We start from the raw sequence: 53,524 nt of genomic DNA, 5'->3' as shown, positions 1-53,524 counted from the left end.
CGGCCCTGGCCGAGATCACGCCGGAGTCCACGATCGGCGAGCCCCTGGGGCACGTCGTTGAGGCCGACGGCGTCGTCTCCCTGCTGTTCGTGTCCACCCTCGCCGGCTATCCCGGATGGCACTGGACCGTCACCGTGGGCCGCGCCGACGACGACGCCCAGCCGACCGTGCTCGAGGCCGAGCTGATGCCCGGCGACGACGCGCTGCTCGCGCCCGACTGGGTGCCGTGGTCCGAGCGTCTCGCGGAGTACCAGGCGGCCCAGGAGGCGCTCGCCGCCGAGGCCGAGGAGGCCGGGGCCGAGGGCGACGACGACGACCGCGTCGACTCCGATGACGATGACGAGGACGACTACGACGACGAGGACGAGGAGTCTGCGGAGTCCGACGACGACTCCGACGACGACCACGACATCCACGACCTCCACGGTGACGACGACCTCGACGGTGTCGACATCGACTCGGTCGACGTCGCGTACGACGAGGACACCGACGTGGACTCGGAGCTCGACCTCGCCTCGGAGGAGGCCGCTGCGCTCGCCGACGACGAGACCGACGAGCCAGACGAGACCGACGAGTCAGCGGCGGCGCCGGACGCGCGTGATGCTGAGGTAGGCGAAGCCGAGTAGGCCGAGCGAGATCCCGACGATCACCGTCCCGATCCACCACCCGCCTCCCGCGGCGGTGATCGGGGCGGCGAAGACGAGCGTCGGGATCAGCGCGAGCACCCACAGGCCGAGGCCGACGAGCACGGCCCGCCGGTCGTCCGTGGGGACGGGGACCGGATCGGGCCGGCGCTCGTCGTCACGCAGCCACAGCCGCATGATCGGCTCCCGTTCAGCCCAGCCGCTCGACCACGTACTCGACGCAGCCGATCAGCGCGCGGACGTCCGCGGGCTCGATGGCCGTGAAGGTGGCGATGCGGAGCTGGTTGCGGCCGAGCTTGCGGTACGGCTCGGTGTCGACGATGCCGTTGGCGCGCAGTGTCTTGGCGACCGCCGCGGCATCGATCGCGTCGTCGAAGTCGATGGTGACGACGACTTGCGAGCGGTGCGCGGGGTCGGTGACGAACGGCGTCGCGTAGTCGACGGTCTCGGCCCAGGAGTAGAGGGCGCCGGACGACTCCTTCGTACGGGCGTCCGCCCAGGCGAGGCCGCCGTTCGCGTTCATCCACTCGAGCTGGTTCTCGAGCAGCACGAGGGTCGCCACCGCCGGCGTGTTCAGCGTCTGGTCGAGGCGCGAGTTGTCGATCGCGTTCTTGATTCTGAGGAACTCGGGGATGTAGCGGTCGCTCGCGGCGATGCGCTCGACCCGCTCGATCGCCGCGGGGGAGAAGAGGGCGAGCCAGAGGCCGCCGTCCGACGCGAAGTTCTTCTGAGGCGCGAAGTAGTAGACGTCGGTCTGCGTCACATCGAAGTCCACGCCTCCGGCCGCGCTCGTCGCGTCGATCACGGTGAGGGCTCCCGCGTCTCCGTTCACCCGCGTCACGGGCGCCATCACGCCGGTGGAGGTCTCGTTGTGCGGCCAGGCGTAGACGTCGACGCCGGCCTCCACCTCGGGCTCCGCGCGCGAGCCGGCCGCGGCTTCGATGACGCGCGGGGCCTGGAGCCACGGGGTCTTCGCCGCCTTGGCGAACTTGCCGCCGAACTCGCCGAAGACGAGGTTCTCGCTGCGCTGGTCGATCAGCGAGAACGCAGCGGCGTCCCAGAACGCGGTCGAGCCGCCGTTGCCGATGACGACCTCGTAGCCGTCGGGCAGGCGGAACAGCTCGGAGAGCCCGGAGCGGACCCGGCCCACCAGGTTCTTGACCGGCGCCTGCCGGTGGGAGGTGCCGAGCAGCTCGGCGCCGGGGCCGGCCAGGTACGCGATCTGCTCGGGGCGGACCTTGGACGGGCCGCAGCCGAATCGTCCGTCGGCGGGCAGGAGGTCGGTGGGAATCGTCACGTCCGGCATAACTGAAGTGTATTGGCTGTTGGAACTCCAGACGGTCCGCTGTCAGCGGTGTGCGGGGCGCCGTCACCTCGCTGTCACCTGCAGCAAGTAGGCTCGTACGCGATATTCGCGCGCCCGCACGTGGAGGGGTTCATGACCGACCTGATCGACACGACAGAGATGTACCTTCGCACCATCCTGGAGCTGGAGGAGGACAACATCGTCCCGCTGCGCGCGCGCATCTCCGAGCGCCTGGGGCACTCCGGGCCGACCGTCTCCCAGACGGTGGGGCGCATGGAGCGCGACGGTCTCGTCGTCGTCTCCGGCGACCGGCACCTCGAGCTCACCGACGACGGTCGCAGGAAGGCCGTGCACGTCATGCGCAAGCACCGCCTCGCCGAGCGGCTGCTCAGCGACGTGATCGAGCTCGAGTGGGAGTACGTGCACGAGGAGGCCTGTCGCTGGGAGCACGTGATGAGCGAGCAGGTGGAGCGCAAGCTGCTGACCATGCTCGGGCACCCGACCGAGTCGCCCTACGGCAACCCCATCCCCGGGCTCGGTGAGCTGGGCGCGCCCGACGCGGCCTCCACCGAGAGACTGATCAATCTCGTCGACGTGGTGCGCGGCGGCGATTCCGAGGTGACTGCCAGAATCCGTCGCCTCGGCGAGCCGGCCCAGGTCGACCCGGAGCTGCTCCTCCAGCTCAAGCAGGCGGGCGTCTTTCCAGGCTCGACCGGCACTTTCGCTGCGGCGGGATCGTACGTGGCCGTGCAGATCGACGGCTTCGAGAACGGGCTGGAACTGCCGAACGAGCTCGCCGCCCATATCTTCGTCGACGCGTGATCGCCGTTACCGATTTGTTAAAAAGAGCGTTAAACAATGTGACAAATCGCGGGTCGTCCCGTAGTCTCTAACGAGTCCGAACGGGCCAGAAGCCGGCCCATCAGGACCCCGACCGGGACGCTCCAACCCCCCTGAAGCCCGTCTCCCGGCCGGTGAAGCCGAAAGCGAACGCATCGGACGGGGCAGCTCCCTAGTGCTGCCGGAGCGCAGGAGGATGCACTTTGGCACACTCTGGTACGCCCGGTTCTTCCGAGGACCGAGCTCCTCAGGACCCGGACATCACCTCTTCGACACCGTCGACCGCGTCCACGACCCCCGATCTCGTCTCACGACGGTCGCTGCACGCCGCGAAGACCCCCTCTTCCGCACCGCGCGCACCGAAGCCGACCGCGGCGCCCCGGGCCACCGTCGCCGCCCAGGCAGCGCAGTCCAAGCCCGCCGCAAAGAAGCGCAAGGGCGGGTGGGCTCTCAACGTCGCCGTCATGACCGTGGCGACGGGCATCATCGCCACGATGTCGATTCCGGCGTTCGCCCTCCAGGAGGGCGGTCAGTCCGCCGCGTTCGGGCCGAGCGCAGAAGACACCATGAAGAAGGCTCAGGCGCAGTCCGTCGAGGTCGCCGGAGGTGTCGCCGCCTCCGCCGTAAGCCGCGATGTGGCCACCGCCACCAGCCAGCAGGAGCTCGACTCGAAGAAAGCGGCCGCCGCGGCAGCCGCCGCCGCAGAGGCCGCCCGTCAGCGCGCAGCCGTTTCGTTCGCGAACTACGCCGCCTATAGCGGTCCGAGCGTCTCCGACTTCCTCGCCAACCCGCCGTACCCGAGTTTCAGCCTCTCGCAGGTGTTCTCGGTGGCTCAGCAGTACATCGGCACTCCGTACGTCTACGGCGGCTCCACGCCGGCCGGGTTCGACTGCTCGGGCTATGTCATGTACGTGTACGCCCAGTTCGGCATCTCGCTTCCGCACTCCGTCTCGGGTCAGGCGGCGAGAGGCAAGCGCATCTCCATCCAGGACGCGCAGCCCGGCGACATCGTCATCATGCCGGGCCACGACGGTTTCTACGCGGGCAACGGCAACATCATGGATGCTCCGGACTCCGGCCGTTCGATCTCGATCCGGCCGATCTGGACGAGCGACTTCTACATCGTCCGCTTGGGTATCTGACGATCGAACCCGCGGTGAACACTGCGGATCACGCTCCCGGAATGGCGCGCCACGAATAGGTGGCGCGTCATTTCTGCGTTACTCTGATGCCCTGGCGCAGTGCCAGGCAGCCGTGCAGATCGGAGCATCCGATGGCCGAGTCGACCCGAGTGCGGTCACCGCAGGTGGCCACCGGGGACGAGCGCGGCCTTCGCACGGAGGCTCGGGGAGCCCACGTGTTGTCGCCTCGCCGCGACTTCCTCGCCTGCCGCCACCACGTCGAGGCCTGCCACCGCCACCATGTGGTGTGCCGCCACCATGCCGCCGTCTTCCAGGGCGCTGTCCGTTCGGACAGTGCCCTTTTTGTTTGCCCCGCACACCCGAAAGGTCGCAGATGAAGACACTGGTCCTCAACGCCGGCTACGAGCCACTCGCGGTCGTCTCCTTCAAGCGCGCAATCGTGCTCGTCATGAATCAGAAGGCTACCGTGCTCGCGAGCGATGCGGATCACCCCGTCTGGAGCATCTCCGGGCGCTACGACCGCCCGTCGGTGATCCTGCTCACCCGTTACGTGCGCATCCCGCACGGCCGGGCGGTGCCGGTCTCCCGACGCGGCGTGCTGCGGCGCGACAGCCACCGCTGCGGCTACTGCGGCAAGACCGCGACGACCATCGACCACGTCCTCCCACGCTCACGTGGAGGGGCGGACAGCTGGGAGAACCTCGTCGCCTGCTGCCTGCGCTGCAACAACGTAAAAGGCGACCGCACCCCGGTCGAGATGGGCTGGACCCTCAAGCTCACCCCCCGTGCCCCGCACGACACGTCGTGGGTGGTCCGCGGTGTGGAGGGCGGCCAAGACGAGTGGCGAGACTACCTGGGGGTGGCCGCCTGAGGGCACGGCCCACGCCCGGCCTCCGGTAGGCTGGGAGGACTGGCCTCTGTAGCTCAATGGAAGAGCTGCTCCGTCCTAAGGAGAAGGTTGGGGGTTCGAGTCCCTCCAGGGGCACCAAACGAGTTCAAGACGTGAACACGTCGGTCACCACTCCACCCACACCGCAGAATCCGACGGCCTCGGAGATGCCGTTGTATCGACTGCCGTGGAAGGACCTGCCGGGTCGGCTGCATCACCCTGTCGCCGACGATCGCGCGTGAGCGATCGCCGGGAAGGTGCCCCGAGACGCCGGGACACTCCTCCCTGGCATCCCGGGAACCTTCCGCGGCACAATGTCCGACATGGACCACGTCGATGTGCTGATCATCGGTGCCGGTCTGTCCGGGATCGGCGCGGCCCACTACATCCAGGAGCGGATGCCGGGGAAGACCTACGCGATCCTGGAGGCGCGTGCGGCGCTCGGCGGCACGTGGGATCTGTTCCGGTACCCCGGCGTGCGGTCCGACTCCGACCTCAGCACCTTCAGCTACGAGTTCCGTCCGTGGCGGCACACCGCTTCGATCGCCCCCGCGCGCCTGATCCTCGACTACCTCAGAGAGACGGCCTCCGAAGAGGGGATCGAGCAGCACATCCACTATTCGCACCGTGTCACAGACCTCGCGTGGTCCACTGCGGAGGCGTGCTGGACCGCGACCGTCGAACACGGCGCGGGCGGACAGACCACCAGCGTGCGCGCCTCCTGGGTGTTCTGCGCGAGCGGGTATTACCGCTACGACGAGGGGTATTCCCCGGTGCTCCCCGGTGCGGACGAATTCCGTGGACGATTCGTCCACCCGCAGGCGTGGCCGGAGGGCCTCGACTACACGGACAAGAACGTCGTCGTGATCGGCAGCGGCGCCACTGCCATGACCATCGTGCCGGCGATCGCCGGTGCGACGCGGCACGTGACCTTGCTGCAGCGCACCCCGACCTACGTCCTGCGTCTGCCGTCGGTCGACGCCTACGCGGTGCGGATGCGGGCACGGCATGGAGATCAGCGGGGGCACGAACTGGCGCGCCGGCGCAGCATCCGTCGCCAGCGGATCATCTGGACGATGTCGCAGCGGCATCCCCGTGTGATGCGGCGGTTCATCCGCTGGGTGAACCGGAGATCGCTGCCGAGCGGCTACCCGGTCGATGTCCACTTCAACCCGCCCTACAACCCGTGGGATCAGCGACTGTGCCTCGCCCCCGACGGCGACCTGTTCCACGCGCTTCGCGACGGCGCCGCATCCATAGTGACCGACCGAATCCGTACGTTCACCACGACGGGAGTGCTCCTCGAGTCCGGTCGCGAGATCCCCGCCGACATCGTCATCACCGCGACCGGACTCAACATCCAGCTCTTCGGGGGGATCCGTATGACCGTGGACGGTGAGCCCGTGGTTCCGCGAGATCACGTCGTGTACCGCGGAATGATGCTCGACCACGTACCGAACTTCGCGTTCGCGATCGGCTACACCAACGCGACCTGGACGCTGAAGATCGGGCTGCTCTGCGAGTACTTCACCCGGCTGCTGGACCACCTGGACGAGAACGGGTGGGCGGTCTGCAGGCCGGAACTGCCCGCCGGCGGCGTGACGAGGCGGCCCCTGCTCGACTTCGGCGCCGGCTACGTGCAGCGCTCGCTCGACGTGCTTCCCCGACAGGGGGACCGGGAGCCCTGGATCACCTCGGTGAACTACTACGACGACGTGAAGCGATTCCGGAGGGCACCGGTGCAGGACGGATCCCTGCGCTTCGAACGCGCGCACACGGCCCGTGAGACACCAGGAGGTCACGCATCGGCCGCTTCCTCCTGACGGTTGGTCGCGACTGAACCTCGTGGTCGCTGAAACGAGAGTGCCGGTCGCCGCCCCTCAGCGCGTGGCCGCAGGCCTCGCTTTGGTGAGCATGATCGCCGCCGGGGGCGCGGGAAGATCCGGGCGGAGCGCGAAGCCGGCGGCCTGGTAGATCTCCTGGTTCCGAAAGCTGCGGACGCCGGTGAAGAGCGCGAACGACCGGGCTTCGGGCGGGGCGGCCGCCTCGATGTGTTGCAGCAGCCGGCGACCGAGGCCGGCGCCCTGCCGGTCGGGTGCGACCATCAGTCTGCCGATCTCCCAGACCCCGTCGCCCTCAGGTCCGATGACCAAGCGTCCGCGCACCGAGGCCACCAGGCGCGGACCTTCGCGCACCACATACGTGTCCCAGCTCGCGATGTCGCTGCGGACCTGATCGAGTGGTTCGCTCAGGGCGGGGATGTCGAAGGTCTCGTTGGCGATCGCCTCCTGAACCCAGCAGGCCCGGGTGAGCACCGAGAGCTCGGCTGCGTCGGCGTCGGTGGCGGCGGCGATGGTCAGCTCGGTCATAGTCGTCATGGTCGCACCTCTCTGCGTCGCAGATCTATCATCGGGTCATGTCCGCCATCGTGGTAGGTGCAGGGCAAGCCGGTCTTTCCGTCAGCCACGAACTGGAGGCCCTGGGCGTCGAACCTGTCGTGATCGAGCGGGCGAAGCCCGGTCAGGCCTGGAGGGACCGGTGGGACACCTTCACCCTTGTCACACCGAATTGGACGATGGCGCTGCCGGGGAGCCCGTATTCCGGATCGGAGCCGGAGGGTCACGTTCCTCGGGACGTGATCGTGGGCTACCTCGAGGACTACGCGCACTCTGTGGCGTCGCCGATCGTGGAGGGCGTCGACGTCACACGGTTGAGAGCCGACCGGGACGGTCTGCACGCGGAAACCAACGACGGGGAGCTGGTGGCGGATGCGGTTGTCGTGTGCACAGGCTCGTTCGCCAGACAGCATCGCCCGTCCGTCCTCGCCGCCGTTCCCGATTCCCTGATCCTGTCGTCGAGTGAGTACCGGAATCCCGGTCAGGTCCCGGCGGGGAAGGTCGTGATCGTGGGCAGCGGCCAGACCGGGTGCCAGATCGCCGAAGAGCTGGTCCGTTCGGGCCGGGATGTGGTGCTCGCGTGCGGGCGGGCGCCCTGGGCGCCGCGACGTCTCGACGGCACAGACATCATCACGTGGCTCGAGCGGACTACGTTCTTCGATGCGACGGTGGCCGATCTGCCGTCTCCCGCGGGCAGATTTCTGGCCAATCCGCAACTCACGGGAGCCGGGGGAGGGCACGACCTGGGCTTCAGGACGCTTCAGGCGCTCGGGGTCCGACTCGCCGGCCACGTCGCCGGCTGCGACGGGGGACGAATCGGTTTCGTCGATGACGTGGCCGACTCGGTTGCCTTCGCTGACGAATGGTGGGCCGGCATGCGTGCCATGATGCGCGCACAGCTTCCGGCCAAGGGCTTCGGCATCCCCGAGATGACCGCTCCGCCGCCCTTCCGGTGTGAACCGGTGGACGAGGTGAGCCTGCGGGACGTCGGGGCGGTCGTGCTGGCTGCCGGGTTCAGGCCCGACTACAGCTGGATCGACGGCGATGTCTGCGATGAGCTCGGCTTCCCCGTGACTCAGGACGGCGCGAGCCTCGTGATGCCCGGTCTGTACTTCTGCGGCGTGCACTTCATGCGAGCTCGACGGTCGGCCTTGTTGTTCGGAGTGGGACGGGATGCTGCGATCGTGGCGCAGGAGGTCGCGCAAGCCAGCGCATGACGGGCGGCTCAGTCCGGGGGAGGACGACGCACGCGCCCGCTTCCCTGTTCCGCACTTGTTCCCGGTGCTCCTTGGCCTCCGGGGCCGGAGGACCGCGAGAATCGCCACGACAGCTCAGATTCCGGGATGGTGAGTCCGGAATCGACCCTCAGGCCGGGACGATACGAGGCGGGCATGCGTCCAGCTTCCTCCGGACTCTGCCGCAATCGAGTGAGCTCCTCTGTGATGATCGCCGTCAGCTCCGGAAGCTTGAAGACACGATTGAGTCTCACCACTCGGGCACGTCGACGCTCAGCCACTCTCCCAGGTCGGCGATCTCAGCGTGTACCATCGCGTGTTCGTCTTCGTCGAAGGGCTCGAACTCGTGAACGGCTCTGACTCTCAGTTCGTCGTGCTCGAGGTCGATCTCAGCGTCGAGCATTCCCACGAACCGGTCGCCCATCAGTATCGGATGGGCGAAGTATCCGTACTTTCGCTGCGGCTTCGGCTTGAACTGTTCGAGCACGTAGTCGAACTCGAAGAGTTCGCGCAGCCGGGGGCGATCGAAGAGCATGCCGTCATAGGGGCTGAGGAACGCGGCGCGGCCGTCTCCGTCGTTCTCGAGCGCGGTGAGTGCTTCGGGGTCGACGCGCCATTTCTGGCGCATCCCGTCGATCGTCGCCGGTTCGCCGGCATCGCCAACGGGGGTCCAGGGCGATCGCTGCTTGGCGATGCCGGCCGCCTGGAGTCTGCGCTCGTTCAGTAGCCGTTCGGCCTCCTCGTCGTCGTATTCGGGCAGATCGGGCGGGTAGACGCGCTCGGCCAGATCCCAGCGCCGATGGCGTCCGTGTCGGCCCGCGACGGCGACCTCGCCCTGTCGGTGGAGGAAGTCGAGCATGTGCACGACCTGGTTCGACCCTGACCAGCCATCGGGCGCACGCGCGACGTCGGCGGTGTCCGGGATCTGGCCGGCCAGGAGCGGACCTTCGGCTCGCAACCGCGCAAGGACTTCGGTTCGGAAGCGGTCGTTGGCTTCCAGCCACTGGCGGCTGCTCTCCCTGCGTGGCCAGCGCCGCATGGCCGGCAGCATCAGCGGCAGCAGGCTCACGGGACGGAACGCTCCGTCGAACTCGAACAGCAGCCGGTCCGATTCGACGGCCTTCGAAAGCTGGGCTCTGTCGTATGCGGAGCCGATCCGTGACCAGAGGATGGTGTGCTCCGCCGGCGCGATGGTGGCCGTTGGATCGATCTTGATGGCACCGAGCTGCTCGGCGATCCCGACGACGTCGTCGGGCCGATCGGCTTCCAGCAGTTGCGCCTGCACGGCGATGCGGCGGGCCTGGTCGCGAGTGAGCCGGTGCATCACGGAATCTCCGTTCCCTGTCCGTCGATGGCCATCACGGGTCATAGCGTATGTCGGTGGCGGGCCGGCCGCGATCGCCATCACGATGCTCACGCGACGCGGTCGCGCCTACTCCGATTTGAGTAGATCCCCTCCGGCTGAGGATGACGACACGGCTGCATGCGCCGCGTCACGATTGCTGCATGACAACGACAACGACACCGTCGACGACCTCGGCGCACGGGCCGCTGACGACGCGGGAGCCCGCGATCCGCATCGTCGGGTTGCGGAAGAGTTTCGCGCACGTCGAAGCCGTGAGCGGCATCGACCTTCTGATCGAACCGGGCGAGACGGTCGCGCTCCTCGGCGCGAACGGCGCGGGCAAGTCGACCACGATCGGGATGCTGCTGGGCACGATCACCCCCGACTCGGGCTCCGTGCTCGTCGAGGGCCGACCACCGCGCCCGGCGGTCGCTGCCGGGCGCATCGCGGCGATGATGCAGGACACCGGACTGATGCCGGGGGTGAGCGTTCGGGAGCTGGTCTGCCTGACCGCGTCGTTCTACTCGGATCCTGCCGACGTCGATGAGGTCATCGGCGCGGCCGGGTTGCGGGAGGCGGCGCGTCGGCGCGTGGACCGGCTCTCGGGCGGTCAGGCGCAGCGGTTGCGGTTCGCTCTGGTGGCGGTCGCCAACCCCGCGATCATGGTGCTCGACGAGCCGACCCGGGCGATGGATGTTCAGGCGCGCGCGGACTTCTGGAGCAGCATCCGTTCGTTCGCGGCCACGGGACGTACGGTGCTGTTCGCCACTCACTACCTGGATGAGGTCGACGGCAACGCCGATCGTGTGGTGGTGATGGCCCGGGGCCGGGTCATCGTGGACGGCACCCCGGCCGAGCTGCGGTCGCGGTCGGGCGTGAGCACCGTGTGCTTCCGCACGAACGACGACGACGACCGCGACGCGCTGGCACGGCTCGACGCCGTGGCGGACGTCGCACGCATCGGAGGACGAGTCGTCCTGCGCACCTCCGATCCCGACCGGACCGTGAGGTCCCTCGTCGCCAGCGGGGTGACGTGGCACGACCTGGAGGTCGCACCGCCGAGCCTGGACGACACCTTCCTCGAGCTCACCCAGGAGAGATCATGAGCATCCACTACCTTCGCCTCGAAATCGTGCGCATTCTGCGTGACCCGAAGTACCTCGCGCTGGCCGTGCTGGCCCCGATCGGCTTCTACCTCCTGTTCGCCACCATCTTCGGCGGCGGGCCGACGCCGCCGGGGGAACTCGACGCGCGCACAGAGATCATGGTCGCCATGGCCGCGTACGGCGGGATCTGGGCAGTCCTCTCGACGACGGGCCCGCGCATCTCCGAAGAACGCCAAGTCGGATGGTTCGACCAGATCCGCACCATGCCCGTCAGCGCCTGGCAGGTGCTGTCGGCCAAGGTCGCGGCCAGTGTGCTGATGGCGTTGCCGGCCATCGTGCTCGTCTGTCTGACCGGCGCCATCGTGAAGGGTGTCGCCCTCACACCGGGTCAGTGGGTCGCACTGGTGTCGAGCATGTGGGCGGGTACGGTCGCTTTCGCTGCGATGGGCATCGCCATCGGGTACGCAGTGGGATCGGATGTCGCGTATGCGCTGAGCTACGGGTTGTACACGGCGATGTCGGCGCTCGGTGGCTTGTTCGCACCGCCGGCTGTACTGCCGGACGCGATGCTCACGGTCGCGCGGGCCTTGCCGAGCTATCAGCTGGCGAACCTCGGCTGGCACATCGCGGCCGGGGAGGTCCCCGATCTCATGAGCGTCGTCGTGCTTGCCGCCTGGACTCTCGGATTCGCCGTCATCGCGTTCGTCGCCTACCGCCGCCCCGCGCTGTCCGTACTCACCAGGACCCGCAGGCACGCGGATAAGCTCGCCGTATGAGCGAGCGAACGAGCTCCGCCGACAGTCTGCGCGACCGCCGCGTGCTGCTGGTCGACGGCGCGATCGCTCTCGTCCTCGCCGTCATCACGGTCGCGGGCGTCGGCGTCGAACTCGCGGGGTCGCCGTTCGTGTTTCCGTCTCCCGTCGGCGCTTACATGCTCGCGGTCGCCGCCTGCGCACCGCTGGTCGTGCGGCGCTCCTACCCGATCTCGGCCTCCATCGCGGTCCTCCTGGTGACGGCCTGCTACCACCTCGTCGGCTATCCCGGCCAGGCCCCGGCGCTCGCACTCTTCCCCGCGCTCTACGCCGTGGCCGCCTACGGAACGCGCATCCGCTCGCTCGTGACGGCGGTCGCCCTCGCGGCCGCGTGGTCCGTGATCCCGACACTGCCCCCGCATCCACTGCCGTGGACGTCGTGGCCGATCCTCGGCCCGGCGATCGGGATGGTGTGGCTGGCCGTCGTCGGAGCCACGGTCCGGCAGTCGCGACTGACCGCACGTCTGGGCTACGAGAATGCGGCAGCGCTCGCCGAGGCGACTCTGCGCGAGGACCTTGCGCGTGAACGGTTGGGCATGGCGCACGAACTGCACGACGTCCTCGCCCACACGATCTCGGTGATCTCGGTGCAGAGCAGTGTCGCCCTCGACAGCATCGACACCGACCCGGCCGCCGCGCGTCAGGCGATGGCGACCGTCCGGTCGTTGGCGAGGCGCGCGATTCCCGAAGTGCGGGCCACCCTCGAGCTGTTGCGCAATCCCGGCGACGCGGACGCCCGGAACGTCCCCCAGCCCGGGCTCGCACAGTTGCCGGAGCTCGCGGAGCAGGCGCGTGACGCCGGCCTGACGGTGGAACTGTCCGTCGACGTCGACGACGCGACAATCGGTCCGCACCTCGAACTGATCGCATATCGGATCGCGCAGGAGGCGGTCACCAACGTCATCCGCCACTCCGACGCCACGACGGTGCGCATCTCGATTCGGCGTGCCGGAACCGACCTCCTGGTAGAGATCGTCGACGACGGCCACGGCACGGATCGTCCACTGAAGGCCGGGCTGGGCCTGACCGGGATGTCGGAGCGTGCGGCCGCCGTCGGGGGAACAGTGGACGCCGGCTTCGTGGCAGGCGGCGGATTCCGCGTCCGGGCCGGCCTGCCGGGCGCCCCCGGCGACAGCGCCGACACGGCAGCACGCCGTTCGCCTTCGGACACGCGGTCTCTGCCATGACGGTACGTATCGCCCTCGCCGACGACCAAGCGCTCATCCGCGAAGGATTCCGGGCCATCCTCGAACGCAGCGACGATCTCGTGGTCGTGGGTGAGGCGGTCGACGGAATCGACGCCGTCTCGCTGGCACGGCGGCTGAAGCCGGATGTGGTCGTCATGGATGTGCGGATGCCCGGGCTGGACGGAATCCAGGCGACCGCTCGGATCACTGCGGATCCCGACCTGGCGGCCACCCGCGTCCTCGTCGTGACGACCTTCGAAGTCGACGAGTACGTGTTCGCCGCGCTCAGGGCGGGGGCGAGCGGGTTCCTCCTGAAGGATCTGGAAGCGGATGATCTCCGGCGCGCCGTTCGAATCGTCGCCGACGGCAACTCACTGCTCGCGCCGAGTGTCACCCGCCGTCTCATCGCGGAGTTCGCGGCGAGGCCCACCCGCGACTCCGCCATCCTGGATCGGCTCGGGGAGCTCACCGCTCGTGAGAAGGAGATCGTGGTCCTCGTCGGGCGGGGGCTGAGCAACGACGAGATCGCCCGCAGGCTGCAGATCTCTGCGACCACGGCCAAGACGCACGTTTCGCGGGCCATGCTCAAGCTCGGCGCGCGCGACAGGGCTCAACTGGTGGTCTTCGCCTACGATGCGGGGCTCGTCACACCTGCCGGGCCGTGACGGCACGGGCCGGTGGAACAGGGTGCCCACCCTCAGCTGTCGAATCCGCGGTCGACCGACCACGACCTCCCGGTAGGCCAGGCGGTTCTCCAGGTCGTTGCGAGAGAGCACCGGCGCGTTGTGGAGGAAGAGCCGCCGTGGTTCCTGACGTGCTCCTCCCACGTTCATCCTCGACGCGCCCGAGGTGGATCTCACAGCTCTGAATCGAACACGGCGATGGTGCGGATGAGGCGCCGCTGCTCTCTGAGGATCCGCGACTGGGCTCCGTAGTTCGCCTTGAAGGCGTCGGCGAATTCGACGGGGTCGCCGAGCAAGTCCGTGAGCGATGTCCTGTCGGCGGCGCCCTGCTCGAACAGCTCGGCGAGGTCGTCGACCATTCGGAGGCGTTGTCCGCCGTCCCCCGGACCCGTCTTCGTCGCGTAGCGCACCACAGCGCGCATGGTCGTGTCGTAGGGCTCGGGAAGCCGGTGGGCCTGCGCGTTGCGCTCACGACGGCGGCGTTTCCCGGCGTCGGGCTCCGATGTGGAGGGCATGGTCGTCTCCGTCAGGTTTCGTCGGGGAGGTCGTGGAGGCGCTGCACGCGGGTCCAGCCCCGCCAGCCGCGCTCGTGCAGGATGTCGAGCAGTCTCCCGGCGACCGGTGAGGAAGCGAGCGTCGTCGCGTCGACGAGGTCGATCAGCGTGTCGTCCAGGTCGTCCGGATTCTCCGACCGGCCCGCTGCGATCGACCGGTTCATCAACGTCTCGAGGGCGTCGGCAAGCTCGACGATGCGCGGCTCCTCCGCAGTCCAGTCGACGGCTTGCGAGAGGAGGAGGTACAGCCGGACCATGTCCGGATCGTCCAACTCGGCATGCTTCCGACCGATCACCGCGTCGATCTCGTCAGGGACCTGGGCGGCGACCATGATCCAGGCGTCGCGCTCCAGCTGGAGGATGCGCTCGTCCACGCCGATACGTCGCAGCCGGTCGAGGTAGTCGACGACGCTGGGAGGGAGAGCCAGGCTATCGCCGGCTGCGAGAGCTGCGATGCGCGTGCGGTTCCGCTGCAGCCTCCTGACCTCGGCGCGCAGCTGCGCGTCGATGCGCCGGACCTCCGCCGCGAACTCGTCCGGCTCCGCATCGAGGAGCTGCTGCACCCGGGCCAGGGGAACGCCAGCGTCCGCGAGCGCGTGGATGCGGATGAGGGTGACCACGGCGGCCGCGTCGTACGTGCGATACCCGGAGCGGTCGCGCGGGGGTTCAGGCAGGAGGCCGATGCGGTGGTAGTGGCGCACCGCCTTGATCGTCACCCCCGCGTAGGAGGCCAGCTGCCCGATCGTGATCAACGCTCGAGCACCCGAGCTGCCCGCCGCAGCTCGGCCGGGAGTCTGAGCGTCACTGGGCCCCATCGCGTCCACCGCCTTCCTCACCCACCAGTGTGGGAGGTTGACCCAGGGTCAGGGTCAACCGCTTTCTGCGACTGCGGGTCAGGGAGGGCCGGACTACCCGCCCACCCTCTCCCTGTACCGCAACGCCGTCACACCCGACCGGAAGTCCGTGCGTTCCACCAGCTCGAGCTCGATGCGCTCCCGCAGCCCCGCGAGCAGCGTCGGCCCGTGCCCGGCGAGCACTGGTTGCACGACGAACACGTACTCGTCGATCAGTCCCAGGTCGGCCAGTGCGAGGGGGAGGGCCACCCCGCCCACGAACAGGCCTTCCCCCGGCTGCGCCTTGATCCGCTCGACCGACTGCCGGAGGTCGCCGGTGAGCAGCTCGGCATTCCAGTCGACGCTGCCCAGCGTGCTCGATACGACGTGCTTGCGGGCCGTGTCGATGGCCTCGGCGAACGGGAGCTGCGTCTCGTCCATCCACTCGGGCCATTCGCCAGTCGCCGGCCGGCGCCAGGCCGACTCCATCATCCCGTAGGCGACCCGGCCGAAGAGCAGGGCGTCCGCCCGCTCCATCTCGGCGGTCCAGAACCGCATCGACTCCGCGTCGGGCGGCAGGCCCGCCTCGTGATGCACGCAGCCGTCGAGCGTGACGTTGATCGAGTATCGAAGCGGTCTCATCCTGTGCCCCCTGAGCTGCGATGCCCCTGAGCTGCAGCGCATTCCGGTGTGCGGCGCCTTACGGCCGGTCGGGTCTCAACCTACCCTCGGGAGGGGACGGCGCACGGTGGGTTAGCATTCGGAGGTGACCAACCCGGCTCCCATCGACGACGTCTCCATCGGAGGCGACACCATCCGCCTGGGACAGTTCCTCAAGTTCGCGGGTGTCCTCGACTCCGGCGGCGACGTGAAGGAGGCCATCATCGACGGCCTCGTCACCGTGAACGGCGAGGTGGATCGCCGCCGCGGACGGCAGCTGCAGCTCGGTGACATCGTCGCGTTCGAGGGGCGCAGGGTGCGCGTCCGCCCGTGAGGGCTCAGGTCAGGTCGTGACCGTTCGCGCGGCCGGCCGCTCGGAGCGCGGCCGACGACGCGTCGAGTTCGCGCCACGGCCGCTCGACGGCCAGCTCGGCGATGCCTGCGGTGCGCAGGATCACGTCCTGACCCGCCAGAGACGACGCCAGTGCCTCCATGCCGGGGTTGTGACCGACCAGGACCACCGTCCGCACGCCGTCCGGCACGTCGCGGACGACGTCGAGGAGCCGCTCCGCGGATGCCGCGTACACCCGTTCGTCGACGCGCAGCAGCGGCGGCTGCGCGAACTCTGCGGAAACCAGCTCCCAGGTCTCACGGGCGCGCTGTGCGGGCGACACGATGGCGAGGTCGATGCGGCCGGCGTTGCCGGCGAACCAGCGCCCGGCGAGCGAGGCCTGAGCGCGACCGCGGTCGGCCAGCGGCCGGTCGATGTCCGCCTCCGAACCGGACCAGTCCGACTTGGCGTGGCGTAACAGGATGAGGGTGCGCTCGGTCGTCGTCACGCTGCCAGTGTGCCGCACCGGCGGGCTGCGCGGCATCCGTCACTCGTGTTCGGGGAGGAGCGGGGTCGACCAGCCGGGATCGCGACCGAGCTGTGCGGCGCGCGCGACGGAGCCGGCGCCGAAGCGGTCGCGGACGGCGTCGAGCACGGTGTCGAGGCGTGCGCCGTCGTCCCAGTCGATCGGCAGCTCGGGCTGGAAGCTGTCGGCCCGCCCCAGCTGCGACAGCGAGACGCCGATGAGGGTGATGCCGCGTTCGGTGATCTCCGGCCGTGCGGCGACGAGCAGGGCCCGGGCGAGCGTGAGCAGCGTCGAGGTCCGGTCCGTCGGGAACGGGAGGGTGCGGGAGCGGGTGGCCTTCGCGAAATCGCCGAAGCGGAGCCGCAGCACGACCGTGCGGCAGGTGCGGTCGCCGTCTCGCAGCCGGCGGGCGAGCCGGTCGATGATCTGGGTGAGGATGAGGTCGAGTTCCTCGGGCGAGCGCGGCCGGCTTCCGAGCGCTCGCTGGGAGCCGACGGACCCGCGGCGCTTCGTCGAGTCGACGGGTCGCGGATCGCGCAGGCGCGCCAGCGCATGCAAGTGGGCGCCCGCCGCTCTGCCGAGCAGTCTCTCGGCCGTCGCCTCCTCGAGTTCGGCCAGCTCTCCGACGGTGCGGATGCCGAGGCGGTGCAGCTTCTCGGCGGTGACGGCGCCGACGCCCCACAGCCGCTCCACCGGGAGCGGGAGCAGGAACTCCTGCTCCCGGTCGGGTTCGACCACGAGGAGCCCGTCGGGCTTGCTCACCGCGCTCGCGACTTTGGCGAGGAACTTGGTCCGCGCGATCCCGACCGAGATGGGGAGCCCGACTTCGTCGCGCACCCGTTCCCGCAGCCGCGCCGCGATCTGCTCGGGCGTTCCCGCGATGCGCCGGAGCCCGCCGACCTCCAGGAACGCCTCGTCGATCGACAGCCCCTCCACGACGGGGGTCGTGTCGCGGAAGATGGCGAACACGTCTTTGCTGGCGGCGGAGTAGGCGTCCATGCGCGGGGGGACGATCCTGGCGTCCGGGCACAGGTCGCGGGCTTGGCGGCCTCCCATCGCGGTGCGGACTCCGCAGGCCTTCGCCTCGTAGCTCGCCGCCAGCACGACACCGCCGCCCACGATGACGGGCCGGCCGCGCAGCGCGGGGTCGTCGCGTTGCTCGACCGACGCGTAGAAGGCGTCGAGGTCGGCGTGCAGTACGGTCGCCTCGCCCCGCATGCCGTCCTCCGATCGATCCGCGCCTCAGGAGACGATCCGCGCCTCAGGAGAATGGTCGCATCGACCGCGGACACCGCGAGGAGGGCACAGCAGAGGGTTCGCTGTGGGGGCGGTTCGACTCACCCCTGGTCGTCGAGCACCTCGCGCAGCCGCTGGGCGAACGCCTCCGGTTTGCCCGGATAGCCGGAGTCCTCCGCGGCGAACCCGCCGTGGTGACTCGGGAACACGACGGCCTCGCTGCCCAGCAGCTCCGCGACGGCGACGGACGTGCGCCCGGTGAAGACGCCCTCCGACTCTTCCCCCACTCCGATGACGATCCGCGTGGGCGCCGCGGTGAGCGCGTCGACGTCGAGCCGGTGTCCGGTCACCGCGACGGAGCGTTCCGAGAGCAGCGGGTCGCCGCGGGAGCCGTCGTCGTCCGTGGGCATCCCGAACATCGCAGGATCGGGCGCCGGCAGGGCGAAGTAGTCGTCGGTGAACTCCCCGCGCCAGGAGGTCATCGCGATGAACGCGGCCATCCCCGGCCCGAAGCCGTGCGCGTCATAGGTCTCGTGCACCTTCTCCAGTGCGCGCTCGGCGTTCCGCGCGTCCGGGAGGACGCCCGGCAGCGGCGGCTCGTGTGCGACGAGCACGCGCACATCGTCCGGGTGGGCGGCCACCAGGGCCAGGGCGGTCACCGCTCCGCCGCTGCTCGCGAACAGGTCGACCGGCCCGCGGCCGAGTGTCGCGATGATCGCGTGGACATCCTCGGCCTGCACGGCCGGAATGTTGGTGACCTCTCCGTCGCTCCGGGTGCTTCTGCCCAGGCCGCGCGGGTCGTAGGTGACCACGACGCGGTCCGGCAGGTACGACGCCAGGGCTCGGAAGCCGCTCGCATCCATGGGCTGGCCGATCATGACGAGCGGGGGATGCCCTCCGTCGCCGTCGGTCACCTCTGCGATGTCGTAGACGATCTCGGCGCCGTCTGTGCTCACGGTGTGCGTTTCCATGTCGGTCCGGTCTCCCTCGACGATTGGTCCCCGGTACGGATGCTACGCCAGGTGCTTCCGGAATCCTCAGGTCCTCGCGGAGTCGTTGCCACCCCGTGCGCCGGGGGTGTAGACCGAGCACGTTGTGGTGCTCAGACCCTTCGACGTGGGGGTGGAACATGTCTGATCGCGAACCGACTCCTCTGGCGACGACTCCTCCGGCGGGACCGCCCGCGGAGCCCGGGCGGCCAGCGCCACCGCAGAATCGCCCACGGCGCACCGGCTGGCTCTGGGGAGCCCTCGCCGTCGTGATCGCCCTCGTGATCGGAGGCGCCCTCGGCTGGGGTATCGGGAGGTCGGGGGCCGCGACGACCGCGGCGGTCTCGTCGTCGACGTCCGGTCAGCAGGTCAGCGCGTGCGACGCGATCACGGTGTCGGACGACGTGCTGCCGGCGATCGTCACGGTCTCCGCCATCGGCTCGGCCGGTGGAGGCACAGGCACCGGCGAGCTCATCACGAGCGACGGCTACATCGTGACCAACAACCACGTGATCTCGGGTGCGGTCGACGGCGGCACGATCTCCGTCGTGTCGTCCGGCGGCGTCGAGTCGCCTGCGCAGCTCGTCGGGCGCGACCCGCGGTCGGATCTCGCCGTGTTGAAGATCTCCGGGTCGAACCTGCCGACCGTTCCGTGGGGCGACTCGGCGAAGGTCGTCGTCGGTCAGCCGGTCGTCGCGCTGGGGGCTCCGCTCGGCCTGTCCGGAACGGTCACCTCCGGCATCGTCAGCGCGCTCGGCCGCACCGTCCCTGTGCCGGGCGACGACGGCCAGACGGCGATCCTCGCCAACTCGATCCAGACCGATGCCTCGATCAACCCCGGCAACTCGGGAGGTGCGCTCGTCAACTGCTCCGGCGACCTGATCGGGATCAACTCCGCGATCGCGACCGTGCCGAACGCGGCGGGCCAGGCGGGCGGCGGCAGCGTCGGCATCGGCTTCGCGATCCCGTCCGACTTCGCGCACACCATCGTCGACCAGCTCATCAAGAACGGGCACGTGACCTACCCGTACTTCGGCCTCTCTGTCGCACCGATCCCCCCGGCGGCGGCCCAGCGGCTCAAGGTGACGGACGGGCTGTACGTCGTCTCGGTCGTTCCCGGCGGCCCGTCGGCGCAGGCCGGGCTGCGGCAGGGCGACGTGATCACCGAGATCGACGGCAAGCCGGCGGCCAACGCCGATACCCTCGCCCAGACCGTGATGACCACGAAGGCGGGGGAGAGCGTCGACGTCACCTACGTGCGCGACGGCCAAACCGCCAAGGCGACGGTGACGCTCGAGAACCCGCCGTCCTGATCGCCCCCCCACCCGCCTCCTGAGCGGAGGCGGGCCGAGCCGTGACCCCTTCACCGGGTCACGGCTCGTCGCGGTCGGGCGGCCGCGTGCGGAGTTCGTGGCGGAAGGTCCGGTCCGAGCCTTCGCGCACAGGGTAGACCGGTGGCCGACGGGCGGGGAGTAGAAACTCCGGGTCTTCCCGGGGCGGCGGACGGCGGCGGACGACGGTCGACGCCGTGGTATCACCTGCATTTCCAGGATAGCGGCCGCCCGGGGGCTTGCGGCAAGGCCCCCGGCGTGGGCGAGAATGGCCGGTCGCGGCCGCAATCACGAGCTTCGCAGCCCGGCCGGGGAGGAGAGTGCTGGATGGAACCCGACGCGACCACACCTGACGCGACCACGTTCGACGTGATCATCAGTGGAGGCGGCCCGACCGGGTGCATGCTGGCGGCCGAGCTGCGGCTGCACGATGTCGACGTGCTCGTGCTGGAGCGCGACGAGCAGCCGAGCCCGCTCGCACGGTCGCTCGGCCTGCACCCGCGCAGCATCGAGATCCTCGATCAGCGCGGCCTGCTCGACCGTTTCCTGGCCCTCGGAACGCGCCACCCGCAGGTGGGCACCTTCGCCGGCATCGCCGCGCCGCGTCCCGTCGACCTGGACTCCGCTCACGCGTACATCCTCGGCATCCCGCAGACGATCACCGACCGGCTCCTGCAAGAGCACGCCGTCGAGCTCGGCGCGCGGCTGCGTCGCGGCGCCGAGCTCGCGGACTTCGAGCAGGACGACGACGGCGTGAGTGTCGAGCTCGTCGACGGCACCCGCCTCCGGTCGCGGTGGCTGGTCGGCTGCGATGGCGGCCGCAGTCTCGTGCGGCGACGGCTCGGGATCGGCTTCCCTGGCGAGGCGGCGACGACCGAGTGGCTCCTGGGCGAGGTGGAGGTCACCGCGACAGCGGACGACGTCGCGGCGATCTCGGCGGAGGTCAGGAGGACGCACCGGGGGTTCGGCATCGGTCCGGGCGCCGGGGGTCTGTACCGGGCCGTCGTCCCCGCCGCGGGTGTCGCGGAGGACCGCAGCGTGCCGCCGACGCTCGAGGAGTTCCGCACGCAGCTGCGGCAGTATGCGGGCACCGACTTCGGCGCGCACTCGCCGCGCGCGCTCTCGCGCTTCACCGACGCCACCCGCATCGCCGAGAGGTATCGCTCCGGGCGGGTGCTCCTCGCCGGCGACGCGGCGCACGTGCACCCGCCGCTCGGCGGCCAGGGGCTCAACCTGGGCATCCAGGACGCGTTCAACCTGGGCTGGAAGCTGGCCGCCGACGTACGCGGCTGGGCCCCGGACGGGCTGCTCGACAGCTACGAGGCCGAGCGTCGGCCGGTCGCCGACGAGGTCCTGACGCTCACGCGCGCCCAGAGCGTGCTGATCGCGCCGGAACCCGGTCCGCAGGCAGTGCGCCGGCTGGTGACGGAGCTGATGGCGTTCGACGATGTGAGCCGGTACCTCGCGCAGCGGATCAGCGGCACCGGGATCCGTTACGACCTCGGCGACGATCCGGGTTCCGACCTGGTCGGCCGGCGGCTCCGCGACCTCCCGCTCGCCGAGGGGAGGCTCTACGAGCTGCTGCGCGGCGGCCGCGGCCTGCTGCTCGACCGCACCGGGCGGCTGCGTGTCACCGGGTGGGAGGGACGAGTCGATGCGATCGTCGCGCCCGACGCCGAACTCCCCGCGCCTGCTGCGCTGCTGAGACCCGACGGCTACGTGGCGTGGACCGGCGACGACCAGCACGACCTCGACGGCCGGCTGGCCGGCACGTTCGGGACGAGGGGGTAGTCGGACCGTGATGTGACGGCCGGCCGGCGCTCAGCCGCCGTAGTCCGAGCGGATCACCATCGGGGTGCCGTTGGCGTTGCAGATCTGGCTGGCGAGATCGTTCGCCGCAGCGAAGTCGCCGGGCGCGGCGTGCAGGATGCCGCCAGGGTGGTCGCCCGCGCCCGTGAGCCAATCGGCCAGCCGCGGGAGGACCGTGCCGAGCAGCCCGGAGCCCGCGCCGTCCGCCGTCGCGCGCGCGGCGAGCGCGGTCAGGTCGGCTTTCGCGGTCACCGTCTTCTGCGTCCACTGGGCGACGTCGACGTCGCCGTGATCGAAGCCCTGGTCGGCGTTGAAGTAGGCCTCGATGATCGGCGCGAGTGCGGCGCACTGCCGTTTGGTCGCGGGGTCGGGTGCGAACCGGTGTGCGCTGAAACGGAGCGTCGCGGCGAGCCGGGTGCCGTCGGGGACGACCAGGTCGACAGCCACCCGCGTTCCCGGAGCCAGCTTGCTCACATCGAAGTCGAACGACTGCGCGCCGCCGCACGACCCCGCCCGGGTGTCGATGCCCGTCTCCACGGACACGGAGTAGAGGCCGTACGTGCAGGTGAAGTCGACGTGGAGGGTGCGCGCGCCGCTCGGGAGCACGAGCGCCTCGGTCGCGCGGCCCTCCTGGTACACCTGCGCGGTCGGCCAGTCCGCCGTCGACACGCTCACTGTCGGTGACGGAGTGTGCGCGTTCGAGGCGCCCGTGCATCCGGCGAGGCCCGCGACGGCGAGGCCCGTGACGGCCAGGGCCGCGGCGACCGCGGCGAGGCGTGTGAGCTGCATGGGCATGGTCCCCCTGTGTCGTCGGCGGCGTCCACCATCATCTTGGCCGCACGCGCGCCGATCCGCAGCACCCGCGGGCTCACCCCGAAGTGGGGTGACCGCGCAGCGGACGGGGTGGGCGCCGGTGTGCCAGGATGTCCACCGCGCCGTCACCGAGTGCGCTGCGCGATGTCAGGGCTCGCGCCCGAAGGGGGAACCACGATGACCGATGCCACCGACGACCGGGTCGAGGCCGCACGCGACGATCGGGTGGAGGCCGCTCCCGGGCCGCACGTGCCGGAAGCGCCCGCCCTGCCCGGTGCTGACGACAGCGCCGCTCCGTCTCCTGCTCCCGCTGCGGAGGCGGCTCCGGCTGCGGCTCCGGCGCAAACGACACCCGAGTACGCGGCGGTGGCTCCGTACAGTCAGGGGGAGCGGGTCGGTCGGGGCATCGCGCTGGCGCTGCTGGTCGTCCCCGTGGGCGTCGTGGTCTGGACCCTGCTCTGGCAGATCGGCTTCATCGCGTCCATCGTCTCGTGGGGCGTGGCGATCGCTGCCGTCTGGCTGTACCGGGTGGGATCGAAGGCGCGGGTCACGCGCGCGGCGGCCGGGGGGATCATCACGATCGTCGTGGTGACCGTCGTCCTCAGCCTGCTCGCCGGCATGTTCACCGACCTGGCGTCGGCGATCCCGGTGCCGCTGCAGAGCGCGATCACGGATCCGAAGGTCTGGGGGCTCTTCGCGGACAACCTCCTGAGCAACGGCGACATGTGGAAGGCCTACCTGCCGCAGGTGCTGATCGCGCTGGTGTTCGCCTTCCTCGGCTGCTTCACCACGCTGCGGAGGGTGTCGCGCGAGTCGCGGGCGTGATCGGGCGGCGTGACCACTAGCCGCGCCGGCCGCCCACCCGCTACTGTCGCGCCGTGGACCTTCGACTGACCGGCGCTCGCGCTGTGGTGACAGGTGCCAGCCGCGGAATCGGGCTGGCCGCCGTGCGCGCCCTCCTCGCCGAGGGTGCGACCGTCGTCGGCGTGGCCCGCACGACGACCGATGAGACGCGCGAGCTGGAGGCCGGTCCGGGCTTCCGGTTCGTCTCCGCCGATCTCTCCGACCCCGCGTCTGCAGCAGGACTGCGCGATGCCGTCGGGGGCGTCGTCGACGTGCTGGTGAACAACGTCGGCTCCGCTCCGCCGAGGCCGGGCGGCTTCGCCTCCATCACGGACGACGACTGGCTCCGGACGTACGAGCTCAACGCGCTCGCCGCGGTGCGGGTCACCCGGTCGCTGCTGGGGGCGATGCGCGACGGCGGCGCGATCGTCAACGTCGTCAGCGAGAACGCGATCCTGGCCGACCCGCTGGTGATGGACTACAGTGCGGCGAAGGCGGCGGCGCTCAGCTTCACCAAGTCGCTCTCGAAGGAGCTCGGGCCGCGGGGTATCCGCGTCAACTCCATCAGCCCCGGTCCCGTCGCGACAGCGCTCTGGCTGGGCACGGGCGGTGTCGCCGAGACCGTCTCCGCTGCCGGGGGCGGCACCCCGGAGGAGGTGCGGCACGGCGCGGAGCAGGCGATGGTGACCGGGCGCTTCACCACCCCGGAGGAGGTCGGCGCCCTGGTCGCCATGCTGGCGAGCCCGGTGCTCGGCAACCTGACCGGGTCGGACGTCGTGATCGACGGGGGCATGCGGCCGACGATGTGAGGGCTGGTTGCGAGCGCCCTCCTCGGTAAGGTCGCGGACGTAACGATCGTCGACAGCGAGGGAGTCACGCGATGACGAAGTACATGATCTCGTTCCCGGGTTCTGCGATGCACGTGACGGAGGAGGAGCTCCCCGCCGTGTCCAAGGCAGCGCACTCCGTGATCCGCGAGGCTCAGGAAGCGGGTGTCTACGTCTTCGGGGGTGGTGTGGACGAGAGCGTTGGAACGGTCCTGGTCTCCGGGGACGGCACGGTCACGTCCGGCACCTACCCGGAGACGCGGCTGATGGACGGAGGCTTCACGGTCCTCGACCTGCCCACCCGCGACGCGGCACTCGAGTGGGCGGCGAAGATCGCGACCGCCTGCCGCTGCGACCAGGAGCTGCGCGAGTTCCAGTACGACCCGGAGGTCTGACCGCGCGGCTCGACCAGCCGTCGGCCCGCGAGCGCCGTCAGCCGGCGAGCACCGTCAGCCGGCTAGCGCGGGCGACTCGAAGTACAGCTCGTCGAAGCAGGCGAGGGCCTCGCCCCAGGTTCCGCCCGCGTCTTCGATGGCGCGCGCTTCGTCGAGCGCGGCCATCGTCGCGAACGGAACCGTCAATCCGTGCGCTGCAAGGTCGAGGACCGACTCCACCGGCTGCCCGGAGTCCGCGGTCTCGACGGTGACGAGGTGCGAGTAGACGTCAGGAGCGAGTTCGCGGATCGCCTCCCCGATCAGGTCGCCGTGACCCGGACCCTCGGCATCCCAGGTGAAGCGGACGAGACCATCGGCGGGGAAGGCGTAGCGGTGACGTTCCCCTGCGGCGGTGACGGCATGCTCGAGGGCGGCGCGAACAGCGGCAGGGGCGATGATCTCCGTCATGGGGCTCTCCTTCGTTGCGTCGTCGTCAGCGCGGTTCGGGCCCAGCTGCCCGCCGTTGTGCAGCGGGTTCCGTGATTCTGGCACGACTCGGCTACCCCCAGGAAGGGGTCACTCGCGAATATCAGCAAACTCTGACGCTGCGGCATCGGCGCCTGCTCTCGGTTCTCCCAGAGTGGGATGTGAACCGGGGGCGCGAGCTGGACGCCGTGTCGATCGATCGCCGCAGATTGGACACGGTGTCGATTCGCACGGAGGGGCGACGCGCCTACCATCCTGACATGGCCGCCATCGTCGTCGAGGAAGACCGGACTCTCACCGCTCCCGTAGAGGGAGCGACGATCGGTGTGCTCGGCGGTCTCTCCGGCGGCTTCCGGAGCGATGCCGACGTCGTGATCCTCGGCTACGACTGAGTCGGTACGGCGACCGCCCGGGTGCGACGTCAGGTCGCGTCGTCGCCGAGCGCTGCCGAGACCCCTTGCAGCAGGTCTCCCGGTCGGCACTCCAGCGGTTCCGCGAGTTGCACCAGCACGAGCACGGACGGCGTCATGGTGCCGCGTTCGATACGCCAGAGAGTGTGCTCCTCGAGCCCTGCCCGCCGCGCCAGCTCATCGAGGGCGAACGCGAGCCGCTCGCGGCGTTCGCGGATGTTCTCCCCGATCCGGCCGGCGATCGCGTTGTTCAGGTTCTGCACGCGATGAATGCTAACAAGCCGTCAGAGAGTAGCCTGGCTGTGCCGGCTGTTCCAAGCGACCGGTGAAGACGACGAAGGAAGAAACGATGGCTACAGGCACCGTCAAATGGTTCAACGCGGAGAAGGGGTACGGGTTCATCGCCCCGGATGACGGCAGCGCCGACGTCTTCGCCCACTTCAGCGAGATCCAGTCGCAGGGCGGCTACCGCTCCCTCGACGAGAACCAGAAGGTCGAATACGACCTGACTCAGGGTCCGAAGGGGATGCAGGCCTCCAACATCCGCACCCTCTGAGCGCGGAGGTCGGGCGCCGTCACGGCTGAAGCCGGGCGGCGCCCGACTCACCTGATGAGCCGGGCATCACCCACCGGGAATGCAGTACTGCCGTCCGCCCCCATGCGGTCCGGCCTGCCATCCGGTTGCCTGCCGCTCACGGTATTCGGGTGCAGGCATTTGTCAACGGGGCGGGCGAGCGCTGTTCAGCGCGCGACCTCCTCGAGAGCGAGGACGGCTGACGCGATCGCGGCCGGGTTCTCCCAAGCGGTGAAATGGCCGCCGTGCGGCAACCGCTCGAAGGAGCGGATGTCGGAGTAGCTCTTCTCGGCGAGCGAGCGCGGGTAGGCGCCCTCGTGCGTCTGCACGACGATGCTCGCGGGCACCTCGATGATCGGGTGGAGGTCGTCCCCGGCGGGCGGCTCACTGTACGCGCGGAAGCTCGTGCCGATCGAGCGGGTTACCCAGTAGACCATCACATTGGTCAGGATGTCGCCGGGATCGAACGACGCCAGTCCGTCGCCGTCGCTCCACGCGGCGACCTTTTCGGCGATCCAGGCGAGCAGGCCGCTCGGCGAATCGATCAGCGCCGCCGCGAGCGTGTCGGGGCGCGTGCCCTGCTGGTGGGCGTAGCCGGACTCGGTCGACGACCCCACGGTCGCGAGGAATGCGCGCTCGGTCTCGTCGAGCTCGATCCCGGGGCGGCTCCGCGCCGAGAACGACGCGTGGCTCGCGATGATCCCTGCGGCGGCGGGATGCGCGCCGGCCAGCCAGTCGCTCACGCCCGCGCCCACGTCCTCCCCGTAGGTCAGGTAGCGCTCGTAGCCGAGCTCGGAGGTCATCAGCGCGTTCCAACGATCGGCGATGGCCGCCGACGAGAACGCGGTGGGCAGCACGCCAGAGAACCCGTAGCCGGGCAGCGAAGGGACGATGACGTCGAGCTCGCCATCGAGGGCGTCGACCAGTGACAGCATCGAGGCGAACGAGTAGGGCCAGCCGTGCGTGACCACGATCGGAAGCCTCCCGGTCGTTCGGCCCCGCGCGACGACCGCGTGCACGTCGCAGCCGTCGATCGTGACGCGCACCTGATCGAAGCGGTTGAGCCGGCGCTCGGCCTCCCGCCAGGAGTAGCCGTCGAGCCACCGGCCGACCAACGAGCCGAGCACCTCCGGCGGGATGCCGTTGGACCAGTCGGGGCCGGGAGTCTTCTCGGGCAGGATGGTTGCTACGAGCCTGCGGTGCAGATCGTCGAGGACGTCGTCGGGCACCGCAATGCGAAAAGGCTCCATGCGTTCAAGCTACTTCCCCCCGCCGACACCGCCCAGAGCCGACCGAGGGGCACGCAAGCGCCCCTAAAACGCTGGTTTAGGGGCGTTTGCGTGCCCCTCGGCCGCCCTCTGCGCAGCGTACGCTGGCGGCATGGCCGACAAGCGCTCGCGACCCGAACCGGACGCCCGGGTCGAGGCTGCACGCTACCGTCTCGATCGGGAGGCGCGGGCCCGCGGCGAAGAGGTCGAGGGGGCCGACGCCGGCCGGCCGACGATGGACCAGCGCGCCCACGTGATCGAGAACGCCATCCAGCAGGCGATCCGCCGCGGCGACTTCGACGATCTCCCCGGCGCGGGCAAGCCGCTCCCGGGGCTGACGGGCACGCACGACCCGGACTGGTGGATCCGCCGCAAGATCGAGCGCGAGAAGCTCACCGGCCTCGGGCCTCCGGCGCTCACGCTGCGCACCGAGCACTCGGAGCTCGAGGCCACGCTCGACCGCCTCGGCTCCGAACGTGCCGTCCGCGAGCACCTCGCCGACTACAACCGGCGCATCATCGACGCCCGCCGCCAGTTGCAGGGCGGCCCGCCCGTCGTGACCCCGACCCGCGACGTCGACGAGGAGGTCGCCCGCTGGGCCGAGCGCCGCGAAGCCCGTTCGCGGGAGGCCGAGGCCGAGCGCCGCGCGGAGTCGGAGGCGCTGGCCGCTCTCAGCCGTCGCGAGCGCCGACGCCTGCGCCGCCGCCATCCCTGACCCCTCATCCCCGCGCCCACCCCGCCCCACCTGGATGCGCGAGGGGCATCACTCGGAGAGGTGCTGCTTGGTGTTCGAGTAGGTGATCGAGTCGGCGGTCGCGCCGACGAGGCCGAGCGTCACCCGCAGCAACTGCGCGGGCAGTCCGTCGTTCGGGGGAGGAGTCGCCGCTCCGAGCGTCAGCGACTTGCCGTCCGGTCCGGTCGCAGTGACGGAGTCGAGGTAGACCTGCACGTGGCCGCTCAGCGTCATCGTGTCGGCGGTCGTGGCGAGCGACGGCCCGGTCTGCTTGCGCACGGTGAGACTGAAGCCCTGGATCGTGATCGTGTCCGCCGAGATCTTGAGCACGGGGATCCGGCTGCCGTCCGCGAGGGGCACGGTCACGACGCTGATGCCCTGGAGTCCGGTGAACGACAGCGACCGGCTGCCGAGCTGGGCGGGCGGCTGGGTGAAGACGGGGGCCGAGGCGTCCGGACCGGCCGGGGCGGGAGCGGGCGCCGGCGCGCTGCCGCTGCCGCTGCCGGTGCCTGCGCCCGGGGTCGTCGGCGCGGGGAGACCGGGAAGCGGCAGTCCGGGCAGCGGAGAACCCGGCGACGACGGCGACGGAGTGGGGGTCGGTGTCGGGGTGCTGCACGAGGTGAAGATCGGGATGCAGAGCGACGCGAGGGCCGCCGTGGCGTTCGCGGCCCGGCTCGGCTCCGGCACGGCGCCGATGCCCGAGAGCGCGCCCGCGAGCACCAGGCCGGCGACGAGCGCGCCGCCGGTCGCGCTCGTACCGCGCTTCACGCGTCCCTCTCCGGCCACGGCTCCGCCTCCGACGTCGGCTCCGCCGCCGACGCCGACGCCTGGTCGGCGCCTGCTCCCGCCGGCTCAGCTCCTGATGCCTCCGAGGACTCCTGCGCGCGTGCCCGCGGCATCCGCGCCACGGTGAGCACTCCACCGATCGAGCTCAGCAGCATCCCGATGAAGAAGCCGCCGAGATTGACACCGACGAGCGAGTACACCGCGACAGCGAGCGCGATCACGCCGTAGAAGATCCGGTGCGCCGGCATCGCGATCGCGAGCACGCCGAGCAGCACCAGCAGCACCGGGATGATCGTCGCCTGCAGTCCCTCGATGCCGAGCTGCACGTGGATGCGACCCAGGTCGAGTTGACCGGAGAAGAACATCTCCACGCCGCCGAGCGCCGTCAGCAGGCCGCCGACGAACGGGCGCTGCCGTCGCCAGGAGCGGAACCGCTCCCGTCGCGTCGGCGCGTCGTCCATCGCCGTCGCCGCGTGCGCGGCCGGGCGACTCAGAAGCATCCCTTCGATCCGTCCGTCAGCTGCACGTGCATGCCGGTGAGCGTGAAGACCGAGGCCTGTGTGCTCCACGCGGTCTGCTGCAGGTGCGTGATCGTCACGGTGTCGGCGTCCTGGGCGAAGTCGCCGGGCGAGCCCTTGGCCGCGGTGTTCACGGTCGAGGCGTCGACGCCGATCCGGATGTTGTGGAACTCGGAGTCGCCGGCCAGGTCGGTCATCCCGATCTGCAGGTCGGAGGCGCTGGCCGGGTTGCCCCCGCCGCCGGCGGTGATCAGCATCCCGACCTTGCCGAGCGGAGTGTCGGTGACGACGGACTGGCAGAGGTCGGCGAGCGTCGCGGACTTGATGTTGGCGATCGCGACCTGGTGCTGCTTGCCCGCGGTGTCGGGGGCGACACCGGCGTACTGCGAGAAGCCGGTGCCGTCGAGCTTGGAGGCGCTGATCTGGAACTGGCTGCCGGAGACCGCGAACGAGACGGGCACGGCACCTTGGGCGACTCCGGTCATGAGCAGGGTGGACACCACGGCGACGGGCACTGCGGCGAGCACGATGCGTCCGGCGTGCGAGCCGGCGAGCTTGCGGAACTTCATCGATCCTCCTGTTCGGGGGCTTGACAGCGACGGTGCGGTCGTTCCCACTGAGAGAGTAGACGCTATTGACGAGGTGTCAATAGTCGGCCGAATGGAGGACGGACCGACCGTTCCGGCCACACAGCGGGCGGGACGCGCCCTAGTACGCTCGACGCATGGACACCGACCGGCGCACTCGCCTGACTCCGGACGAGCGCCGGGCGCAGCTGGTCGCGCTGGGTGTCGTACACCTCGCCGATCACCCCCTCGACTCGCTGACCATCGAGGAGCTGTCGGCGCAGGCGGGCGTCTCGCGAGCGCTGCTGTTCCACTACTTCGGCTCCAAGCAGGGGCTGCACACGGAGGTCGTGCGCACCGCGCGCGACAGCATGCTGCGCGCGACGGAGCCGATCCCCGAGCTGCCGCCGCGCGAGCGCTTGCGCGACACGCTGGCACGCATCGTCGCGTTCGTCCGCGACCACAGCGGCACGTTCTATTCGCTGGTCCGAGGCGTCGCGAGCGGCGATAGGGAGGTCAGGGCCGTGGTCGAGGAGGCCAGGGCGGAGCAGGCCGAGCGCATCATCGCGGTGTTCCTCGAGCTGGGCGCGGCCGACGAGCCGATGCTGCACATCGGGCTGCGCTCCTGGATCGCGTTCGCGGAGGACGTGCTGGTCGCGAGCGCGATCGGCACCGACCTGCCGTCGGAGAGCATCGTCGACTTCCTCGAGCGCAGCGCGGACGGCGTCGTCGCCGCGGTGCCGGCGGACGGCGGGCGCGGCCGGCCCTGAGCCTCAGATCCCCTCTTCGTCGAGGTCGTCCTGGGTCAGGACGCCGTCGTCCGGATCGCCTTCCGGGTCGTGCTCGTCGTAGTCGGGCTCGGCTTCGCGCTGATTGCCCCCGGTCGGGCCGTCGTTGCCGTCGCCGGGGCCGTCCCAGACGGTCTCGCCTGCGACGCCGTCGGTGGTGACCAGCTCGTCGGCGAAGTCGGCCTCCGCGATCGGGTCGTCCAGTGCGTAGTCGACCTCGCCGTCGCCGGGGTCGACCCAGCCGGCGGTGTCTCCGGCGTCGGAGTCGCCGATGGCCGGGTCGTCGGCGCCGTCCTCCGGGATGCGGTCCATGCTCGTCTCCTCACCTGCGCTTTCGCGCCGAACGTACACCCGAGGGGCGGTACGGCAGAAGACGAGAGGCGTCGTCGCGAACGATCGCGGCGACGCCTCAGTGTCGAAGGGACGGGTCGAAGGGAGAGCCGGTCAGCTCGCCTTCGGGAAGGAGTAGGTGCCGCTCGAGCCGGCGTCCTTCACGGCAGCCTGGACGAACGCGGCGAACTGGGACGCGTCACTGACGCTGCCCTGGTAGCGCTCGCCGTTGACGAACACCGTCGGGGTGCCGAAGCTGCCGTTCTGCGGGTTCTTGAGCTGCGAGTTCGACACGGCCTCGGTGGTCCGGTTGGTGACGAACTTGGCGAAGGTCTGGTCGTTCACGCACGTCGTGATCGCCGACGAACTCGCGCCGGCGCCCTTGAACAGTTCGAGCATCTTGGCGTTCGTGAGTCCCGATCCGGTCTGTTCGTCCGGCTGGTTGGCGAACAGAGCACTGTTGACGTCGAAGAACTTGTCGGGCTCGTAGTTGGCCACGCACGACGCGGCCGCACCGGCCCGGGTCGAGTACTGGTTGTTCGTCGGGGAGTCGAGGATGGCGACGGGGTGGACCTCGAGCGTCGCGGCGCCCTCCGACATCCACTGCTTCATCTGGGCGGAGTTCGTGGTCTCGAACTGGTCGCAGATGGGGCACTGGTAGTCGAGCCAGATCTGGATGTGCGCGGTCTTGCCGTCGAGGGTCTGCGTCGTCGGCGTGGGCTTGGCGCCCTGCGCGATCGCGGGAGTGGTGACGGCCTTGTCCGACTTCGTGAGCAGGATTCCACCGCTCAGCATGTTCTTGGGGTTGGCGACGTTGTTGGACGCGCTCACGCTGGTGAAGATCACGACGCCCACGATCGTGAGGACGGCGATGATGCCGACGATCACCGAGCTCTGCACGATGACCTTGCGACGCTTGGCCTTCTTGGCGGCCTCTTCGCGCATCCTCCGCGCTGTCTCGCGCGCTTCGGCGCGACGGTCGTTCTTCGTGGGGGTGGTAGCGCCTCTGCCTGTAGCAGCCATTCAGGTCATTCCGTTTCCGAGGTGGACAAGTCTCCGGGACAAGCGTATGGGTCTTTTCCTTTGGATGCGCTGTGGCGCGACTGCATAATGCGCAGGTCGATCGCGGGCCGAGCGTGCGGAGTCGCGCAAAAGACTTGGGTTGTTCGGGACACCCGGCTACCGTGGGTCCCGTGATGAGCATCGAGAGTGCACGATGACCGTGGACGACTCCAGCGCACGGAGCACCGGGTCGGAGACGGCGGGCGCGGAGTACGCGGCCCGGCTGGCCAGGCTCGACCGGTCCAAGTGGCGCAGGGTGCTCAACGTCCAGGCCCCCTACCGCTGGAACGTGCGGCACCTGAAACTCGGTCGCGTCCTGGACATCGGGTCGGGTCTGGGGCGCAACCTCGCGCACCTCGAGAACGACAGCGTCGGTGTCGACCACAACGCCGAGTCCATCGCCATCGCCCGGGGGAGGGGGCTCACCGCGTTCACGAGCGACGAATTCCCGACGAGCGGGTACGCCGTCCCGGGTGCGTTCGATTCCCTGTTGTTCGCCCATGTCATCGAGCACGTGTCGCCCGAGTACGCGGTCGGGCTGGTGCAGACCTACCTGCCGTACGTCGCCCCCGGCGGAACCGTGTGCTTCATCACCCCCCAGGAGCGCGGCTTCGCCAGCGACGCCACGCACGTGACCTTCACGGACTTCGACGCGCTCGACGCGCTGTGCCGCAAGACCGGACTCTCGCCGGTGCGGCACTACAGCTTTCCGCTGCCCCGCGCGGCGGGGAAGTCGTTCATGTACAACGAGTTCGTCTTCCTCGCGACGGCGCCGGAGTGACGCTGCGACCTACGACCGTACCCGTCGACCGCAGTCGACGCGGGCGCGCGACGAACGTCGACGGCGAAGCCATCCGCTGACGCGCGCGAACAGCGGAGCCATCCGCTGACGCCCATCCAGCCGACGGGGCACGCCGCCTCCCGTCAGGTGGAGGCGGCGTGCCCAGCCGGTTGGATACCGCGGGCGGTGCGCGTCAGACCCGCACCGCCTCCCCGACGGGCACGAGCCGACGCAGCTGGGTGACGTGCGCGGGCGTGAGGTCGGCCAGGGTCGGCACCTCGAGCAGCTTCATGGTGCGCACGACCTGGTCGCCGAGGATCTGGATGGTGCGGTCGACGCCGGCGCGGCCTCCCGCCATCAGGCCGTAGAGGTAGGCGCGGCCGATCAGGGTGAACTTCGCGCCGAGCGCGTACGCGGCCACGATGTCGGCGCCGTTCATGATGCCGGTGTCGATCGCGACCTCCGTGCGGTCGCCCACGGCCTCCACGACCCGCGGCAGCAGGTGGAAGGGGATGGGCGCCCTGTCGAGCTGGCGGCCGCCGTGGTTGGAGAGCACGATGCCGTCGACGCCGAGGTCGACGAGCGTGCGCGAGTCTTCGACGTTCTGCACCCCCTTGACGACGATCTTGCCCGGCCACATGCTCCGGATGACGTCCAGGTCGGCGAAGCTGATCGAGGGGTCCATCGCCGCGTCGAGCAGCTCGCCGACGGTGCCGCCGGTCGAGGACAGCGAGGCGAACTCCAGCTTGGGCGTCGTGAGGAAGTCGTACCACCACCACGGCCGGGGGATCGCGTTGAGCACGGTGCCGAGCGTGAGCTGCGGGGGGATCGAGAAGCCGTTGCGCTTGTCGCGCAGCCGGGCGCCGGCGACCGGGGTGTCGACCGTGAAGAACAGGGTGTCGAAGCCGTTGGCCGCCGCCCGGCGGACGAGCTCGTAGGAGATCTCGCGGTCGCGCATCACGTACAGCTGGAACCAGTTGCGGCCGGTCGGGTTGGCGGCTTTGACGCCCTCGATGGAGGTCGTGCCCAGTGTCGACAGCGTGAACGGGATGCCCGCGGCGCCGGCCGCGCCCGCCCCGGCGACTTCGCCCTCGGTCTGCATCAGGCGGGTGAAGCCCGTCGGCGCGATCCCGAACGGCATCGCCGAGGGGCCTCCCCAGATCTCGCAGGAGGTGTCGACAGTGGAGACGTCGCGCAGGATCGACGGGTGGAACTCGATGTCCTGGAATGCCTGGCGGGCGCGCGCGAGCGAGAGCTCGCCCTCCGCCGCGCCCTCCGTGTAGTCGAACGCGGCCTTCGGCGTGCGGCGCTTCGCGATGGTGCGCAGGTCTTCGATGGTGAGGGCGGCGCTCAGCCGGCGCTTCTTCGCATCGAGCTCCGGCTTCTTGAACGACATCAGCTCGAGGAGCTCTGCGGGCTTGGGGAGTTGGCGGGTGACCATGTTCGTGTGCCTAACGTGCGTCGGTGGAGAGGGAGGGGGACAGGGGGCGCGACGGGGTCGCGGTGCCGGGTGCATCCGGCGCGGCGTCGCGGTAGTAGCCGCTGATGTGGTCGTGGACGCGGGAGCGCGCCGCCGCCGGGTCGCCCGCGTCGATCGCGGCGATCAGGCCGCGGTGCTCGGCGCGCAGGCGTGCGGCCATGGCCTCCCAGTCGGGGAGGCGCCGAGCGCCGGCGAGCACGTAGCCCTCGATCGAGCTGCGGAGGCCGGCCATCGTCGTCGCGACGACGGCGTTGCCCGCCGCTTCGGCGAGCGCGAGGTGGAACTGCGCGTCGAGCGCCAGGAACTCCGCGGCCGTCAGTGTCGGGTCGTCCATGGCGTCGAGGAGGTGCCGTGCGTCGGCGAGGTCGACGTTCGGCCCGCGCTCGGCCAGTTCGCCGGCGACGGAGGTCTCCAGCAGCAGACGTGTGCTCACCACGTCGGCGACGGGGAAGCCGCTCGCGGCCACCTGGAGGCGCATCAGGGACTGCATCCCGCCGAGCGGCCGGGCGATGATGATGGCTCCGGAGCTCGGCCCGGATCCGGTCTGCGTGCGGATCAGGCCCATGGCCTCCAGCACGCGCACCGCCTCGCGGACGCTGGAGCGTGCGACGCCGAACTCGGCCGAGAGGGCGCGCTCGGGCGGCAGGTGGTCGCCCGGCCGCAGCCGGCCGTCGACGAGGCGCTCCTCGATGCGGGCGAGCACGCTCTCCCACGCCTTCGGCTCGGTGTCCACGCCGTCTCCTCGCGCATCGTCTCGTATGGTCCGACCGTGTGGTCAGACCGTGTGGTCGGACCATGTGGTCAGACCACACGGTATCATGGCCTTCCCCGTCAGGCGAGGCGGATCGCGTGGGGTGGAGTCAGTCGGCGACGGAGGCGGCGCGGCCGAGCTCCACGTCCTCCACGCGCGAGCGCGGCATGAGCAGGCCGGCCACGATCGTGAGCACGGCGACGACGGCGACGGAGACGAAGACGGCGGTCGAGGCGCTCTGCACGGCGGCGGGGGAGTGCGCGCCGCCGGCGGCCGACAGGATGATGGCGTTCGCGATCGCGCCGAACACCGCGACGCCGACCGCGCTGCCGATGGAGCGGGCGAACATGTTGGTGCCGGTGACGACGCCGCGCTCGCTCCACGAGACGCTCGACTGGGCGGCGATCAGCGTCGGTGTCGCGACGAGCCCCATCCCGAGTCCCACGATGAAGCAGCTCACCGCCACGAACAGCACGCTCGGGGTGACGCTGGTGGCGGCCAGGACGATCGTGCCGATGATGGCGATGCCCGTGCCGAGCAGCGCGGTGTTGCGGAAGCCGATCCGCAGATAGAAGCGCCCGGAGACGCTCGCGGCGAGCGGCCAGCCGAGGGTCAGCGCGGCGACCGCGAGACCCGAGACGAGAGGGGGCACGCCGATCGTCGACTCCAGGTAGGTCGGCACGTAGGAGGTGAGGCCGATCAGGATGGCGCCGATGCCCAGCGAGACCAGTGTGGTCGTGACCAGCAGCCGGCGGGAGAAGACCCACAGCGGCAGCACCGGCTCTGCCGCCTTCCGCTCCACGAGCGCGAACGCGACGAGCAGGAGGCCGCCGAGCACGAACGCGCCGACGCTCCACACTGAGTTCCAGGCCCAGGCCTGGCCGCCCTCGAGCACCGCGAGGATGAGCAGCGACATCCCGGCCGTGAGCAGCGCCGACCCGGCGTAGTCGATGCGGTGCGGCTTGCGTTCGATGTTCTCGTGGAACGCGCGGATCAGCATCCACGCGGCCAGGATGCACAGCGGCACGTTGACGAAGAAGATCCACCGCCACGACAGGAACTGCGAGAACAGTCCGCCCAGCGTCGGCCCGACAACCGAGGAGATCGCCCACACGCTCGCGAGGTAGCCCTGTGTCTTCGCGCGCTCGGCGACCGTGTAGATGTCGCCGGCGATCGTCATCGACATCGGCTGGATCGCGCCGGCGCCGAGCCCCTGCAGCGCGCGGAAGGCGATCAGCGCGGGCATCGACCATGCGAAGCCGCACAGGATCGAGCCCACGAAGAACAGACCGATGCCCGCCAGGACGATCGGCTTGCGGCCGACGGTGTCGGACAGCTTGGCGTAGACGGGGACGGAGACCGCCTGGGCGAGCAGGTAGATCGAGAAGAGCCAGGGGAACTGCGCGAAGCCGCCGAGGTCGCTCACGATCGAGGGCACGGCGGTCGCGAGGATCGTCGCATCGATCGCGACGAGACCGGTCGTCAGCATCAGGGCGATCAGGATGGGGCCGCGCTCGGAGCGGAAGCCCACGCTGGCTCGGGTGATCTCGTTCATCCCTGTCAACAACCGGAGCGCGGCCGGGGCATTCCCGATCCGGGCGAAAGAGTCCGCTTGACGTGAAAGAAAGTGCGGCGCACAATCTGAAACATGTCTTTCACATCTGGCGCACGCCCGGAGGACCGGCGCACGGTCACCGATCCGCGCGCGCTGCGCGCGCTGGCCCACCCGTTGCGGCTCGCGCTGCTCGACCACCTCATGTCGTTCGGGGCACGCACCGCCAGCGAGTGCGCCGATGCCGTGGGCTCGACGCCCTCCAACTGCAGCTACCACCTGCGCGCACTCGCACGCTTCGGCCTGGTCGAGCGGGTGGACGCCGAGGACGGGCGCGAACGGCCGTGGCAGTCGACGGCCACGGGCCTCCAGCTCGGACGCACGGACGACCCCGGCGTCCAGCTCGGGGAGGACACGGTCGAGCGCTTCTTCGCCGACCGCCAGATCGACGAAGAGGCCGCCCGGCTGCACCGCGCGATCGCCCAGCGTGACAGCGTCCCGCCCGCCTGGCGAGAGGCGAGCATCCTCGCGGGCTACGCCCTGCGGATCAGCCCTGACGAGCTGCGTGAGCTGGGTGACCGGCTGGATGCGCTCATCCGCCCGTACATCGGGCTCACCCGCGACGACGCCCCGGACGACAGCGCGGTGGTCGCCCTCAGCCTCAGCGCGTTCCTGCACCCGGACGGGGTGCCGCCGCAAGGGGTGAGCGGATCATGAGCCGCTCCCCGCTCCTCCGGCGCGACTACGCGCTCGTCTGGACGGCCGGCCTGGTCTCCGACACCGGTGACTGGCTGCTGATGATCGCCCTCCCGCTGTTCGCCTTCTCGGCGACGGGCTCGGCGCTGGGCGCCTCCGCCGTGTTCCTGGCCGAGCTCATCCCGATGCTGCTCGCCGGCACGTTCCTCGGCGTGCTCGTCGACCGCTGGGACCCGCGGCGCACGATGATCGTCGTCGCGCTGATCCAGGGCGTCGCGCTCCTCCCGCTGCTGGCGGCCAGCCCCGACCGCATGGGCGTCGTCTACGCGGTGGCGGCCGTGCAGGCTTGCCTCGGCGCCATGATCAACCCGGCCAGGCAGTCGATGGTGCCGCGCCTCCTGAAGCCGGACGAGCTCGGTCGGGGCAATGCCCTGCTGGCCATCGCCGACAACCTCGCACGGCTCGTCGGCTCACCGCTCGGCGGTCTCGCGTTCGCGGTGGGCGGGCTGCCCGGGGTGGTGATCGTAGACGCGGTGAGCTTCGGCGTGACGGCCCTGCTCGTCGCCTTCACCCGCCCGCTGCCGGCGGTCGCCCCCGCGCCCGGCACGGAGTCGGCGCCCGCCGCCGAGCGGCGCCTGCTGCGCGAGTGGGTGGAGGGCATCGCGACGATCGTCCGCAGCCGCGAGCTGCGCACGATCGCGGCGATCGCCGTGCTGGGCAGCGTCGCTCAGGGCGTGTTCCTGGTCCTGTTCATCGTGTATGTCACGCAGGACCTCGGCGCGAACGATACGGAGGTCGGCCTCCTGCGCGGCGTCCAGGCGATCGGCGGAGTGCTCGGTGGGCTGCTCACCGGCGTGCTGATCCGCCGGTTCGCTCCGCGCTGGCTGATCGGCGGTGGCTACCTGGTGTTCGGGGCGCTCTCGCTGCTGACCTGGAACCTGGCACCGGTCACGACGTCGGTGTGGGTCTACGCCGGCCTGTTCATCGCGATGGGACTCCCCGCCGTGGCGACGGCGACGGGGGAGATCACGCTCGTCCAGACAGTCACACCGCGCGCCGCGCTCGGGCGCGTGATCGCCGCCGTCATGACGCTCTCCGGTGCGGCGCAGGGCGTCGGCCTCCTGGTCGCCGGTCTCATCGCCGAATCGGTCGGCACGGTGCGGGTCCTCGACGCGCAGGCGTCGCTCTACCTGCTGTGCGGTGTGCTCGCGCTGGTGTTCCTCGGGGCGGCGAAGGCGGGAGCACGGGATGCCGGGGAGGGCGCGAACGACGGGGTGACCGATTCGGCCGCCGACGTCGGCCGACCCGCGAGTTGACGCGAAACCCGGGCAGATTGCCAGGCGTTTCGCCGTGAGGCACGTAGGGTGTCGGTGTGTGGCGACTGGATAGGAAGAGCGAGGACGACGAGATGACGTCCGACGTGCCAGAGGGCGACGCGCTGCGCCCGGCGTCCAACACGACCTCTCCGCACACCCTGAGCCTCGGCGAACCCGGCGTCGTCGCCGGCAACATCGCCGACCACGTGTGGGCGCGCTGGCGTGAGGAGATCGCGGCGATCGGCGGCCAATCGCCCCTGCTGCACTTCGAGGACAGCCCGCGCACGCGCATCGAGCTCAGCACCACGCACCCCGGCGGCCTCCCGCAGTTCATCACCGGGCAGAGCACGCTGCTCTCCAGCCTCATCCGCGACGAGCTCGCGCTGCGTACCGCCCGCGCGGCGGCGAACGCCATCACAGCCAAGGGCATCGAGCTGCGTTCCGTGCGCGGCATCGAGTCCGTCCACCTGGCGATCGGGTTGGCGCAGTGGCGTCACGGCTCCGACGAGTTCCTGGCGCCGATCCTGCTGCGTCCTCTGGCGATCCGGCGCTACGGCCGTGACTTCGAGGTGAAGCTCAAGGGTCAGCCGTTCCTGAACCCCGAGCTGGCCCGCGCGCTGTCCGAGCAGTTCCAGATCACCCTCGACGCGGACGCGTTCGTGGCGCTCGCGCTCGACAATGGCGCGTTCAAGCCGCAGCCCGTGATCGACCGGCTGCGCGGGCTCACCTCCCACCTGCCGTGGTTCAACGTGCAGCCGCGCCTGGTGGTCTCGTCGTTCGTCGACGTCGCACCGGCCTTGCGTGCGGAGGCGGAAGACCTCGACACGCCGCTGCTCGACGCGCTCGCGGGCAACCCGACGGCGCGCACCACGATCGAGAGCGCCTTCAGCCCGGCCGACCCGATCCGTCAGGACGAGCGCCCGCCGGCCACCGACTCCCTGCTGCTCGATGCCGACGAGGAGCAGGAGAACGTCGTCGCGCAGATCTCTGCCGGCAACTCGATCGTCGTGAAGACCCTCCCGGGCACCGGTGGCACGCAGACGGTCGTCAACGCCGTCGGCGCACTGGTCGCGCAGCACAAGCGCGTGCTCGTGGTCGGGCCGCGGCGCTCGAGCCTCGACGACATCGCCCAGCGCTTCGCGAAGGTCGGGCTGCCCGGCGTCGCAGTCACGCCGCGCAGCCTGCGCCGCGACCTGATCCAGTCGATCGGGCGCAACGAGAAGGCGGAGCAGCCTCGCGTCACCGACGTCGACGACGCGCTGGTGCGGCTCCGCAAGGTGCTTCTCGACTATCGCGCGGCACTCGCGCGCCGCGACCCGGTGCTGCACGTCTCCGTGCTCGACGCGCTGCGCGAGCTCTCCCGGCTCGCTTTGCTGCCGACTCCGCCGGCGACCACCGCACGCCTCAGCCGGGCCTCCATCGAGGCGCTCGCGTCCGGTCGGGACGCCGCGGCCGACGCCCTGATCCGGGCCGCCCGCCTGGGCGAGTTCCGCTACGGCCCGAGCGACTCGCCCTGGTACGGCGCATCGTTCGCGACGACCGAGGAGGGCAAGGCCGCCCACGACCTCGCCAAGAAGCTCAGCCGGGCAGAGCTGCCGCGACTCATCGAGCGGGCACGCGCACTCATCGGCCAGACCAGGATGCGGCCCTTCGAGTCCATCGCCGAGCTCGGTGTCTACCTGCGCCTGCTGCTCGACGTCCGGGAGACGCTCGACCGCTTCACGCCCGCCGTCTTCGACCGTTCGATCTCCGAGCTCATCGCAGCCACCTCGTCGCGCCGCGAGTCGCCGACGATGTCGGGCACGAACCGCCGCCGGCTGCGCAAGCTCGCCCTGGAGTACGTGCGCCCGGGTGTGCACGTGACCGACCTCAACGAGAGCCTGCGCCGCATCCAGCAGCAGCGCATCCTCTGGAACCGCTTCGCCGTCGCAGGTGTCGTGCCGGAGGTGCCGGTCGGCATCGCCGACGTGCAGGTGGCGTACCAGCGCGTCGCGGAGGACCTCGCCCGTCTCGACATCCCGCTGCGCCGCACCGGAACGCCGCAGTCGCTCGCCGCGCTGCCCATCGAGGAGCTGACCCGCCAGGTCGCCGGTCTCGCCGCCGAGTCGGAGGTTCTCGCCAACCTCCAGGAGCGCACAGCCCTGCTCGGGCAGCTGCGGGAGTGCGGGCTCGATCCGCTGCTGTCCGACCTGTCCGTTCGCCACGTGCCGGAGACCCAGGTCAGCGCCGAGCTCGAGCTCGCCTGGTGGCAGTCCGTGCTGGAGGCCCTGCTCGCCGGAGACCGTGCGCTGCTGAGCGCGAACACGAGCGTGCTCGACCGCCTGGAGGCCGACTTCCGGCTCGTGGACGAAGCCCACGCCTCCGCGACCGGCAAGCAGCTCGCGTGGATGCTCGCCGAGACCTGGAAGATCGGCATCGTCGACTGGCCCGACGAGGCGAAGGCGCTCAAGAAGCTGCTGACGACGACCACGCCGACGGCTGCCTCGCTGAACGCGGCTGCGCCGCACCTGGCGCGCCCGCTGGCCCCGGTCTGGCTGGTCTCGCCCTACGAGGTCCCGTCGATCGACGCGGACGTCGCGTTCGACGCGGTCGTGCTGATCGACGCCGGCGCCTCCAGCCTCGCCGAGAACGTCCCTGTGCTGCGGCGCGCGCGCCAGGTGGTGGCCTTCGGCGACCCGGTCACGCAGACGCCTTCGCGCTTCGACACCGGAGTGCACGAGTACGGGACGACGGTGGAGGCCGCGGACGTGGACGCGCTCCACGCCGACTCCGCGCTCGCCCGCCTGTCCGAGCTCCTCCCGGTCTACACGCTGGCGCGCAGCTACCGCGCGGGCGGAGAAGACCTCGCCGAACTCGTCAACCGGCGCTTCTACGGCGGCAACATCGACTCCCTGCCGTGGGCCGGAACCTACCTCGGGCACGGCAGCCTCGCGCTCCACTACGTGACCGGCGGTCAGGGCATGCCCGACAGCGACACCGGGGCCGTGGAGAGCACCGACGCCGAGGTGGCGAAGGTGGTCGAGCTCGTCCTGCGCCACGCCACCGAGCGGCCGCGCGAGTCGCTGATGGTGATCACCGCCAGCGAGCGCCATGCGGTGCGCGTGAACCAGGCCGTCCTGGCGGCGTTCGCGAAGCGCACCGAGCTCGCCGACTTCATCCTGGGCGACCGCCCGGAGCCGTTCACCGTCGTGACCCTGGAGCAGTCGGTCGGCCAGAGCCGCGACCGAGCCGTCTTCTCGATCGGCTACGGCCGCACTCCGCACGGCCGGCTGCTGTCGAACTTCGGAGCGCTGGCCGAGCCGGGAGGCGACCGCCTCCTCGCCGTCGGAATGACGCGCGCCCGCCGCGGGATGGACATCGTCTCGTGCTTCCGGCCTGACGACATCGACGAATCGCGCATGAGGCACGGGATCGCCGCGCTCGCCCAGGTGCTGGGCGAGGCCGACCAGCTGCAGGCCGCCGTGCCCGAGTACCTCAGCCCCGACGCGGACCCGATGATCCTCGACCTCGCCAAGCGTCTCGCCCGCCGGGGCCTGGACGTGCAGGTCGGCTACCGCGGCAAGCTCACCCTGGTCGCGTCGAACGAGGGCCGCGCGGTGGTCGTCGAGACCGACGAGGACGTGAACAAGGGCAGCCTCCGCGAGTCGCTCCGGCTCCGACCCGACGTGCTGCGCCGCCTCGGCTGGCACTACCTCCGCGTGCACAGCTTCGAGCTGTTCGCCGACCCGGATGCGGTGGCCGGACGGATCGCGCGCCTCATCGGCATCTCGGAGGCCGACACCGAGACGGCGCCGATCACGCTTCCGGAGCTGTGAGCGCCCGCACATTTGCGCCGAATGTGCTCTCTGGAGCCGACTTACGGCACATTTGCGCCGAATCTGCGCCTAGCCTGGAAGGGTGAGCCAGCAGCGACAGGACGACGAGCGGCCCGCGCGCAGGCCGCGCCGCGTGCGGCGCGAGGGAGTACCCGGCGCCGACCCGACCCCGCGCCTGCCGGAACGCGACCGCGAAGAGGGGGCGTGGTCGTCGAACGACGAGCAGCTGCGACGGGATGTGCCGCCGCACTGGTGACGGCTCGAGGCGGGAAAAGTAGCACTCTGGTAGCATCGGAGTATGACCGTGAAGCTGAGTGTGAGTCTCTCCGACGACGATCTCGTCTACCTGGACAAAATCGCGGCCGATATGCGAGGCAACCGGTCCGCGGCCATCCACCGACTTCTCCGCGTTCAGCGCGAGCTCGATGCCGAGGACGCATACGCACAGGCGTTCGACGAGTGGGAGAACTCGGGCGAGGAGGCGCTCTGGGACAGCACCGCGAGCGATGGGCTGTCCGAGTGAGGCGTGGTGATGTCGTCGAGGTCTTGCTGGATCCAGTCGTCGACGGTGAGGCAGGCAAGCTGCGCCCGTGCATCATCGTCAGCTCTGCAGGTGTGAACGCGGCGGTCACGAAGCGTTCGCGTGGTGTCATCACCTGCGTTCCCGTGACCTCGAACGTCTCGAATGTCCACGTGGACTTTCAGGTGGAGGTCGGTGATCCGGACGACCTTGCACAGATGGGGCTGCGGACCCCATCGAAGGTCCAGGCCGAGCAGGTGCGCGCCATCGGGTTCCCCCGCATCACCCGAGCCCTGGGCGTGACGCCGGGGTGGATCCTGCACCAGGTCGACGACGCGCTCAGGTTTCACCTCTCGCTGTAGTGCGCTCCGACCTCCCCGCTACGGCAGCGGGTCGGCGTGCCTGCCGGCGCCCGGGACCGAGGGCGGTGCCTGCTGGGCCTGCAGGAGATCGCGGATCTCGGTGAGCAGGTCGAGCTCGGTGATCGGGGCGTCGGGTTCGACGACGCCCTTCTCGCGGAGGCGCTCTGCTCGCTCCTTCACTTTGTTGAGCGGGTAGACGAAGACGAAGTAGACGACGGCCGCGACCACGAGGAACGTGATGATCGCACCGATCACCGCCCCGAACTTGAACACCGAGTCGCCGACGGTGAACACGAGAGCGTCGTCCAGCGATTTCGCCTTGAAGAAGAGGCTGATCAGCGGGTTGAAGATATTCGTCACGATCGACGTGACGACCGCCGTGAACGCGGCACCGATGACCACGGCGACCGCCAGGTCGATCACGTTCCCGCGGAGGATGAACTCCCTGAAGCCTTTGAGCATGACCGGTCCTTTCGCCAGGTGACTGGGGCTGGTGGTGCTGGTGTCAGGCTGCGGAGCCCGAGGAGGAGGAAGAAGTAGAAGAAGAGGACGACGACCCGGACGACGAAGACGACCCCGAGGAAGACGACCCGGACGACGACGACCCCGAGGTCGGCGACCCCGAGGCGGGCGACGCCGAGCTCGGCCCCGACGACGAGCCTCCCCCTGTCTTCGTACCACCGCGCGAGTCGGTGCGGTAGAACCCGGAGCCGTTGAACGTCACGCCGACGGTGCCGAACACCTTGCGCAGTGTTCCGCCGCAGTTCGGGCAGACCGTCAGTGCGTCGTCGGTGAAGGCCTGGTGGATGTCGAAGGCGTGGCCGCAGTCGCGGCACGAGTAGGAGTAGGTGGGCATGGTCTTCCGTGTCGTTCGGGGTGGTCCGCGGCGCCGTTCAGGAGAATTCGACGATGCGGGTGGGCGTGACCGCGCCGTCGACGGGCTGGTCGTGTCGTTCCCGGGGGACTTCGCTCACCAGCTCGCCGTCGAAGACGACGGCGTACACCGGGGGACATTTTTCCATGCTCCCGAGCGTCTTGTCGAAATAGCCGCGTCCCCAGCCCATGCGCATGCCGCCGGCGTCGACGGCCGCGGCGGGCACCAGGATGAGGTCGACGTCGTTGATGGCGATCGGACCGAGCAGTTCGCCGACGGCCTCCGGCATGCCGAAGAGCCCTTCGACCTCGGTCTCGCCGTCGCCCGTGGTCCAGTCGAGGAGCCCGTCCTCGCGCGAGACCGGGAGCAGCACGCGGATGTCGTGGCCGACCGCCCAGCCGACGAACGGACGTGTGTCGGGCTCGATCGTGGTGGAGAGATAGCAGGCGACGGAGCGCGCGGAGAGGTCCGTCGCGAGGTCGATCAAGTTGCGGGTGATTCCAACGGTCGCGGCCTGCCGTTCCGTGCTCGTGAGGTTCTGCCGCCGCTCGCGGAGCTCGGCGCGCAGTGCGCGCTTGCGATGGGCGGCAGTGTCCGTGTCCATGGGTCAATCCTAGAAGATCCAGCCTGGAGGGCCGGGCAAATGCGGATACTGTAGCGGCATGGCTACCAATGTGACGAAAGCAGTGATCCCGGCAGCAGGCCTCGGCACCCGGTTCCTCCCGGCCACCAAGGCCATGCCGAAGGAGATGCTGCCGGTCGTCGACAAGCCGGCCATCCAGTACGTAGTCGAAGAGGCGGTGAGCGCGGGCCTCAACGACGTCCTGATGATCACGGGGCGCAACAAGAACGCGCTCGAGAACCACTTCGACCGCAACGCCGAACTCGAGGACACGCTCGAGAAGAAGGGCGACACCGACCGTCTCGAGAAGGTCAACTACTCCACGTCTCTCGCCGATCTGCACTATGTGCGCCAGGGCGACCCCAAGGGGCTCGGCCACGCGGTGCTGCGGGCCAAGATGCACGTCGGCCGCGAACCGTTCGCCGTCCTCCTGGGCGACGACATCATCGACTCCCGCGACGACCTGCTCCAGCACATGCTCGAGGTGCAGCAGAAGTACAACGCCACGGTGGTCGCACTGATGGAGGTCCCCAGCGAGGCCATCCACCTGTACGGCGCCGCCGCCATCGAAGAGACCGGCGACGACGATGTTGTACGCATCACGGGCCTCGTCGAGAAGCCCGACGCCGAGCACGCGCCGTCCAACTACGCCGTCATCGGCCGGTACGTGCTGCGTCCCGAGGTGTTCGACGTGCTCGAGCGCACCGAGCCGGGCCGGGGAGGCGAGATCCAGCTCACCGACGCGCTCCAGTCGATGGCGGAAGCCCCGGACTGGACGGGCGGCGTGTACGGTGTCGTCTTCCGAGGCCGCCGCTACGACACCGGCGACCGCCTCGACTACATCAAGGCGATCGTGCAGCTGGCGGTCGACCGCGAAGACCTCGGCCCGGAACTGCGGCCGTGGCTGCGCGAGTTCGCCGACGGCCTCGCCGACGAGCCGCGGGAGATCCTCGACGAGATGCCCGCCGACACGACTGACGCCATCTAGTCCGTTTACCGCTACGGTCGTATCTGCGGCGAACGGTCGTCGCAGAAGGAGGACGGTGTGGCGTTCGTCATCCCCACGCTGAGCGAGGGACGCATCGGGCTGCGGCCGATCCGCCTGAGGGACGCTCGCGCGCTCGAGCGATCGCTGCTCGACAACCGCACGTGGCTGCGGCAGTGGGAGGCCACCAGCCCGTACGCGCCGGGATCGTTCGACACGCGCGCGAGCATCCGCTCCCTGCTCGCGAACGCGCGCGCCGGGCACGGCCTCCCGTTCATCGTCGAGTACGACGGTCGCCTGGCCGGCCAGCTCAACGTCTCGTCGGTGACCTACGGCTCGCTGTCGAGCGCCACCATCGGCTATTGGATCGCCGAGGAGTTCGCGGGGCGCAACATCACGCCGACCGCGGTGGCGCTCGCGACGGACTACTGCTTCTACCAGCTCGGGCTGCACCGCATGGAGATCTGCATCCGGCCGGAGAACGGCCCGAGCCTCCGGGTCGTGGAGAAACTCGGCTTCCGCTATGAGGGCTTGCGGCGCCGGTACATCCACATCAACGGCGACTGGCGCGACCACTACTGCTTCGGGCTGGTGTCCGAGGAGTTGAACCAGGGGGTGCTGCGGCGCTGGCTCGACGGCGAGGCGCCGACCGAGGCCGCCGCCGTGACGGCGGAGGATCGTGCTGCCGCAGCGATCCCCCTGCCGATCGCCCGGAGACACTGAGAGTCCTCTTCATCGGTGACACACCCGGCCTCTGACCGGGGCGCCGAGCCGTCGACCCCTACCGTAGAGGCATGACTGGGGATGTGATGGGCGGTGGGGTGATCGTCGCCATCGCGGCCGCCCTCTGGCTCGCCTATCTCGTCCCGGTGTGGCTGCGTCGCCGGGAGTACCTGGCGACGGAGCGGAACGCCGTTCGGCTGCAGCAGACGCTGCGGATCCTGGCCGAGACGAGTGAGCTTCCGGACGAAGTCCGCATGGAGGCCACCGCGAAGACGGTCGCCGAACAGCAGAGGATCCTCCGCAAGGCGGAGGAGCGCAGGCTCGCGACCGCACGAGCAGAGGCGGCGGCGCACGCGCGGCGCGAGCAGGCCATCGCAGAGGAGCGCAGGCACGCGGCCGAGGAGGCCGAGCGCGCGGCGGCACAGGCCATCGCCCTGGAGCGCGCGTCCCGCGCGGCGGCGGCCCAGCGGGCGAGCGCGCTCGCCGTGGCGAGCGCACGCCCGCAGCTGTCCCCACGCCGTCGCCGACGCCTCCGCCGTTCTCGGGCGCTGTGCACTCTGCTGCTGGTGGCGAGCCTCGTCGGCGTCGCCGTCGGCGCCGCTCTGCTGTTGGCCTCGGGCGCCTGGCTGCTTCCCGTGGTGTCGGTGGTCGTCGCCCTGGCCGCTCTCGGCATGCTCGGCAGACTGTCGCGGTCCGCTCGCGCCACCGTCGCGCCCGTCCCGTTCGTGCCCGCCGCTCCCGCGTCGCCAGCCCTCTACGACGACGCCAAGCACGATCTCCCCGTGCAGGAGGCGCTGCGCCAGAGCTGGACGCCGCGCCCGCTGCCGAAGCCGCTGCACCTGTCGCCCGGAACCGTCGCCGCCGCGGCGATGGCCTCGGTGGACGCCGCGGCCGAGCTGCGCCGTGCGTCCGCCCGCGCCGACTTCGAGCGCAAGGCCACGGCGGTGGCGGAGGCCGCGCCGGCGGTCCCTGCGCCCGTGCGACTCCACCCGGTCGCAGCGCCCGCACCGGCGGTCGCGTCTGCGTCTGCCTCTGCGCCTGCCCGCCCCGTCGCCGTCGAGGAGGCCGTGCCGAGCGTCTACGCCGGGATGGGGATCGTGGGTTCCGTCGACGACGGGGCACTCGACCTGGATGCCGTCCTCCGTCGTCGTCGCGCGGCCAGCTGAGCCCGCCTCGATTTCGAATCGGCACGGCGAGGGTGCTAGGCTAGCTGAGCAGTTCCCGGGGCTATGGCGCAGTTGGTAGCGCGCTTCGTTCGCATCGAAGAGGTCAGGAGTTCGAATCTCCTTAGCTCCACCACCGGTTAGGAAGGCCGCCCTGAGGGGCGGCCTTCTTCGTTTCGCCCCGCCTTCCCGCCCTGCAAGAATTTGCAGACTTTCATCACCGACTTTCGTTCCCGCTGCGTTATCGTATCCCCGTGTCCAGGCGACTAGCAGAGGTGGCCCGCAAGGTCGGGGTCAGTGAAGCGACCGTGAGTCGTGTCCTCAACGACAAGCCGGGAGTCTCCGAGTCGACCAGGAGGGCGGTGCTGACCGCCCTCGACGTGCTCGGCTACGAGCGTCCGACGAAGCTGCGTGGCGAACGCCCGCGGCTCGTCGGTCTGGTCCTGCCCGAGTTGTCCAATCCGATCTTCCCCGCCTTCGCCGAGGTCGTGGGAGGCGCCCTCGCGCAGAACGGCTACACGCCCGTGCTCTGCACCCAGACCGCCGGCGGCATCTCCGAGTCCGACTACATCGACCTCCTGCTGCAGCAGCAGGTCTCCGGGGTGGTCTTCGCCGGCGGCCTCTACACGCAGGAGGCGGGGTCGCACGAGCACTACGAGAAGCTGCGGGACGTGAAGCTGCCGACGGTGCTGGTCAGCGCGCCCGTCGACGGGCTCGGCTTCCCCGCGGTGTCGTGCGATGACGCCGTGGCCACCCAGCTGGCGGTGCGGCACCTGGTGCAGCTCGGGCACACCAGGATCGGCTTCGTCCTCGGACCGAAGGATCACGTACCCTCCCGCCGCAAGGTCGAGGCGGCCGAACAGGAGCTCGAGCGCGCCGGAATCGCGTTCGAGCCGAGCCGGGTCGTGCGCTCGCTCTACTCGCTCGAGTCGGGGCAGGCGGCCGCCACGCGGCTCCTCCAGACCGGGGTGACCGGCATCGTCTGCGCGAGCGACCCTCTGGCGCTCGGGGTGATCCGAGCCGTCCGCCGCGCGGGGCTGCGGGTCCCTCAGGACGTCTCGGTCGTCGGCTATGACGACTCCGCGCTGATGGGGTGCGTCGAGCCTCCGCTCACGACGGTACGTCAGCCGATCGAGCCGATGGGGCGCATGGTGATGGAGCTGCTGACGCAGCAGATCGCAGGCGAGACGGTCGCCCCCGAGGAGTTCCTCTTCGAGCCGGAGCTCGTGGTGCGGTCCTCGACCGGTCCTGCCGCCACGGCCTAGCGTCGCCGCTGCGCGCCGCCGCTCGCCGCTGCTCGTCGTCGGGTCTCGTCCCGCTGCCCACCCGGGGAGGAGTCGCTCCTTGCGTGCCCGGAGCATCCGGGATTCGGCTTCGTGCTCACGCAAATGCGCGCAAGAGTTCGCAAATGACTTGCATCCATTTTAGTTCTTGCGTCATTTTGTCGAGAACTCTACGTTGGCTCTGACGGAAACGGGCAACGCTTCGACTTCCGTCGCACTCGTCCCCGATCACAGCTCCATCCGGCGCCGACGCCAGCGGCAGCCCGGCCCTGCACAGAAAGGCTCCGCGTGGACCTGCCCCTGCTCGCTGAGGACTCAGCAGCACCGACGACCGAGACGACGGCTGCGCGTCCGACCCCGTCCACCGTCGACCCGCTTTGGTGGCGCAGTGCGGTGATCTACCAGATCTACCCGCGGAGCTTCGCCGACGCCAACGGCGACGGGATCGGCGACCTCGCGGGCGTGCGCCGGCACCTGGGGTACCTCAAAGACCTGGGCGTCGACGCCATCTGGTTCACGCCCTGGTACCTGTCCCCGCTCGCCGACGGCGGCTACGACGTCGCCGACTACCGCACGATCGATCCCGCCTTCGGAACGCTCGAGGAGGCCGAGGCCCTCATCGCGGAAGCTCTGGAGCTCGGCATCCGCACCATCATCGACATCGTCCCCAACCACGTCTCCGACCGTCACCGCTGGTTCCAGGCGGCGCTGGCCGCCGGTCCCGGTTCGCCGGAACGGGAGCGCTTCTGGTTCCGTCCGGGACGGGGCGTCGACGGGGCCGAGATGCCGAACCACTGGGTCTCCAACTTCTCCGGCGACACTTGGACGCGCACCGTCGATCCCGACGGGACACCGGGGGAGTGGTACCTCCACCTGTTCACCCCCGAGCAGCCGGACCTCAACTGGAACCACCCCGACGTCCTCCGCGAGCACGAGGAGATCCTGCGCTTCTGGTTCGACCGCGGCGTCGGCGGGGTGCGGATCGACTCCGCGGCCCTGCTGGTCAAGGACCCCGAGCTGCCGGAGGTGCCGGAGCACCCGGCACCGGGTGAGCACCCCAACACCGACAGGGACCAGCTGCACGACATCTACCGCGACTGGCGGGCCATCGCCGACTCGTACCCCGGAACGCGAGTGCTGGTCGGTGAGATCTGGCTCCCCGACATCGAGCGGTTCGCCAAGTACCTGCGCCGCGACGAGCTGCACACGGCCTTCAACTTCGACTTCCTCGCCCGGCCCTGGGACGCCGACCAGCTGCGGGCGTCGATCGACTCGACGCTGGCCGCCCACGCTCCCGTCGGAGCGCCGTCGACCTGGCTGCTGTCGAACCACGACGTGACCCGTCCGGTCACGCGGCTGGGACGCACCGACTCGTCCTTCGCGTTCGCGAAGAAGCGCATCGGCACGCCGACCGACCTCGCGGTCGGAACGCGCCGCGCCCGCGCCGCGGCCCTCCTCGTCGCCGCCCTGCCCGGGTCGCTCTACATCTACCAGGGCGACGAGCTCGGGCTCCCGGAGGTCGAGGACATCCCGGCCGACCGGCTGGAGGATCCGATGCACTTCCGCTCCGGCGGCATCGACCCCGGCCGCGACGGGTGTCGTGTCCCGCTCCCGTGGAGCGGCGACCGTGCCCCGTTCGGCTTCAGCCCCGCGGATTCGGCAGGGGAGCCCTGGCTGCCCCAACCGGCTTCGTGGAGCGCGTTGACCGTGGAGGCGCAGCGCCGGGACCCGGACTCGATGCTCTCGCTCTACACCGGGGCGCTCCGGCTCCGCCGCGACGAGGCCGGCCTCGGCGACGGCGACTTCGCGTGGCTGCCGAGCGAGGGCGGCGTGCTCGCCTTCGCCCGCGGCGACCGCTTCGTCAACGTCACCAATCTGTCGGGCGCGGCCGTGCCGCTCCCTCCCCACGAGGTCGTCCTCCTCAGCAGCGCACCGCTGCAGGACGGACTCCTCCCCACCGACTCCACGGCATGGCTCCGAACACAGCACGCCTCGCCGGAGAACCGCGTCCGATCGACCCGACGACGCACCTGACTGCACCACACCGCACACCGAAAGGAACCAGACAATGAAGTCCGTGAAACCACGACGACTCGGCAGCAAAGTCGTCGCGATCGGCATCGCGACCGCCGCGAGCGTCGCCATGCTGAGCGCGTGCTCGTCCGATGGAGGCAGCAGCAGCAACGGCCAGGTGAACCTCGTCGTCGCGCCGGTCCTGCCCGGGGCGACCGAGGACGCCCTCAAGACACTCAACACGCGTGTCAAGGAGTTCGAGAAGAAGAACCCCGACATCCACGTCAAGGCCATCGAGTACCAGTGGACGGCGAGCACCTTCGCCGCCGAGCTCGCGGGCGGGACCCTGCCCGACGTGTTCAACGTGCCGTTCACCGACTCGAAGACGCTGGCGAACAACGGTCAGCTGGCCGACATCACCACGCCGTTCAAGCAGACCTCCACTGCCGACAAGTGGAACAAGACCGTGCTGAACGTCGCCACCGGCGACAACGGCAAGATCTACGGCATCCCGTGGGGGCCGTACGCGATGGCGCTGTCCTACAACCGCGACATCTTCACGCAAGCCGGGCTCGACCCCGACAAGCCGCCGACGACCCTCGACGAGATCGAGGCCGACGCGAAGACCATCTCCGAGAAGGTGCCGGGCGTCGCGGGCTACATGCAGATGACCAAGGACAGCACGGGAGGCTGGAACCTCGCGACGAGCACCTACGCACTCGGCGGCCGTCTGGAGTCCACCGGTTCCGACGGCAAAGTGACCGTGAAGACCGACAACGACCAGACCAAGCAGGCGCTCGCGTGGCTCAAGAAGCTCCGCTGGGACGACAACTCCATGGGCAGCAACTTCCTGTGGGACTGGAGCGGCATCAACCAGGGCTTCGCCTCGGGCAAGATCGGGATGTACATGAGCGGTTCCGACGTCGTCGGCTCGCTGATGCAGACGAACGGTTTCGACCCGTCCAAGTACGGGGTGACCACCTACCCGATCGACACGTCGAACGGCAAGGCCGGCATCCTCTCCGGCGGCAACGTCGATGTCGTCAACGTGAAGGACACGCCGGAGCAGATCGCCGCGGCGGTCAAATGGATCGACTTCTACCGCACCCAGCCGCAGGTCGACGAGAGCGACGCCGTCACCCTCGCCAAGTCGAACAAGGCAGGCAACCAGGCCGTCAACGCCCCGACCCTTCCGCTGTTCGACAAGGCCACCTGGCAGCAGTACCAGACCTGGATCAAGCCGTACGCGAACATCCCGGCCGGCAACGTCAAGCCGTTCAACGACGGGATCTTCAGCCAGACGATCATCCCGGAGCCGCCGGCGCACACGCAGGACCTGTACGCGGCGCTCGACTCCGTCGTCCAAGCGGTGCTGACCGACAAGAACGCCGACGTCGACACCCTCCTCAAGGGAGTCGACACCAAGATCCAGGCGCTCATCGACGCCGACGCCAAGAAGTAGCAGAGCACCCCGAGGCTGCCAGGCCGTCGGCGCGACACGCGTCCGGCGGCCTGACGGCATCGCCCCACGGAGAGCCACCGACATGACGACATCGACCGACCTGCGCGCCACACCGGCGCGGGAGCGCCCGAAGCGCCGGCACAACCCGATCACCTGGGTTCAGCGCGGCGGACTCACCACGCTCCTGTTCCTCCTCCCGCTCCTGATCATCTTCGGAGTCTTCTCGTGGTCGCCGATCGTGCAGGCGGTCGTCATGAGCTTCCAGAAGACCAATCTGGTCACGCCGCCGACCTTCGTCGGCTGGGACAACTTCGTGGCGGTGTTCACCGATCCGCTGTTCTGGATCGCGGTGCGCAACACCGCCTACTTCGCCTTCCTCGCCGTCCTCATCGGGTACCCCGTCCCGCTGATCGTGGCCGTGCTGATGAGCGAGGTGCGGCGTTTCAAAGGGCTGTTCAGCGTGCTCGCGTACCTGCCGGTCGTGATCCTGCCGGTCGTCTCCGTCCTGCTGTGGAAGATCTTCTACGACGCGAGCCCGACCGGGGTGTTCAACACGATCCTGGGCTGGTTCCACATCCCGCCGCAGCCCTGGATCCAGGATGCGGCGACGGCCATGCCGTCCCTCGTCCTGCAGGCGACCTGGGCGGGCGCCGGCGGAACGATCATCATCTATCTCGCGGCGATGACGTCCGTCGCCCCCGAGCTCTACGACGCAGCCGAGGTCGACGGCGCCTCCCTCTGGGGCAAGATCTGGCACGTCACCCTCCCGCAGCTGCGCGGGATCCTCTTCATCACGTTCATCCTGCAGATCATCGCGACCGCCCAGGTGTTCCTGCAGCCCTACCTCTTCACCGGCGGCGGCCCCGCGAACTCGACGACGACGATCCTGGTGCT

59 protein-coding genes, 2 tRNA genes and 1 pseudogene (2 of these 62 only partly in view) are annotated in these 53,524 nt (G+C 70.0%); 36 read left to right on the top strand and 26 right to left on the bottom strand.

Going from position 1 to position 53,524, the window contains the following annotated elements:
• Positions 1-626: the 3' portion of a DUF3027 domain-containing protein gene (locus tag KNO15_RS06275; protein ID WP_241702555.1), read on the top strand. Its footprint begins 157 nt before the window's first position; the window shows 626 of its 783 coding nt (coding positions 158-783); the start codon falls outside the window, past its left edge; it ends in the stop codon at positions 624-626.
• Here KNO15_RS06275 and KNO15_RS06270 read toward each other — a convergent pair.
• Both KNO15_RS06270 and serC read right to left on the bottom strand, forming a co-directional pair.
• A complete protein-coding gene (locus KNO15_RS06270; RefSeq protein WP_241702554.1) occupies positions 576-821 on the bottom strand; it encodes a DUF2530 domain-containing protein in 246 nt (81 codons plus the stop codon). The two genes, KNO15_RS06275 and KNO15_RS06270, sit on opposite strands and share 51 nt — an antisense overlap.
• 13 nt (positions 822-834) lie before the next feature.
• Positions 835-1,950, bottom strand: a complete 1,116-nt coding sequence (gene serC, locus KNO15_RS06265) for a phosphoserine transaminase (RefSeq protein WP_241702553.1) — start codon at positions 1,948-1,950, stop codon at positions 835-837.
• 132 nt (positions 1,951-2,082) lie between these two features.
• Here serC and KNO15_RS06260 point away from each other — a divergent pair, with 132 nt between their 5' ends.
• The 5 genes from KNO15_RS06260 to KNO15_RS06240 all read left to right on the top strand — a co-directional run bounded on the left by KNO15_RS06260 (position 2,083) and on the right by KNO15_RS06240 (position 6,644).
• Positions 2,083-2,772: a metal-dependent transcriptional regulator gene (locus KNO15_RS06260; protein WP_241702552.1), complete on the top strand. Its 690-nt coding sequence runs from the start codon at positions 2,083-2,085 to the stop codon at positions 2,770-2,772.
• A 482-nt stretch (positions 2,773-3,254) separates the two neighbouring features.
• Positions 3,255-3,932 (top strand): C40 family peptidase, encoded by a 678-nt coding sequence (locus KNO15_RS06255; RefSeq protein WP_241702551.1) that lies wholly within the window; start codon positions 3,255-3,257, stop codon positions 3,930-3,932.
• A 373-nt stretch (positions 3,933-4,305) separates the two neighbouring features.
• On the top strand, positions 4,306-4,803 hold the full coding sequence (locus KNO15_RS06250) for an HNH endonuclease (RefSeq protein WP_241702550.1): 498 nt from the start codon (positions 4,306-4,308) through the stop codon (positions 4,801-4,803).
• A gap of 42 nt (positions 4,804-4,845) precedes the next feature.
• Positions 4,846-4,920 (top strand) — tRNA-Arg (locus tag KNO15_RS06245).
• A gap of 224 nt (positions 4,921-5,144) precedes the next feature.
• Complete coding sequence (locus KNO15_RS06240; protein WP_241702549.1) at positions 5,145-6,644, top strand: flavin-containing monooxygenase; 1,500 nt, start codon at positions 5,145-5,147, stop codon at positions 6,642-6,644.
• A gap of 57 nt (positions 6,645-6,701) precedes the next feature.
• Here the strand turns inward: KNO15_RS06240 and KNO15_RS06235 are convergent, their stop codons facing one another.
• Positions 6,702-7,199: a GNAT family N-acetyltransferase gene (locus KNO15_RS06235; RefSeq protein WP_241702548.1), complete on the bottom strand. Its 498-nt coding sequence runs from the start codon at positions 7,197-7,199 to the stop codon at positions 6,702-6,704.
• 38 nt (positions 7,200-7,237) lie between these two features.
• On the opposite strand from KNO15_RS06235, the gene KNO15_RS06230 reads away from it, so the two are divergent.
• On the top strand, positions 7,238-8,434 hold the full coding sequence (locus tag KNO15_RS06230) for an NAD(P)-binding domain-containing protein (protein WP_241702547.1): 1,197 nt from the start codon (positions 7,238-7,240) through the stop codon (positions 8,432-8,434).
• 68 nt (positions 8,435-8,502) lie between these two features.
• Here the strand turns inward: KNO15_RS06230 and KNO15_RS06225 are convergent.
• Both KNO15_RS06225 and KNO15_RS06220 read right to left on the bottom strand, forming a co-directional pair.
• Positions 8,503-8,610, bottom strand: a pseudogene (locus KNO15_RS06225) (aminoacyl-tRNA hydrolase); the annotation flags it as partial.
• Between the two features lie 92 nt (positions 8,611-8,702).
• Positions 8,703-9,857, bottom strand: coding sequence for a DNA glycosylase AlkZ-like family protein (locus tag KNO15_RS06220; protein WP_242599112.1), 1,155 nt, complete (start codon positions 9,855-9,857; stop codon positions 8,703-8,705).
• A 101-nt stretch (positions 9,858-9,958) separates the two neighbouring features.
• Here KNO15_RS06220 and KNO15_RS06215 point away from each other — a divergent pair, with 101 nt between their 5' ends.
• Genes KNO15_RS06215 through KNO15_RS06200 form a run of 4 tightly spaced genes read left to right on the top strand, consistent with a single transcriptional unit; the run spans position 9,959 to position 13,567 of the window.
• Positions 9,959-10,903 carry an ABC transporter ATP-binding protein gene (locus tag KNO15_RS06215; RefSeq protein ID WP_241702546.1) on the top strand — a complete coding sequence of 315 codons (945 nt, stop codon included), beginning with the start codon at positions 9,959-9,961 and terminating at the stop codon, positions 10,901-10,903.
• Positions 10,900-11,679, top strand: coding sequence for an ABC transporter permease (locus KNO15_RS06210; protein ID WP_241702545.1), 780 nt, complete (start codon positions 10,900-10,902; stop codon positions 11,677-11,679). Before KNO15_RS06215 ends, KNO15_RS06210 begins: the two co-directional genes overlap by 4 nt.
• A complete protein-coding gene (locus tag KNO15_RS06205) occupies positions 11,676-12,902 on the top strand; it encodes a sensor histidine kinase (protein WP_241702544.1) in 1,227 nt (408 codons plus the stop codon). Before KNO15_RS06210 ends, KNO15_RS06205 begins: the two co-directional genes overlap by 4 nt.
• Positions 12,899-13,567 carry a response regulator gene (locus KNO15_RS06200; protein WP_241702543.1) on the top strand — a complete coding sequence of 223 codons (669 nt, stop codon included), beginning with the start codon at positions 12,899-12,901 and terminating at the stop codon, positions 13,565-13,567. Before KNO15_RS06205 ends, KNO15_RS06200 begins: the two co-directional genes overlap by 4 nt.
• Positions 13,568-13,758: 191 nt before the next feature.
• On the opposite strand, the gene KNO15_RS06195 is transcribed toward KNO15_RS06200, so the two are convergent.
• The 3 genes from KNO15_RS06195 to KNO15_RS06185 form a co-directional block, all read right to left on the bottom strand.
• The gene (locus tag KNO15_RS06195; RefSeq protein ID WP_241702542.1) at positions 13,759-14,100 is read right to left on the bottom strand and encodes a DUF1048 domain-containing protein; all 342 of its coding nucleotides are present in this window, start codon (positions 14,098-14,100) and stop codon (positions 13,759-13,761) included.
• 11 nt (positions 14,101-14,111) lie between these two features.
• Positions 14,112-14,954 (bottom strand): MerR family transcriptional regulator, encoded by an 843-nt coding sequence (locus tag KNO15_RS06190; RefSeq protein ID WP_241702541.1) that lies wholly within the window; start codon positions 14,952-14,954, stop codon positions 14,112-14,114.
• Positions 14,955-15,047: 93 nt separating this feature from the next.
• Entirely contained in the window at positions 15,048-15,614 is a 567-nt protein-coding gene (locus KNO15_RS06185) for a dihydrofolate reductase family protein (RefSeq protein WP_241702540.1), read from the bottom strand.
• Between the two features lie 124 nt (positions 15,615-15,738).
• Between KNO15_RS06185 and KNO15_RS06180 the strand changes: the two genes are divergently transcribed.
• The gene (locus tag KNO15_RS06180) at positions 15,739-15,966 is read left to right on the top strand and encodes an RNA-binding S4 domain-containing protein (RefSeq protein ID WP_241702539.1); all 228 of its coding nucleotides are present in this window, start codon (positions 15,739-15,741) and stop codon (positions 15,964-15,966) included.
• A 4-nt stretch (positions 15,967-15,970) separates the two neighbouring features.
• On the opposite strand, the gene KNO15_RS06175 is transcribed toward KNO15_RS06180, so the two are convergent.
• The 3 genes from KNO15_RS06175 to KNO15_RS06165 all read right to left on the bottom strand — a co-directional run bounded on the left by KNO15_RS06175 (position 15,971) and on the right by KNO15_RS06165 (position 18,696).
• The gene (locus tag KNO15_RS06175) at positions 15,971-16,471 is read right to left on the bottom strand and encodes a SixA phosphatase family protein (RefSeq protein ID WP_241702538.1); all 501 of its coding nucleotides are present in this window, start codon (positions 16,469-16,471) and stop codon (positions 15,971-15,973) included.
• A 39-nt stretch (positions 16,472-16,510) separates the two neighbouring features.
• Positions 16,511-17,707: a DNA polymerase IV gene (gene dinB, locus KNO15_RS06170; RefSeq protein ID WP_241702537.1), complete on the bottom strand. Its 1,197-nt coding sequence runs from the start codon at positions 17,705-17,707 to the stop codon at positions 16,511-16,513.
• A gap of 119 nt (positions 17,708-17,826) precedes the next feature.
• Positions 17,827-18,696, bottom strand: a complete 870-nt coding sequence (locus tag KNO15_RS06165; RefSeq protein ID WP_241702536.1) for an alpha/beta fold hydrolase — start codon at positions 18,694-18,696, stop codon at positions 17,827-17,829.
• Between the two features lie 158 nt (positions 18,697-18,854).
• Here KNO15_RS06165 and KNO15_RS06160 point away from each other — a divergent pair, with 158 nt between their 5' ends.
• Together KNO15_RS06160 and KNO15_RS06155 are read left to right on the top strand one after the other, a co-directional pair.
• Complete coding sequence (locus KNO15_RS06160; protein WP_241702535.1) at positions 18,855-20,027, top strand: S1C family serine protease; 1,173 nt, start codon at positions 18,855-18,857, stop codon at positions 20,025-20,027.
• Positions 20,028-20,372: 345 nt separating this feature from the next.
• Complete coding sequence (locus KNO15_RS06155; RefSeq protein WP_241702534.1) at positions 20,373-21,836, top strand: FAD-dependent monooxygenase; 1,464 nt, start codon at positions 20,373-20,375, stop codon at positions 21,834-21,836.
• A gap of 30 nt (positions 21,837-21,866) precedes the next feature.
• Here KNO15_RS06155 and KNO15_RS06150 read toward each other — a convergent pair whose 3' ends face one another.
• Complete coding sequence (locus KNO15_RS06150) at positions 21,867-22,643, bottom strand: hypothetical protein (RefSeq protein ID WP_241702533.1); 777 nt, start codon at positions 22,641-22,643, stop codon at positions 21,867-21,869.
• 201 nt (positions 22,644-22,844) lie between these two features.
• On the opposite strand from KNO15_RS06150, the gene KNO15_RS06145 reads away from it, so the two are divergent.
• The 3 genes from KNO15_RS06145 (at position 22,845) to KNO15_RS06135 (ending at position 24,732) form a co-directional block, all read left to right on the top strand.
• Positions 22,845-23,492, top strand: coding sequence for a hypothetical protein (locus KNO15_RS06145; protein WP_241702532.1), 648 nt, complete (start codon positions 22,845-22,847; stop codon positions 23,490-23,492).
• Positions 23,493-23,545: 53 nt separating this feature from the next.
• Positions 23,546-24,319, top strand: a complete 774-nt coding sequence (locus tag KNO15_RS06140) for an SDR family NAD(P)-dependent oxidoreductase (protein ID WP_241702531.1) — start codon at positions 23,546-23,548, stop codon at positions 24,317-24,319.
• 71 nt (positions 24,320-24,390) lie between these two features.
• Positions 24,391-24,732, top strand: a complete 342-nt coding sequence (locus KNO15_RS06135) for a YciI family protein (RefSeq protein ID WP_241702530.1) — start codon at positions 24,391-24,393, stop codon at positions 24,730-24,732.
• A 54-nt stretch (positions 24,733-24,786) separates the two neighbouring features.
• Here the strand turns inward: KNO15_RS06135 and KNO15_RS06130 are convergent, their stop codons facing one another.
• On the bottom strand, positions 24,787-25,179 hold the full coding sequence (locus KNO15_RS06130) for a hypothetical protein (RefSeq protein ID WP_241702529.1): 393 nt from the start codon (positions 25,177-25,179) through the stop codon (positions 24,787-24,789).
• Between the two features lie 278 nt (positions 25,180-25,457).
• Here KNO15_RS06130 and KNO15_RS23060 point away from each other — a divergent pair, with 278 nt between their 5' ends.
• Positions 25,458-25,589, top strand: coding sequence for a hypothetical protein (locus KNO15_RS23060; RefSeq protein ID WP_278046467.1), 132 nt, complete (start codon positions 25,458-25,460; stop codon positions 25,587-25,589).
• A gap of 29 nt (positions 25,590-25,618) precedes the next feature.
• Here the strand turns inward: KNO15_RS23060 and KNO15_RS06125 are convergent, their stop codons facing one another.
• Positions 25,619-25,870, bottom strand: a complete 252-nt coding sequence (locus tag KNO15_RS06125; protein ID WP_241702528.1) for a helix-turn-helix domain-containing protein — start codon at positions 25,868-25,870, stop codon at positions 25,619-25,621.
• A gap of 86 nt (positions 25,871-25,956) precedes the next feature.
• Here KNO15_RS06125 and KNO15_RS06120 point away from each other — a divergent pair, with 86 nt between their 5' ends.
• A complete protein-coding gene (locus KNO15_RS06120; RefSeq protein WP_208039866.1) occupies positions 25,957-26,163 on the top strand; it encodes a cold-shock protein in 207 nt (68 codons plus the stop codon).
• Between the two features lie 185 nt (positions 26,164-26,348).
• Here KNO15_RS06120 and KNO15_RS06115 read toward each other — a convergent pair whose 3' ends face one another.
• On the bottom strand, positions 26,349-27,431 hold the full coding sequence (locus tag KNO15_RS06115) for an epoxide hydrolase family protein (protein ID WP_241702527.1): 1,083 nt from the start codon (positions 27,429-27,431) through the stop codon (positions 26,349-26,351).
• Positions 27,432-27,561: 130 nt separating this feature from the next.
• Here KNO15_RS06115 and KNO15_RS06110 point away from each other — a divergent pair, with 130 nt between their 5' ends.
• The gene (locus tag KNO15_RS06110) at positions 27,562-28,164 is read left to right on the top strand and encodes a J-domain-containing protein (protein ID WP_241702526.1); all 603 of its coding nucleotides are present in this window, start codon (positions 27,562-27,564) and stop codon (positions 28,162-28,164) included.
• A gap of 48 nt (positions 28,165-28,212) precedes the next feature.
• Here KNO15_RS06110 and KNO15_RS06105 read toward each other — a convergent pair whose 3' ends face one another.
• From KNO15_RS06105 to KNO15_RS06095, 3 genes are read right to left on the bottom strand one after another with little or no spacing between them, the layout of a single operon-like run.
• Entirely contained in the window at positions 28,213-28,950 is a 738-nt protein-coding gene (locus KNO15_RS06105; protein WP_241702525.1) for a hypothetical protein, read from the bottom strand.
• The gene (locus KNO15_RS06100) at positions 28,947-29,468 is read right to left on the bottom strand and encodes a DUF6114 domain-containing protein (protein ID WP_241702524.1); all 522 of its coding nucleotides are present in this window, start codon (positions 29,466-29,468) and stop codon (positions 28,947-28,949) included. Before KNO15_RS06100 ends, KNO15_RS06105 begins: the two co-directional genes overlap by 4 nt.
• Positions 29,459-30,055, bottom strand: coding sequence for a DUF6230 family protein (locus KNO15_RS06095; RefSeq protein WP_241702523.1), 597 nt, complete (start codon positions 30,053-30,055; stop codon positions 29,459-29,461). Before KNO15_RS06095 ends, KNO15_RS06100 begins: the two co-directional genes overlap by 10 nt.
• 155 nt (positions 30,056-30,210) lie before the next feature.
• Between KNO15_RS06095 and KNO15_RS06090 the strand changes: the two genes are divergently transcribed.
• Positions 30,211-30,822 carry a TetR/AcrR family transcriptional regulator gene (locus tag KNO15_RS06090; RefSeq protein ID WP_241702522.1) on the top strand — a complete coding sequence of 204 codons (612 nt, stop codon included), beginning with the start codon at positions 30,211-30,213 and terminating at the stop codon, positions 30,820-30,822.
• A gap of 3 nt (positions 30,823-30,825) precedes the next feature.
• Here KNO15_RS06090 and KNO15_RS06085 read toward each other — a convergent pair whose 3' ends face one another.
• Positions 30,826-31,152: a hypothetical protein gene (locus KNO15_RS06085; RefSeq protein ID WP_241702521.1), complete on the bottom strand. Its 327-nt coding sequence runs from the start codon at positions 31,150-31,152 to the stop codon at positions 30,826-30,828.
• Positions 31,153-31,284: 132 nt separating this feature from the next.
• Positions 31,285-32,115 (bottom strand): DsbA family protein, encoded by an 831-nt coding sequence (locus KNO15_RS06080; protein ID WP_241702520.1) that lies wholly within the window; start codon positions 32,113-32,115, stop codon positions 31,285-31,287.
• Between the two features lie 271 nt (positions 32,116-32,386).
• Here KNO15_RS06080 and KNO15_RS06075 point away from each other — a divergent pair, with 271 nt between their 5' ends.
• On the top strand, positions 32,387-33,013 hold the full coding sequence (locus KNO15_RS06075; protein WP_241702519.1) for a class I SAM-dependent methyltransferase: 627 nt from the start codon (positions 32,387-32,389) through the stop codon (positions 33,011-33,013).
• A 193-nt stretch (positions 33,014-33,206) separates the two neighbouring features.
• On the opposite strand, the gene KNO15_RS06070 is transcribed toward KNO15_RS06075, so the two are convergent.
• From KNO15_RS06070 to KNO15_RS06060, 3 genes are all read right to left on the bottom strand, one after another.
• Positions 33,207-34,454 carry an alpha-hydroxy acid oxidase gene (locus KNO15_RS06070; protein ID WP_241702518.1) on the bottom strand — a complete coding sequence of 416 codons (1,248 nt, stop codon included), beginning with the start codon at positions 34,452-34,454 and terminating at the stop codon, positions 33,207-33,209.
• Positions 34,455-34,464: 10 nt separating this feature from the next.
• Complete coding sequence (locus KNO15_RS06065; RefSeq protein WP_241702517.1) at positions 34,465-35,226, bottom strand: FadR/GntR family transcriptional regulator; 762 nt, start codon at positions 35,224-35,226, stop codon at positions 34,465-34,467.
• A gap of 127 nt (positions 35,227-35,353) precedes the next feature.
• Positions 35,354-36,799, bottom strand: a complete 1,446-nt coding sequence (locus KNO15_RS06060; protein WP_241702516.1) for an MDR family MFS transporter — start codon at positions 36,797-36,799, stop codon at positions 35,354-35,356.
• A gap of 93 nt (positions 36,800-36,892) precedes the next feature.
• Between KNO15_RS06060 and KNO15_RS06055 the strand changes: the two genes are divergently transcribed.
• The 6 genes from KNO15_RS06055 to KNO15_RS06030 all read left to right on the top strand — a co-directional run bounded on the left by KNO15_RS06055 (position 36,893) and on the right by KNO15_RS06030 (position 43,505).
• On the top strand, positions 36,893-37,513 hold the full coding sequence (locus KNO15_RS06055) for an ArsR/SmtB family transcription factor (RefSeq protein ID WP_241702515.1): 621 nt from the start codon (positions 36,893-36,895) through the stop codon (positions 37,511-37,513).
• Positions 37,510-38,808: an MFS transporter gene (locus KNO15_RS06050; RefSeq protein ID WP_241702514.1), complete on the top strand. Its 1,299-nt coding sequence runs from the start codon at positions 37,510-37,512 to the stop codon at positions 38,806-38,808. The genes KNO15_RS06055 and KNO15_RS06050 overlap by 4 nt, the downstream gene beginning before the upstream one ends.
• Positions 38,809-38,900: 92 nt before the next feature.
• Positions 38,901-42,623 carry an AAA family ATPase gene (locus tag KNO15_RS06045; protein ID WP_241702513.1) on the top strand — a complete coding sequence of 1,241 codons (3,723 nt, stop codon included), beginning with the start codon at positions 38,901-38,903 and terminating at the stop codon, positions 42,621-42,623.
• Between the two features lie 82 nt (positions 42,624-42,705).
• A complete protein-coding gene (locus KNO15_RS06040; RefSeq protein WP_241702512.1) occupies positions 42,706-42,879 on the top strand; it encodes a hypothetical protein in 174 nt (57 codons plus the stop codon).
• A gap of 42 nt (positions 42,880-42,921) precedes the next feature.
• A complete protein-coding gene (locus KNO15_RS06035) occupies positions 42,922-43,146 on the top strand; it encodes an antitoxin (RefSeq protein ID WP_241702511.1) in 225 nt (74 codons plus the stop codon).
• A complete protein-coding gene (locus KNO15_RS06030) occupies positions 43,083-43,505 on the top strand; it encodes a type II toxin-antitoxin system PemK/MazF family toxin (protein WP_241702510.1) in 423 nt (140 codons plus the stop codon). Before KNO15_RS06035 ends, KNO15_RS06030 begins: the two co-directional genes overlap by 64 nt.
• 18 nt (positions 43,506-43,523) lie before the next feature.
• On the opposite strand, the gene mscL is transcribed toward KNO15_RS06030, so the two are convergent.
• From mscL to KNO15_RS06015, 3 genes are read right to left on the bottom strand one after another with little or no spacing between them, the layout of a single operon-like run.
• The gene (gene mscL, locus KNO15_RS06025) at positions 43,524-43,967 is read right to left on the bottom strand and encodes a large conductance mechanosensitive channel protein MscL (protein WP_241702509.1); all 444 of its coding nucleotides are present in this window, start codon (positions 43,965-43,967) and stop codon (positions 43,524-43,526) included.
• A gap of 43 nt (positions 43,968-44,010) precedes the next feature.
• Positions 44,011-44,361, bottom strand: a complete 351-nt coding sequence (locus tag KNO15_RS06020) for an FmdB family zinc ribbon protein (protein WP_241702508.1) — start codon at positions 44,359-44,361, stop codon at positions 44,011-44,013.
• Positions 44,362-44,398: 37 nt separating this feature from the next.
• Complete coding sequence (locus tag KNO15_RS06015) at positions 44,399-44,983, bottom strand: 5-formyltetrahydrofolate cyclo-ligase (RefSeq protein WP_241702507.1); 585 nt, start codon at positions 44,981-44,983, stop codon at positions 44,399-44,401.
• A 58-nt stretch (positions 44,984-45,041) separates the two neighbouring features.
• Between KNO15_RS06015 and galU the strand changes: the two genes are divergently transcribed.
• From galU to KNO15_RS05975, 8 genes are all read left to right on the top strand, one after another.
• Positions 45,042-45,989, top strand: a complete 948-nt coding sequence (gene galU, locus KNO15_RS06010; RefSeq protein WP_241702506.1) for a UTP--glucose-1-phosphate uridylyltransferase GalU — start codon at positions 45,042-45,044, stop codon at positions 45,987-45,989.
• Between the two features lie 57 nt (positions 45,990-46,046).
• On the top strand, positions 46,047-46,709 hold the full coding sequence (locus KNO15_RS06005) for a GNAT family N-acetyltransferase (RefSeq protein WP_241702505.1): 663 nt from the start codon (positions 46,047-46,049) through the stop codon (positions 46,707-46,709).
• Positions 46,710-46,780: 71 nt separating this feature from the next.
• Positions 46,781-47,875: a hypothetical protein gene (locus tag KNO15_RS06000; protein ID WP_241702504.1), complete on the top strand. Its 1,095-nt coding sequence runs from the start codon at positions 46,781-46,783 to the stop codon at positions 47,873-47,875.
• Between the two features lie 57 nt (positions 47,876-47,932).
• A tRNA-Ala gene (locus KNO15_RS05995) sits at positions 47,933-48,008 on the top strand.
• A 118-nt stretch (positions 48,009-48,126) separates the two neighbouring features.
• Positions 48,127-49,137, top strand: coding sequence for a LacI family DNA-binding transcriptional regulator (locus KNO15_RS05990; RefSeq protein ID WP_241702503.1), 1,011 nt, complete (start codon positions 48,127-48,129; stop codon positions 49,135-49,137).
• A gap of 306 nt (positions 49,138-49,443) precedes the next feature.
• Positions 49,444-51,189 carry a glycoside hydrolase family 13 protein gene (locus KNO15_RS05985; protein WP_441328148.1) on the top strand — a complete coding sequence of 582 codons (1,746 nt, stop codon included), beginning with the start codon at positions 49,444-49,446 and terminating at the stop codon, positions 51,187-51,189.
• A gap of 43 nt (positions 51,190-51,232) precedes the next feature.
• Positions 51,233-52,630, top strand: coding sequence for an extracellular solute-binding protein (locus tag KNO15_RS05980; protein WP_241702502.1), 1,398 nt, complete (start codon positions 51,233-51,235; stop codon positions 52,628-52,630).
• Positions 52,631-52,712: 82 nt separating this feature from the next.
• Positions 52,713-53,524 carry the 5' portion of a carbohydrate ABC transporter permease gene (locus KNO15_RS05975; protein ID WP_241702501.1) on the top strand. Its footprint extends 139 nt past the window's final position, so the window shows 812 of its 951 coding nt (coding positions 1-812); its start codon is at positions 52,713-52,715; its stop codon lies off the right edge, out of view.

The sequence above is a fragment of the Leifsonia shinshuensis genome, assembly GCF_022606355.1.
GTDB classification, from domain to species: Bacteria; Actinomycetota; Actinomycetes; order Actinomycetales; family Microbacteriaceae; genus Leifsonia; species Leifsonia shinshuensis_B.
Note: the sequence above shows the minus strand (reverse complement) of the source record. Positions and strands in the feature narration are given on the sequence as shown.

Coding starts and splice junctions, on each gene's coding strand:
- KNO15_RS06215 (WP_241702546.1), top strand. CDS start 9,959: ATGACAACGACAACGACACCGTCGACGACCTCGGCGCACGGGCCGCTG.
- KNO15_RS06195 (WP_241702542.1), bottom strand. CDS start 14,100: ATGCCCTCCACATCGGAGCCCGACGCCGGGAAACGCCGCCGTCGTGAG.
- KNO15_RS06200 (WP_241702543.1), top strand. CDS start 12,899: ATGACGGTACGTATCGCCCTCGCCGACGACCAAGCGCTCATCCGCGAA.
- KNO15_RS06185 (WP_241702540.1), bottom strand. CDS start 15,614: ATGAGACCGCTTCGATACTCGATCAACGTCACGCTCGACGGCTGCGTG.
- dinB (WP_241702537.1), bottom strand. CDS start 17,707: ATGCGGGGCGAGGCGACCGTACTGCACGCCGACCTCGACGCCTTCTAC.
- KNO15_RS06055 (WP_241702515.1), top strand. CDS start 36,893: ATGTCTTTCACATCTGGCGCACGCCCGGAGGACCGGCGCACGGTCACC.
- KNO15_RS06090 (WP_241702522.1), top strand. CDS start 30,211: ATGGACACCGACCGGCGCACTCGCCTGACTCCGGACGAGCGCCGGGCG.
- KNO15_RS06205 (WP_241702544.1), top strand. CDS start 11,676: ATGAGCGAGCGAACGAGCTCCGCCGACAGTCTGCGCGACCGCCGCGTG.
- serC (WP_241702553.1), bottom strand. CDS start 1,950: ATGCCGGACGTGACGATTCCCACCGACCTCCTGCCCGCCGACGGACGA.
- KNO15_RS06155 (WP_241702534.1), top strand. CDS start 20,373: ATGGAACCCGACGCGACCACACCTGACGCGACCACGTTCGACGTGATC.
- KNO15_RS06160 (WP_241702535.1), top strand. CDS start 18,855: ATGTCTGATCGCGAACCGACTCCTCTGGCGACGACTCCTCCGGCGGGA.
- KNO15_RS06240 (WP_241702549.1), top strand. CDS start 5,145: ATGGACCACGTCGATGTGCTGATCATCGGTGCCGGTCTGTCCGGGATC.
- KNO15_RS06060 (WP_241702516.1), bottom strand. CDS start 36,799: ATGAACGAGATCACCCGAGCCAGCGTGGGCTTCCGCTCCGAGCGCGGC.
- KNO15_RS06250 (WP_241702550.1), top strand. CDS start 4,306: ATGAAGACACTGGTCCTCAACGCCGGCTACGAGCCACTCGCGGTCGTC.
- KNO15_RS06095 (WP_241702523.1), bottom strand. CDS start 30,055: ATGAAGTTCCGCAAGCTCGCCGGCTCGCACGCCGGACGCATCGTGCTC.
- KNO15_RS06220 (WP_242599112.1), bottom strand. CDS start 9,857: ATGGCGATCGCGGCCGGCCCGCCACCGACATACGCTATGACCCGTGAT.
- KNO15_RS06255 (WP_241702551.1), top strand. CDS start 3,255: ATGACCGTGGCGACGGGCATCATCGCCACGATGTCGATTCCGGCGTTC.
- KNO15_RS06000 (WP_241702504.1), top strand. CDS start 46,781: ATGACTGGGGATGTGATGGGCGGTGGGGTGATCGTCGCCATCGCGGCC.
- KNO15_RS23060 (WP_278046467.1), top strand. CDS start 25,458: ATGGCCGCCATCGTCGTCGAGGAAGACCGGACTCTCACCGCTCCCGTA.
- KNO15_RS06035 (WP_241702511.1), top strand. CDS start 42,922: ATGACCGTGAAGCTGAGTGTGAGTCTCTCCGACGACGATCTCGTCTAC.
- KNO15_RS06120 (WP_208039866.1), top strand. CDS start 25,957: ATGGCTACAGGCACCGTCAAATGGTTCAACGCGGAGAAGGGGTACGGG.
- galU (WP_241702506.1), top strand. CDS start 45,042: ATGGCTACCAATGTGACGAAAGCAGTGATCCCGGCAGCAGGCCTCGGC.
- KNO15_RS06260 (WP_241702552.1), top strand. CDS start 2,083: ATGACCGACCTGATCGACACGACAGAGATGTACCTTCGCACCATCCTG.
- KNO15_RS06070 (WP_241702518.1), bottom strand. CDS start 34,454: ATGGTCACCCGCCAACTCCCCAAGCCCGCAGAGCTCCTCGAGCTGATG.
- KNO15_RS06270 (WP_241702554.1), bottom strand. CDS start 821: ATGCGGCTGTGGCTGCGTGACGACGAGCGCCGGCCCGATCCGGTCCCC.
- KNO15_RS06165 (WP_241702536.1), bottom strand. CDS start 18,696: ATGGAAACGCACACCGTGAGCACAGACGGCGCCGAGATCGTCTACGAC.
- KNO15_RS06230 (WP_241702547.1), top strand. CDS start 7,238: ATGTCCGCCATCGTGGTAGGTGCAGGGCAAGCCGGTCTTTCCGTCAGC.
- KNO15_RS06135 (WP_241702530.1), top strand. CDS start 24,391: ATGACGAAGTACATGATCTCGTTCCCGGGTTCTGCGATGCACGTGACG.
- KNO15_RS06045 (WP_241702513.1), top strand. CDS start 38,901: ATGACGTCCGACGTGCCAGAGGGCGACGCGCTGCGCCCGGCGTCCAAC.
- KNO15_RS06085 (WP_241702521.1), bottom strand. CDS start 31,152: ATGGACCGCATCCCGGAGGACGGCGCCGACGACCCGGCCATCGGCGAC.
- KNO15_RS06115 (WP_241702527.1), bottom strand. CDS start 27,431: ATGGAGCCTTTTCGCATTGCGGTGCCCGACGACGTCCTCGACGATCTG.
- KNO15_RS06210 (WP_241702545.1), top strand. CDS start 10,900: ATGAGCATCCACTACCTTCGCCTCGAAATCGTGCGCATTCTGCGTGAC.
- KNO15_RS06075 (WP_241702519.1), top strand. CDS start 32,387: ATGACCGTGGACGACTCCAGCGCACGGAGCACCGGGTCGGAGACGGCG.
- KNO15_RS06100 (WP_241702524.1), bottom strand. CDS start 29,468: ATGCTTCTGAGTCGCCCGGCCGCGCACGCGGCGACGGCGATGGACGAC.
- KNO15_RS06110 (WP_241702526.1), top strand. CDS start 27,562: ATGGCCGACAAGCGCTCGCGACCCGAACCGGACGCCCGGGTCGAGGCT.
- KNO15_RS06130 (WP_241702529.1), bottom strand. CDS start 25,179: ATGACGGAGATCATCGCCCCTGCCGCTGTTCGCGCCGCCCTCGAGCAT.
- KNO15_RS06050 (WP_241702514.1), top strand. CDS start 37,510: ATGAGCCGCTCCCCGCTCCTCCGGCGCGACTACGCGCTCGTCTGGACG.
- KNO15_RS06235 (WP_241702548.1), bottom strand. CDS start 7,199: ATGACGACTATGACCGAGCTGACCATCGCCGCCGCCACCGACGCCGAC.
- KNO15_RS06145 (WP_241702532.1), top strand. CDS start 22,845: ATGACCGATGCCACCGACGACCGGGTCGAGGCCGCACGCGACGATCGG.
- KNO15_RS06190 (WP_241702541.1), bottom strand. CDS start 14,954: ATGGGGCCCAGTGACGCTCAGACTCCCGGCCGAGCTGCGGCGGGCAGC.
- KNO15_RS06150 (WP_241702533.1), bottom strand. CDS start 22,643: ATGCAGCTCACACGCCTCGCCGCGGTCGCCGCGGCCCTGGCCGTCACG.
- KNO15_RS06080 (WP_241702520.1), bottom strand. CDS start 32,115: ATGCGCGAAGAGGCCGCCAAGAAGGCCAAGCGTCGCAAGGTCATCGTG.
- mscL (WP_241702509.1), bottom strand. CDS start 43,967: ATGCTCAAAGGCTTCAGGGAGTTCATCCTCCGCGGGAACGTGATCGAC.
- KNO15_RS06015 (WP_241702507.1), bottom strand. CDS start 44,983: ATGGACACGGACACTGCCGCCCATCGCAAGCGCGCACTGCGCGCCGAG.
- KNO15_RS06020 (WP_241702508.1), bottom strand. CDS start 44,361: ATGCCCACCTACTCCTACTCGTGCCGCGACTGCGGCCACGCCTTCGAC.